This window comes from Pseudomonas sp. s4, from assembly GCF_046764235.1.
GTDB classification, from domain to species: Bacteria; Pseudomonadota; Gammaproteobacteria; order Pseudomonadales; family Pseudomonadaceae; genus Aquipseudomonas; species Aquipseudomonas asiatica.
Genome location: NZ_CP177209.1, coordinates 4,747,855 through 4,802,674 on the forward strand (window position 1 = coordinate 4,747,855; position 54,820 = coordinate 4,802,674).

Annotated in this window: 55 protein-coding genes (2 of these 55 running past the window's edge); 26 read left to right on the forward strand and 29 right to left on the reverse strand. The window is 63.4% G+C overall.

Translation table 11 applies throughout. The features are described from left to right. Positions 1-548 carry the 5' end (the start) of an amino acid adenylation domain-containing protein gene (locus ACK56M_RS21935; protein ID WP_411959047.1) on the reverse strand. 5,917 nt of this gene lie to the left of the window's left edge, so only the first 548 of its 6,465 coding nucleotides appear in the window; its start codon is at positions 546-548; its stop codon lies beyond the left edge, outside the window. A 321-nt stretch (positions 549-869) separates the two neighbouring features. Here ACK56M_RS21935 and ACK56M_RS21940 point away from each other — a divergent pair, with 321 nt between their 5' ends. The 3 genes from ACK56M_RS21940 to ACK56M_RS21950 all read left to right on the forward strand — a co-directional run bounded on the left by ACK56M_RS21940 (position 870) and on the right by ACK56M_RS21950 (position 3,267). Continuing rightward, positions 870-2,276 (forward strand): PAAR domain-containing protein, encoded by a 1,407-nt coding sequence (locus tag ACK56M_RS21940; RefSeq protein WP_080604897.1) that lies wholly within the window; start codon positions 870-872, stop codon positions 2,274-2,276. Then, positions 2,269-2,655 (forward strand): hypothetical protein, encoded by a 387-nt coding sequence (locus ACK56M_RS21945; protein WP_054573777.1) that lies wholly within the window; start codon positions 2,269-2,271, stop codon positions 2,653-2,655. The genes ACK56M_RS21940 and ACK56M_RS21945 overlap by 8 nt, the downstream gene beginning before the upstream one ends. Before the next feature lie 243 nt (positions 2,656-2,898). After that, positions 2,899-3,267, forward strand: coding sequence for a hypothetical protein (locus ACK56M_RS21950; protein WP_015271331.1), 369 nt, complete (start codon positions 2,899-2,901; stop codon positions 3,265-3,267). A 178-nt stretch (positions 3,268-3,445) separates the two neighbouring features. On the opposite strand, the gene ACK56M_RS21955 is transcribed toward ACK56M_RS21950, so the two are convergent. Together ACK56M_RS21955 and ACK56M_RS21960 are read right to left on the reverse strand one after the other, a co-directional pair. Further along, complete coding sequence (locus ACK56M_RS21955; protein WP_015271332.1) at positions 3,446-3,706, reverse strand: DUF3077 domain-containing protein; 261 nt, start codon at positions 3,704-3,706, stop codon at positions 3,446-3,448. A 644-nt stretch (positions 3,707-4,350) separates the two neighbouring features. After that, positions 4,351-5,334 carry a TauD/TfdA family dioxygenase gene (locus ACK56M_RS21960; RefSeq protein ID WP_015271333.1) on the reverse strand — a complete coding sequence of 328 codons (984 nt, stop codon included), beginning with the start codon at positions 5,332-5,334 and terminating at the stop codon, positions 4,351-4,353. Positions 5,335-5,515: 181 nt separating this feature from the next. Here ACK56M_RS21960 and azu point away from each other — a divergent pair, with 181 nt between their 5' ends. The 3 genes from azu (at position 5,516) to ACK56M_RS21975 (ending at position 8,962) form a co-directional block, all read left to right on the forward strand. Next, positions 5,516-5,965, forward strand: a complete 450-nt coding sequence (azu, locus tag ACK56M_RS21965; protein WP_063912959.1) for an azurin — start codon at positions 5,516-5,518, stop codon at positions 5,963-5,965. Positions 5,966-5,997: 32 nt separating this feature from the next. Then, on the forward strand, positions 5,998-7,650 hold the full coding sequence (locus ACK56M_RS21970; protein WP_015271335.1) for a cyclic peptide export ABC transporter: 1,653 nt from the start codon (positions 5,998-6,000) through the stop codon (positions 7,648-7,650). A gap of 247 nt (positions 7,651-7,897) precedes the next feature. Then, the gene (locus ACK56M_RS21975) at positions 7,898-8,962 is read left to right on the forward strand and encodes an ATP-binding protein (RefSeq protein WP_411959048.1); all 1,065 of its coding nucleotides are present in this window, start codon (positions 7,898-7,900) and stop codon (positions 8,960-8,962) included. Between the two features lie 136 nt (positions 8,963-9,098). Here the strand turns inward: ACK56M_RS21975 and ACK56M_RS21980 are convergent, their stop codons facing one another. The 3 genes from ACK56M_RS21980 to cysK form a co-directional block, all read right to left on the reverse strand. Beyond that, positions 9,099-10,034: an aspartyl/asparaginyl beta-hydroxylase domain-containing protein gene (locus tag ACK56M_RS21980; protein WP_015271337.1), complete on the reverse strand. Its 936-nt coding sequence runs from the start codon at positions 10,032-10,034 to the stop codon at positions 9,099-9,101. 259 nt (positions 10,035-10,293) lie between these two features. Then, positions 10,294-11,265: an IS110 family transposase gene (locus tag ACK56M_RS21985; RefSeq protein ID WP_411959049.1), complete on the reverse strand. Its 972-nt coding sequence runs from the start codon at positions 11,263-11,265 to the stop codon at positions 10,294-10,296. Between the two features lie 281 nt (positions 11,266-11,546). After that, on the reverse strand, positions 11,547-12,521 hold the full coding sequence (gene cysK / locus ACK56M_RS21990) for a cysteine synthase A (protein WP_013973746.1): 975 nt from the start codon (positions 12,519-12,521) through the stop codon (positions 11,547-11,549). A gap of 134 nt (positions 12,522-12,655) precedes the next feature. Here cysK and ACK56M_RS21995 point away from each other — a divergent pair, with 134 nt between their 5' ends. The 3 genes from ACK56M_RS21995 (at position 12,656) to ACK56M_RS22005 (ending at position 15,995) form a co-directional block, all read left to right on the forward strand. After that, complete coding sequence (locus ACK56M_RS21995; RefSeq protein WP_411959050.1) at positions 12,656-13,729, forward strand: DUF748 domain-containing protein; 1,074 nt, start codon at positions 12,656-12,658, stop codon at positions 13,727-13,729. Positions 13,730-13,957: 228 nt separating this feature from the next. Continuing rightward, positions 13,958-14,803 (forward strand): AAA family ATPase, encoded by an 846-nt coding sequence (locus ACK56M_RS22000; protein ID WP_015271339.1) that lies wholly within the window; start codon positions 13,958-13,960, stop codon positions 14,801-14,803. 13 nt (positions 14,804-14,816) lie between these two features. Further along, on the forward strand, positions 14,817-15,995 hold the full coding sequence (locus tag ACK56M_RS22005) for a vWA domain-containing protein (protein WP_013973749.1): 1,179 nt from the start codon (positions 14,817-14,819) through the stop codon (positions 15,993-15,995). 114 nt (positions 15,996-16,109) lie between these two features. Here the strand turns inward: ACK56M_RS22005 and ACK56M_RS22010 are convergent, their stop codons facing one another. From ACK56M_RS22010 to ACK56M_RS22025, 4 genes are read right to left on the reverse strand one after another with little or no spacing between them, the layout of a single operon-like run. Continuing rightward, positions 16,110-17,027 carry a biotin-dependent carboxyltransferase family protein gene (locus ACK56M_RS22010; RefSeq protein WP_015271340.1) on the reverse strand — a complete coding sequence of 306 codons (918 nt, stop codon included), beginning with the start codon at positions 17,025-17,027 and terminating at the stop codon, positions 16,110-16,112. Continuing rightward, the gene (gene pxpB, locus ACK56M_RS22015; protein WP_309669316.1) at positions 17,024-17,710 is read right to left on the reverse strand and encodes a 5-oxoprolinase subunit PxpB; all 687 of its coding nucleotides are present in this window, start codon (positions 17,708-17,710) and stop codon (positions 17,024-17,026) included. The genes ACK56M_RS22010 and pxpB overlap by 4 nt, the downstream gene beginning before the upstream one ends. Further along, positions 17,707-18,486 carry a 5-oxoprolinase subunit PxpA gene (locus ACK56M_RS22020; protein WP_411959051.1) on the reverse strand — a complete coding sequence of 260 codons (780 nt, stop codon included), beginning with the start codon at positions 18,484-18,486 and terminating at the stop codon, positions 17,707-17,709. The genes pxpB and ACK56M_RS22020 overlap by 4 nt, the downstream gene beginning before the upstream one ends. A gap of 9 nt (positions 18,487-18,495) precedes the next feature. Continuing rightward, complete coding sequence (locus tag ACK56M_RS22025; RefSeq protein ID WP_013973753.1) at positions 18,496-19,782, reverse strand: MFS transporter; 1,287 nt, start codon at positions 19,780-19,782, stop codon at positions 18,496-18,498. Between the two features lie 128 nt (positions 19,783-19,910). Here ACK56M_RS22025 and ACK56M_RS22030 point away from each other — a divergent pair, with 128 nt between their 5' ends. Next, the gene (locus ACK56M_RS22030; RefSeq protein ID WP_217191238.1) at positions 19,911-20,822 is read left to right on the forward strand and encodes a LysR family transcriptional regulator; all 912 of its coding nucleotides are present in this window, start codon (positions 19,911-19,913) and stop codon (positions 20,820-20,822) included. A 134-nt stretch (positions 20,823-20,956) separates the two neighbouring features. Here the strand turns inward: ACK56M_RS22030 and ACK56M_RS22035 are convergent, their stop codons facing one another. The 3 genes from ACK56M_RS22035 to ACK56M_RS22045 are packed head-to-tail and all read right to left on the reverse strand — an operon-like array spanning position 20,957 to position 22,782. Next, positions 20,957-21,478 carry a DUF2937 family protein gene (locus ACK56M_RS22035; RefSeq protein WP_023661383.1) on the reverse strand — a complete coding sequence of 174 codons (522 nt, stop codon included), beginning with the start codon at positions 21,476-21,478 and terminating at the stop codon, positions 20,957-20,959. A gap of 9 nt (positions 21,479-21,487) precedes the next feature. Beyond that, positions 21,488-22,261, reverse strand: coding sequence for a class II glutamine amidotransferase (locus tag ACK56M_RS22040; protein ID WP_013973756.1), 774 nt, complete (start codon positions 22,259-22,261; stop codon positions 21,488-21,490). Positions 22,262-22,275: 14 nt separating this feature from the next. Next, the gene (locus tag ACK56M_RS22045; protein WP_015271345.1) at positions 22,276-22,782 is read right to left on the reverse strand and encodes a hypothetical protein; all 507 of its coding nucleotides are present in this window, start codon (positions 22,780-22,782) and stop codon (positions 22,276-22,278) included. A 137-nt stretch (positions 22,783-22,919) separates the two neighbouring features. Here ACK56M_RS22045 and ACK56M_RS22050 point away from each other — a divergent pair, with 137 nt between their 5' ends. Beyond that, complete coding sequence (locus tag ACK56M_RS22050) at positions 22,920-24,962, forward strand: S9 family peptidase (RefSeq protein ID WP_191472235.1); 2,043 nt, start codon at positions 22,920-22,922, stop codon at positions 24,960-24,962. 194 nt (positions 24,963-25,156) lie between these two features. Here the strand turns inward: ACK56M_RS22050 and ACK56M_RS22055 are convergent, their stop codons facing one another. Further along, complete coding sequence (locus ACK56M_RS22055; protein WP_015271347.1) at positions 25,157-25,435, reverse strand: hypothetical protein; 279 nt, start codon at positions 25,433-25,435, stop codon at positions 25,157-25,159. Positions 25,436-25,566: 131 nt separating this feature from the next. Here ACK56M_RS22055 and ACK56M_RS22060 point away from each other — a divergent pair, with 131 nt between their 5' ends. The 3 genes from ACK56M_RS22060 to ACK56M_RS22070 all read left to right on the forward strand — a co-directional run bounded on the left by ACK56M_RS22060 (position 25,567) and on the right by ACK56M_RS22070 (position 26,886). Then, the gene (locus tag ACK56M_RS22060) at positions 25,567-25,938 is read left to right on the forward strand and encodes a YajD family HNH nuclease (RefSeq protein ID WP_003259546.1); all 372 of its coding nucleotides are present in this window, start codon (positions 25,567-25,569) and stop codon (positions 25,936-25,938) included. Between the two features lie 73 nt (positions 25,939-26,011). Continuing rightward, entirely contained in the window at positions 26,012-26,482 is a 471-nt protein-coding gene (locus ACK56M_RS22065) for an RNA methyltransferase (RefSeq protein ID WP_015271348.1), read from the forward strand. A 62-nt stretch (positions 26,483-26,544) separates the two neighbouring features. Beyond that, entirely contained in the window at positions 26,545-26,886 is a 342-nt protein-coding gene (locus ACK56M_RS22070; RefSeq protein WP_015271349.1) for a DUF2892 domain-containing protein, read from the forward strand. Between the two features lie 159 nt (positions 26,887-27,045). On the opposite strand, the gene ACK56M_RS22075 is transcribed toward ACK56M_RS22070, so the two are convergent. Together ACK56M_RS22075 and ACK56M_RS22080 are read right to left on the reverse strand one after the other, a co-directional pair. Beyond that, positions 27,046-28,254, reverse strand: coding sequence for a hypothetical protein (locus ACK56M_RS22075; protein ID WP_015271350.1), 1,209 nt, complete (start codon positions 28,252-28,254; stop codon positions 27,046-27,048). A gap of 41 nt (positions 28,255-28,295) precedes the next feature. Beyond that, positions 28,296-28,745, reverse strand: a complete 450-nt coding sequence (locus tag ACK56M_RS22080) for a YcgN family cysteine cluster protein (RefSeq protein WP_015271351.1) — start codon at positions 28,743-28,745, stop codon at positions 28,296-28,298. Positions 28,746-28,889: 144 nt separating this feature from the next. Between ACK56M_RS22080 and ACK56M_RS22085 the strand changes: the two genes are divergently transcribed. Continuing rightward, positions 28,890-29,483, forward strand: a complete 594-nt coding sequence (locus ACK56M_RS22085) for a nitroreductase family protein (RefSeq protein WP_015271352.1) — start codon at positions 28,890-28,892, stop codon at positions 29,481-29,483. Between the two features lie 131 nt (positions 29,484-29,614). On the opposite strand, the gene ACK56M_RS22090 is transcribed toward ACK56M_RS22085, so the two are convergent. From ACK56M_RS22090 to ACK56M_RS22110, 5 genes are all read right to left on the reverse strand, one after another. Beyond that, positions 29,615-30,547 carry a D-2-hydroxyacid dehydrogenase gene (locus tag ACK56M_RS22090; protein ID WP_100413335.1) on the reverse strand — a complete coding sequence of 311 codons (933 nt, stop codon included), beginning with the start codon at positions 30,545-30,547 and terminating at the stop codon, positions 29,615-29,617. A gap of 2 nt (positions 30,548-30,549) precedes the next feature. Continuing rightward, positions 30,550-30,843, reverse strand: a complete 294-nt coding sequence (locus ACK56M_RS22095) for a YcgL domain-containing protein (RefSeq protein WP_015271354.1) — start codon at positions 30,841-30,843, stop codon at positions 30,550-30,552. Further along, entirely contained in the window at positions 30,840-31,973 is a 1,134-nt protein-coding gene (gene rnd / locus ACK56M_RS22100; RefSeq protein WP_013973768.1) for a ribonuclease D, read from the reverse strand. The genes ACK56M_RS22095 and rnd overlap by 4 nt, the downstream gene beginning before the upstream one ends. Positions 31,974-32,195: 222 nt before the next feature. Continuing rightward, entirely contained in the window at positions 32,196-33,833 is a 1,638-nt protein-coding gene (locus tag ACK56M_RS22105) for a phosphoethanolamine transferase (protein WP_054573760.1), read from the reverse strand. A 165-nt stretch (positions 33,834-33,998) separates the two neighbouring features. After that, positions 33,999-34,364 carry a 5-carboxymethyl-2-hydroxymuconate Delta-isomerase gene (locus ACK56M_RS22110; protein WP_085665276.1) on the reverse strand — a complete coding sequence of 122 codons (366 nt, stop codon included), beginning with the start codon at positions 34,362-34,364 and terminating at the stop codon, positions 33,999-34,001. A gap of 117 nt (positions 34,365-34,481) precedes the next feature. Here ACK56M_RS22110 and ACK56M_RS22115 point away from each other — a divergent pair, with 117 nt between their 5' ends. Continuing rightward, positions 34,482-34,721, forward strand: a complete 240-nt coding sequence (locus tag ACK56M_RS22115) for a YdcH family protein (protein ID WP_054573758.1) — start codon at positions 34,482-34,484, stop codon at positions 34,719-34,721. Positions 34,722-34,867: 146 nt separating this feature from the next. Here the strand turns inward: ACK56M_RS22115 and ACK56M_RS22120 are convergent, their stop codons facing one another. After that, positions 34,868-36,052 carry a trans-sulfuration enzyme family protein gene (locus ACK56M_RS22120; RefSeq protein WP_015271358.1) on the reverse strand — a complete coding sequence of 395 codons (1,185 nt, stop codon included), beginning with the start codon at positions 36,050-36,052 and terminating at the stop codon, positions 34,868-34,870. Positions 36,053-36,144: 92 nt separating this feature from the next. Between ACK56M_RS22120 and ACK56M_RS22125 the strand changes: the two genes are divergently transcribed. Continuing rightward, positions 36,145-36,606: an Lrp/AsnC family transcriptional regulator gene (locus tag ACK56M_RS22125; protein ID WP_015271359.1), complete on the forward strand. Its 462-nt coding sequence runs from the start codon at positions 36,145-36,147 to the stop codon at positions 36,604-36,606. Positions 36,607-36,733: 127 nt separating this feature from the next. Here the strand turns inward: ACK56M_RS22125 and ACK56M_RS22130 are convergent, their stop codons facing one another. Beyond that, positions 36,734-39,064, reverse strand: coding sequence for an FdhF/YdeP family oxidoreductase (locus ACK56M_RS22130; RefSeq protein ID WP_411959052.1), 2,331 nt, complete (start codon positions 39,062-39,064; stop codon positions 36,734-36,736). A 349-nt stretch (positions 39,065-39,413) separates the two neighbouring features. Here ACK56M_RS22130 and moaA point away from each other — a divergent pair, with 349 nt between their 5' ends. Next, positions 39,414-40,418, forward strand: coding sequence for a GTP 3',8-cyclase MoaA (gene moaA / locus ACK56M_RS22135; RefSeq protein WP_411959053.1), 1,005 nt, complete (start codon positions 39,414-39,416; stop codon positions 40,416-40,418). A 20-nt stretch (positions 40,419-40,438) separates the two neighbouring features. Further along, positions 40,439-41,338: a bestrophin family protein gene (locus ACK56M_RS22140; RefSeq protein ID WP_015271362.1), complete on the forward strand. Its 900-nt coding sequence runs from the start codon at positions 40,439-40,441 to the stop codon at positions 41,336-41,338. Between the two features lie 130 nt (positions 41,339-41,468). Here ACK56M_RS22140 and moaB read toward each other — a convergent pair whose 3' ends face one another. Next, complete coding sequence (gene moaB, locus ACK56M_RS22145; protein ID WP_003259533.1) at positions 41,469-42,008, reverse strand: molybdenum cofactor biosynthesis protein B; 540 nt, start codon at positions 42,006-42,008, stop codon at positions 41,469-41,471. Between the two features lie 140 nt (positions 42,009-42,148). On the opposite strand from moaB, the gene ACK56M_RS22150 reads away from it, so the two are divergent. Next, positions 42,149-43,036, forward strand: a complete 888-nt coding sequence (locus ACK56M_RS22150) for a LysR family transcriptional regulator (protein WP_411959054.1) — start codon at positions 42,149-42,151, stop codon at positions 43,034-43,036. On the opposite strand, the gene ACK56M_RS22155 is transcribed toward ACK56M_RS22150, so the two are convergent. After that, on the reverse strand, positions 43,024-43,806 hold the full coding sequence (locus ACK56M_RS22155) for a helix-turn-helix domain-containing protein (RefSeq protein WP_411959055.1): 783 nt from the start codon (positions 43,804-43,806) through the stop codon (positions 43,024-43,026). The genes ACK56M_RS22150 and ACK56M_RS22155 overlap by 13 nt on opposite strands. Before the next feature lie 380 nt (positions 43,807-44,186). On the opposite strand from ACK56M_RS22155, the gene ACK56M_RS22160 reads away from it, so the two are divergent. From ACK56M_RS22160 to ACK56M_RS22180, 5 genes are all read left to right on the forward strand, one after another. Next, a complete protein-coding gene (locus tag ACK56M_RS22160; RefSeq protein WP_015271365.1) occupies positions 44,187-45,803 on the forward strand; it encodes an APC family permease in 1,617 nt (538 codons plus the stop codon). Positions 45,804-45,950: 147 nt separating this feature from the next. Next, positions 45,951-46,877, forward strand: coding sequence for a 4-hydroxyproline epimerase (locus ACK56M_RS22165; RefSeq protein WP_061304926.1), 927 nt, complete (start codon positions 45,951-45,953; stop codon positions 46,875-46,877). Between the two features lie 45 nt (positions 46,878-46,922). Then, positions 46,923-47,870: a dihydrodipicolinate synthase family protein gene (locus ACK56M_RS22170; protein WP_013973780.1), complete on the forward strand. Its 948-nt coding sequence runs from the start codon at positions 46,923-46,925 to the stop codon at positions 47,868-47,870. Between the two features lie 156 nt (positions 47,871-48,026). Continuing rightward, positions 48,027-49,604: an aldehyde dehydrogenase (NADP(+)) gene (locus ACK56M_RS22175; RefSeq protein WP_015271367.1), complete on the forward strand. Its 1,578-nt coding sequence runs from the start codon at positions 48,027-48,029 to the stop codon at positions 49,602-49,604. Between the two features lie 2 nt (positions 49,605-49,606). Continuing rightward, positions 49,607-50,854, forward strand: coding sequence for an NAD(P)/FAD-dependent oxidoreductase (locus ACK56M_RS22180; protein ID WP_411959056.1), 1,248 nt, complete (start codon positions 49,607-49,609; stop codon positions 50,852-50,854). A 117-nt stretch (positions 50,855-50,971) separates the two neighbouring features. Here ACK56M_RS22180 and xenA read toward each other — a convergent pair whose 3' ends face one another. Further along, on the reverse strand, positions 50,972-52,063 hold the full coding sequence (xenA, locus tag ACK56M_RS22185) for a xenobiotic reductase XenA (RefSeq protein ID WP_015271369.1): 1,092 nt from the start codon (positions 52,061-52,063) through the stop codon (positions 50,972-50,974). Between the two features lie 50 nt (positions 52,064-52,113). Here xenA and ACK56M_RS22190 point away from each other — a divergent pair, with 50 nt between their 5' ends. Then, the gene (locus tag ACK56M_RS22190; RefSeq protein ID WP_003259528.1) at positions 52,114-52,449 is read left to right on the forward strand and encodes an ArsR/SmtB family transcription factor; all 336 of its coding nucleotides are present in this window, start codon (positions 52,114-52,116) and stop codon (positions 52,447-52,449) included. 119 nt (positions 52,450-52,568) lie between these two features. Here the strand turns inward: ACK56M_RS22190 and ACK56M_RS22195 are convergent, their stop codons facing one another. The 3 genes from ACK56M_RS22195 to mqo all read right to left on the reverse strand — a co-directional run. Then, the gene (locus ACK56M_RS22195) at positions 52,569-53,186 is read right to left on the reverse strand and encodes a helix-turn-helix transcriptional regulator (RefSeq protein ID WP_054573752.1); all 618 of its coding nucleotides are present in this window, start codon (positions 53,184-53,186) and stop codon (positions 52,569-52,571) included. Further along, complete coding sequence (locus ACK56M_RS22200) at positions 53,186-53,830, reverse strand: hypothetical protein (RefSeq protein WP_411959057.1); 645 nt, start codon at positions 53,828-53,830, stop codon at positions 53,186-53,188. The genes ACK56M_RS22195 and ACK56M_RS22200 overlap by 1 nt, the downstream gene beginning before the upstream one ends. Positions 53,831-54,074: 244 nt before the next feature. Next, positions 54,075-54,820, reverse strand: partial view of a malate dehydrogenase (quinone) gene (gene mqo / locus ACK56M_RS22205; RefSeq protein WP_085721527.1) — the 3' portion only. It continues 892 nt past the right edge of the window; the window shows 746 of its 1,638 coding nt (coding positions 893-1,638); its start codon lies beyond the right edge, outside the window; the stop codon is at positions 54,075-54,077.

Genomic DNA, 54,820 nt, shown 5'->3' on the forward strand with positions numbered 1-54,820 from the left:
TGCAGGGTGAGCAGCAGTATGTGCTCCTCTGCCGCCAGTTGCAGCAGGCGCACACGCAGCAGCGGGCCGCTGGCCAGGTCGAAGGGGGCCAGGGCTTCGGCTTCGGCGATGGTTTCGATGGCGGCCTGACGGGCGCCCTCGTCCAGGCCGGCCAGGGCATCCTGGTGCAGCTGCAACGGGGCGGCGCTGGCCTCGACCTGCTGGCGCACGTCATCGCCGTCGGCGACGAAGCGGGTGCGCAGGGTTTCGTGGCGGGCCACCAGGGCATCGAAGGCGTGCTGCAGGGCGGCCAGATCCAGCGAGCCATTCAGGCGCACGGCCATGGGCAGGTTATACGCCGCGCCTTGCGGGTCGAGCTGCCAGAGGAACCACATGCGCCGCTGGGCGTACGACAGCTGGTCACGCTCGGCCACCTCTACCCCGGGCGCAATCGGCAGCACGGAAAAATCCATGCCCTCGCCCTGCAGCGCCTTGAGGAACAGGCGGCGCTTGTCGGGGCTGAGTTCGATGAAGCGGCGGGCGAGCTTGAGCGTTTGGTCGGCATTCATGTCGAGCGGTGTCCTGGCAGTCGAGCGGTAACTGTCAGACGAAGGTGTGGGGGGTTGATTTAGTGGCGGGACTGCAGGGCTGTGGCGGTGGCCTTGTCGGCCTCTTCGCGGGTAAAACCCACAGGTACACCACAGCTATCGAGGCTTGTGCACTACCTGTGGGAGCGGGCATGCCCGCGAAGAGGCCGGCATTGCCATCAATAAAATCACGTAGTCCAAATCTCTATTCCTTGTAGGACCCTTCCTAAACCCTCCCCACCCCGAAAATACCCGCCCACAGCCTGCTAGGTTCCTGGCTTCCACCTGAAAAAGAGGCGAGCCATGAGCATGCGCATGAACATCTTCGGCCGATACCAAGGCCTGGACGGCGACGAAACCAGCACAGGCGCCATTTGCATTGCCAGCCAAGCCAGGGGCCGTGTGCATGGCCGCAACTGGCTACTTCAAGGCGACCCGACCACACCCTGCCCGCTATGTGGACAAGCGGGCACCATCGTCGAGGGCGAAGTCCGCTGGCGGCAGGATGGTATTCCCACGGCTCTGGACGGAGCACTGGTGCAATGCGGGTGCCCACAGGGCAGCAATCGCCTGGTTGCAAGTGGGTACGCACCTCCGGCTTCGCGCAGGGCACCCGCACCTGAGCCTGTTCGTGAGGCACCAGCACAGGCCCGGACGGGTAACCCGGCAAGAAGTACCTATCAGCCTGAGGTGGTTCAGCCCTCGCCCACCCCTCAAGGCATGGAGCCCGGTTTCTACATCGTTCCGCGCTGCATGACGTATCAGGAAATCCTGGCAGAACTGGGCGCGCCGCAGGCCAACCTGCCTCGGTCGATTCTGGAGCGGCTGAACCCGACCTATCAGCAGGGGTTCAAGGCGGGCGAGATCTTTGTCATTGGCGATGGTTTGAGGCGCCCGGTGTGCACTCGGGAAGAACTGTCTGCGATGAGTGCAGCAAAACAAGCTCGTGAAGCACTGGCGGAACTGACGCCCGAAGAGGCGGAATTCATGATGCGCCATCAAGCCGAGATTGCTGCGTTGCTCAGCGATGTGAGCCTGGCGATGGGGGTGAGCGAGGCGATGGTTGCCAAGTCGCTGGATGAACTCAGCACCATTTTGAAAAAAATCGAAGAGCTCCATAAAGTCCAATTCGTCAAGCACGGACATCTTCGGCACCCTGAGTTCTTTGCAGAACGTCAAAAGCTGTTCACGCAATTGAGTGCAAACTTGAATGCGACCCTTCTAAAAAAACACCTCAATCTCGGAAACTATGAAAGTCTGCGCCGGGACTTGGGAATTTCTTCGAGAAGCTTGGTGCACCACTGGAGCAAAGCGGGAGGACCGACACATATCCCTGGCTACTCGACACACTTAGACAAGCTGGCCAAGCTGGCTAAATATTTAAAAGCCGGAGGGCGTGTTGGCATTACTATTGGCGGTGGCGGATCTGCCCTGAAAATTTCAGAGGTGTGCAAAGAGGGCAACACAAATGCCTGTAAAAAAGTCAGCGTTTCTGAGGCAGGTAATTTCTCCGGTGGCTTAGCTGGTGGCTGGTTGGCAGGAAAAATTGCGGGCAGAATCTCTGCGAAGGTTTGCTGGAGAGTCGGACCCTACGCCGTAGCATGCGGAATAGTGATCACTGGTGGAGGCGCCTTGGCCGGCAGCATCGGTGGTATGGAAGCGGGTGAGGAGTTCGGAGAATTAGTCTTCGAGGTCTTTGGAGATGATTGATTACCTTGACGTAAAACTAAGACTATTTCTGTTAGGCACTCCTATCTGCCTCGCCTTAATCGGGCTTGTATCTGACCTTCACATTGCGTGCTCTCGCCAATATAAAGAAATGACTTCAGCACTCCAACGGAGCGCGTGCCTTCCATTTGCGACCGGCATGTGGGGAGAGAAAAAAATAGGTTCCAGAATTCTAGTTATTTCTGTAATCGCTGGCGCCATTGGGTCCCCCGCCTCAAGCATTCGCAGCGGGCTATTGGATGAGCAAGACCATTTACAATTCCCTGAGAAGTTAAGAAGAAAAATTCTTATTGCATCATCACTAAACACCATCGGCATCGCTTGGATAGCCATCTATTACCTGATGAAACTGCTAGACTGAGAGACAAAACAGATGAACTCAAATCTTTCATATAACACCGAACCTCAAGCAAACCGGCGCATTCAAAAACACCGACTTCACGTAGTCTCTACATCGAAGCTGATCACCATGACCTGCTTAACCTGGGGCCTTTATATACCCTATTGGAGCTATTGCCACTGGAGACTTATCCGAGGACAAAGCGGGTTCGCTCTAATCCCGTTGCTCTGCGGCGTGTTTGGCTCTTTCTTGATTTACCCCCTAATGAAAAGAGCAATCACCTATAGCAAAGAATTGGATCTGACCGTCGAAGGTACAGCGCTTGGAGTGACATTGAGATATTGGGTACCTTACCTGCTCTTCGTGAGCTGGCAATTCTGGGCACCCGACCAGCCGGAGGAAAGCCAATCGCTCTATAACATGTTCATGCTGCCGCTCGCGCTTCTGGTCACGTCTGTGACTTTAACCTTGGTAGCGCTGGTGCAAATTCAGCAAGCAGCCAACGCTTATGAAGGTGACCCAACAGGTCTGCGGAACGCTCAAATTACTTGGGCAAACGGGCTATGGATAATTATCAGCTGGTCGCCCTCCGCCGCTCTACTTGCACTAATTTCTCATTATGCCAACCACTAAATGACGTAAAGGTCGGTTTGCCACTGATTGTATGGCACCGGCTGCGCCGGTGTTCGCGGGCACGCCCGCTCCCACAGGAGTTGTGCATACCCTGCGGCATTCTGCTTAACCTGAGGCATGCACAATCCCTGTAGGAGCGGCTTTAGCCGCGAAAGGGCCAGCCCAGTCAATACAAGGATCAGCGCAGCAAACCCAACTCGGCATCATCCAGCAGCGCCTTGGCCATGGCTGCAAAGTAATGCGAAGCCCAGAGCATCTGCTGATCGCCGTCCATCAAACCGGTCAGTGACAAGTCGCGTGCATAGCCCATCAACTCCGAGGCTTGCTCCCGGGCGCTGCGGCAGGGGATGCCCTCAGCGATACGGAACAGCGGATGGGTTTGGCCTTCGCCTTGGTAGAAGTAGGTGACACCGGGGGTGGTTTTGGTTTCGTCGGTCATGGAATGGTCATCATATGAGTTATGTGCCACCCGTCCGTTTCCACACATTGGGGTGACAGCTGCACACGGGGTGGAAAACCAGGCATATGATGAACCCGGTAGGCCCGAAAGCCTCCCGCGTACAGCTGTCGTGTCAACAATCATCATATGTCTTGCCAGGTTTCCACACCCGATCGCTGAACCGTCAGCGACAGGCAAAGCCTAGAGTGCGGGATTTGCAGGAACAATCAGACGCGTGTCGACAGAGGTTGTAGGGTATTTCGCAGGGGGTGGAGTTGCCAGTCCCGAGGCGTAGGAAGAGTCTGGGATTTTTGTAGGTTGCTGGGGGCATGTCTTGAGAATGCGTCAGGGCTGACAGGTGTTCGCCATGACAGGTTCAGCGCCTATGAGATCGAGCGCCGCCCGCGCGGCGCATCGCGAGCGAAGCTCGCTCCTACATCTGTTTCGGGCCAATTATTCCTGAGGCATTGGCGCGCGGCCCCTTGGCGTTCGACTGGATATCGTGTGGGACAAACAAGGCGGCCGCGCGCGCTGGCACAGGCAATACTGGCCCGAAACAAATGTAGGAGCGAGCTTCGCTCGCGATGCGCCGCGCGGGCGGCGCTCGATCTCATAGGCGCTGAACCTGTCATGGCGAACACCTGTCAGCCCAACACCTCCCTATGCCCCTGCGCCATCGCCACCACTACCTTGCGCTTGCCGGTAAACGGCGACCGCGCATGCGCCGCGAGCATGTTATCCAGCATCAGCACATCGTTCTCCAGCCAAGGGAAGCTAATGGTGCATTCATCCAGCACCCCACGCACTTCATCGAGCAGCGAATCCTCGATGGTCGTACCGTCGCCGTAATACACGTTACGCGGCAGGTCCTCTTCCTCGACGATGTCCATCAACGACTCGCGCACTTCTGGCTGCAGGTTCGACACATGGAACAGGTGCGCCTGGTTGAACCACACGTCCTCCCCGGTCACCGGGTGACGCGCCACCACCTGGCAGCGCTGACGGGTGCGCAATTCGCCGTCATCCTTCCAGATGCACTCGATGGCATGCGCCCGGCAATAGGCCTCGACCTGGCGCGGGTCCTCAGTGTTGAACACCTGCGACCATTCCACATCAAGGCCGTTGCCGTAGTTGCGCACGTACATCAGCCCCTTCTCCACCAGCCGCTCACGAATACGCACCGGCATGCGCCGGTAAACCTCGCGGCTGTCGGCAATCGGCGTCTGGCCACCGGTCTCGGCGGGGATCACGCTGTAGAACCAGATCTTCATCGGCCATTCCAGGGTATAGGCCTGCTCGTTGTGCAGGGGGATGCTCTGGTGCGCCGGGTACTCGGTGGAGGTGTACACCCCCTTGGTCACGTTGCTGCGCGGGGTGGAGCCAAATTCGTAATTGAGCAACGGGTGGCCGAAAGAAGCGGCGAACTGGCGGAAAGCTTCGGCACCACCCACCTCGAACCCGCGAAACAGGATGCCGCCGGCCTGCAGCAGGTGCCGGTCCACCAGCGGCTGCAATTCGGCAAAGGCTTCCAGCAGGTCGATACCCGGCTCCGGCGCGCGTACCAGCAGCGGCAGGTTGCCGCGCGCGGCGTCCAAGGGTTCGATCGCAAAGCTCAGCAGTTCACTCATGTCCGGTCACCTCAAGCCAGGGCCGCATAGGCGGCGAAATCGGGATGCGCGCCATGTCGGCGCCTGACTAGATGAACGAGCGGGGCATGGGGAAATTCACCAGGGCCGCACACACAGGTAAAGCTGGCACGCGCCGGTTCGTCTGAACGATGTGCACCCGTTTATCGCCCAGGAACCGTACATGACTCGCCAGCTTCTGCTCCTCGCCCTGCTCGCCGCGGCCCCTGCCGCCTGGTCGGCAGAGCCATGCGCCGTGGAAATCCATGGCACCGACCAGATGACCTTCGACAAGGCCGCCATCAGCGTGCCCAAGGCCTGCACCGCGTTCACCGTCACCCTCACCCACCCCGGCGCCATGCCGAAGAACGTGATGGGCCACAACTGGGTGCTGAGCACCCAGGCCGACATGCAGGGCGTGCTCGACGACGGCCTGAAAGCCGGCGAAGCGCAGGACTACGTGAAGCCCGGCGACACCCGGGTCATCGCCCACACCCGCCTGATCGGCGGCGGTGAAACAGACAGCGTCACCCTCGACACCCGGTCGCTCAAGGCCGGTACCGCCTACAGCTTCTACTGCTCGTTCCCGTTCCACAGCACCTTGATGAAGGGCACCCTGACCCTCGGCAGCTGACCCCGCCCACCTCACCAGCGAGATCACGCTTCATGAAAACCTCCTCCCCCGGGGCCATCCGCGAATTGCTGGGCCTGCTGAAACCCTACCGCCCGGCGGTAATCGTCTCGGTGCTGCTGGGCATGCTCGGCGGTCTGGCCGTGACCGCCCTGCTGGCCACCGTCAACCAGGGCCTGCATGCCGCTGGCGGCATGAGCCAGGGCGTGATCCTGGCCTTCGCCGGCCTGTGCGTGCTGGCCTTGGTCAGCAGCGTGGCGGCCGACAGCGGTACCAACTACGTTGGGCAGAAAGTCATCGCCAGGCTGCGCAAGGACCTCGGCGCCAAGGTGCTGTCAGCGCCGATCGAGCAGATCGAGCGCTACCGCACCCATCGCCTGATCCCGGTGCTGACCCGCGACGTCGACACCATCAGCGACTTTGCCTTCGCCTTCGCCCCGCTGGCCATCTCGCTCACCACCGTGACTGGCTGCATGGCCTACCTGGCCTGGCTGTCGTGGCCGATCTTCCTCATCACCCTGGCGGCCATCGGCATTGGCAGTGGCATCCAGTACGTGGCCAGGCAGAAAGGCGTGGCCGGCTTCAACGCCGCCCGCGATGCCGAAGACAACCTGCAGAAGCACTACTCGGCCATCGCCGAGGGCGCCAAGGAGCTGCGCATCGACCGCCGCCGCCGCCACGCCATGCTGACCCGTAACATCCAGGGCACCGCCGACTTCATCGCCAACACCCATATCCGCGCCATCAACATCTTCGTCGCGGCCAAGAGCCTGGGGTCGATGCTGTTCTTCGTGGTCATCGGCCTGACCCTGGCCCTGCAATCGCTATGGCCGAGCAACGACCCGGCGGTGATGAGCGGCTTCGTGCTGGTGCTGCTGTACATGAAAGGCCCGCTGGAAACCTTGATCGGCAACCTGCCGATCCTCGGCCGCGCCCAGGTGGCGTTCCGCCGCATTGCCGACCTGTCCGAGCGCTTCTCCTCGCCCGAGCCGCACCTGCTGCTGGAGCCGCCGGTCAAGCGCACCGCCCCGGCCAGCGCGCACCTGGAACTGCACAACGTCGAGTACGCCTACCCGCCGGTGGACGGCAACGAGCCGTTCCGCGTGGGGCCGGTGAACCTGAGCATCGAACCGGGCGAGATCCTGTTCATCGTCGGCGAGAACGGCTGCGGCAAGACTTCGCTGATCAAGCTGCTGCTCGGCCTATACACCCCGCAACGCGGCGAAGTGCGCCTGAACGGCAAGGCCGTCGGCCCGGAGGGGCTGGATGACTATCGCCAGCTGTTCACCACGGTGTTCGCCGACTACTACCTGTTCGACGACCTGCCCGAGCATGAACACAGCCTGCCCAGTGATGCCACGCGCTACCTCGAGCGGCTGGAGATCGCCCACAAGGTGAGCGTACGCGACGGTGCCTTTACCACCACCGACCTGTCGACCGGCCAGCGCAAGCGCCTGGCACTGGTCAATGCCTGGCTGGACGGGCGACCGGTGCTGGTGTTCGACGAATGGGCGGCGGACCAGGACCCGACCTTCCGCCGGGTGTTCTACACCGAGCTGCTGCCGGACCTGAAGCGTTTGGGCAAGACCATCATCGTGATTTCGCATGATGACCGGTATTTCGATACGGCGGACAAGGTGGTGCACCTTAGCCGGGGGAAAGTGGTGGAGGCGTTGGAGCCGGCTTGAGGCAGCAAAGGGGGGCTGCGCGCCCCTCATCCACCACAATCTATAATCGTTCTATAGTCTGTCTATAATTCCCTATAAACACCGCGCCTCTCAGATCTATAATGCCTCTATAATCCATCTATAATCGACTATAAATTGAAACGGAGGGGCCGAGATGCCTGAAACTGTCTATCACCGCCCGGCGCTTGCGTCCCGCCTGTCGAAATTGATCCTGCAAGTCGCCGTGGGCAGCGCAGCAAGCTCTGGTGTGTTTCTCGCTGCGCCACGACGTACCGGGAAATCCACCTTTGCCCGCGAAGACCTGCGCCCGGCCCTCGAAACAGCCGGGGCCATTGTGCTGTATGCCGATCTGTGGAAAGACCTGACCAAGGATCCCGGGCAAGTCATCGTAGAAGCGGTGCGTGAGGCGGTCGGGCGTAACGAAGGCTTCATCACGCGGCTGGCAAAGTCATCTGGCATGGAGAAGGTCACTGTCGGCGGCCTGAATTTCAGCGTGGACAAGATCGGGCTGGGGCAAGATGTCGACCTGACCACCGCCCTGGCGGCGCTCTCCGATGAGTCCCGCAAGATCATCGTGCTGATCATCGACGAAGCACAGCATGCAATCACGACCGAGCAAGGAATAGCGGCGCTGTTCGCCCTCAAGGCAGCCAGAGACGAACTCAACAGTTCGAAGCACCATGGCTTGCGCATCGTCTGCACCGGTTCAAACCGGGACAAGCTGGCCATGCTGCGCAGCAGCAAGGACCAGGCGTTCTTCGGCGCCTCCATGGTGCAGTTCCCGACCCTGGACCAGGACTTCATCGACTGGCTGTGCGCCAATATCGACCTGCCATGCGCACTCGATTCAACGGAGGTGTTTCAGCTCTTCAAGGAAAGCGGCTATCGCCCAGAGCTATTGGGTGCGGCCGCGGATGAAATCCGCTTCGACTTCGGCATTGAACCCGAGGCCATTCCGGCACGGTTCAGAGAGCTTGTCCAGGCACAAGCCAATGACTTGAACGCAAACCTGAAAAAGGTGATCCACAGCCTCACGCCTATCCAGGCTGCGGTTCTACGTGTCATGTGCGCAAAGGGGAACGACTACGCGCCGTTCGAGGCCCCGACCCTGGCACTGTACGCCAAAGCGATGGAACAGGCTGGCGTGGATGCGAGCGAAGTGAAGGCCGAGGTACCGGGGGTGCAGCAAGCGCTTATCGCCTTGCAGGACAAGAACCTGGTGTGGAAAGCATCGCGGGGGGTGTACGCGGTAGATGAACAGGTGATAGTCGATATCGTGCGAGCGGACGGTTTGCTGGAAGGTCTTGCCTGAGTGGTTTTCTGATAGGACGCCGGGGGCGCTTTGCGCCCCTATCGCGACACAAGGCCGCTCCTACAGGAGTACGCAATCACCTGTAGGAGCGGCCTTGTGTCGCGATGGGCTGCAAGGCAGCCCCAACAGGCAGAAATCAGAACAACCAGTGATACAACAGGTACACCACCACCGCCGCCAGCACCGGCCGCAGCACGCGGTAGGCCTTGGGGTTGGCGCGCTTGAACTGCTTGACCTGGCTACTGATCCGGTTGCTGAAGCGCTTGCTCCAGGCGTAGGCCTGGTTGATCCCGCCCACACGCTCGTCGTCGGTGTTCTGCGGCGCGGTGGCACGGCCGAGGAAGGCGCTGACCTGGCGGTTGATGCGGGTCATCAGTGGGCTGCTCAGCGGGCGTTCGATGTCGCAGAACAGGATCACCCGGGTAACGTCGGTCTCGTTCTTGACCCAGTGCACGTAGGTTTCATCGAACATCACGTCCTCACCGTCACGCCAGGCATATTCCTCGCCATCGACGTAGATGCGGCAAGCATCGGAGTTGGGGGTGGACAGGCCCAGGTGGTAGCGCAGGGAACCGGCGAACGGGTCGCGGTGCGGGTTCAGGTGGCTGCCGCCGGGCAACAGGGCGAACATCGCGCCCTTGACGTTGGGGATGCTGCTGACCAACTCGACAGTGCGCGGGCACAGGGTTTCGGCAGAAGGCAACGGTTTGTCGTACCACTTCAGGTAAAAGCGCTTCCAGCCTTTCTTGAAGAACGAACCGAAGCCTGCGTCGTTATCCTTCTCGGCGGCGCGGATGTAACCTTCGTCGAACAGGCGCATGGCCTCTTCGCGGATTTCCTGCCAGTTGTCCTTCAGCACATCCAGCTCGGGGAAGCGCTGGCGGTCCAGGTAGGGCTTGGACGGTACGCCGGAAAACAGGTACATCAGGCTGTTATAAGGGGCGAACAGCGCCGAATGGTTGACGAACTGGCGCAACACCGGCAAGCGAGCCTTGCCGCGCAGGTGCACGAACAGCACGCTGCCAAAAAACACCAGCAAGACACCCGCCTTGGCTGCAAAGGAAAAGGTCATGCTTTCACTCCTTGAGGAAGAAACAGGGCTGCGCGCCCTGCACTCCGATAAATCATCCTGCCATCATAAACTGATGCCGCCAGGGTAAAAACAGCCCGGGCAGCAACTCAATCATGAAGATTTTGCAATAAACCACGCTGGCGAGCATTGCTGCGGGTCAGCAGCAGGGCATGAAACCTGGGGGCGCCTTGCGCCCCGTTCGCGACACAAGGCCGCTCCTACAACAGGTCGCATTCCCTTGTAGATACCGTCTTGACCCTCACCCTGCAAGAGGGATTTTGGGGTCAAACGGTATCCCCGACTTCACCACCCCATAAACCAGGTGCAGCAGCTTGCGCATCGCCGCGCAAACGATCTGTTTATAGGCTTTGTGTCGGCTGTTCAACCGCTCTGCCAGTGCCTTCACGACAGGGTTGTACCTGATCGAGACAGTGCCTGACATCCACAAGCCCGCCCGCAGCCTTGAGGCGCCTGTACGCGAGATAGTGCTCTGACCTATGAACTCTCCCGATTGCTGCACTACCGGGTTCAGGCCTGAGAACGCGACGATCGCAGAAGAGCTTTGGTATTTCAGTGGATCGCCCAGTTCGGCGAGCAGCAACGTAGCAGTGGTGTCACCCAAACCATCTATCGAAGTAATCAGATCACGTCGCTTGCGCAGGTCTGGATCATCATCGATCGTCTGTTCGATGGCCTTCCTGGTCTTTTCCAGTTCTTCGGTGATGTGCCCGATGACGTCTTGAATCGACTGCTGCACCGCATCCTGTGCGACATCCAAACGATTCTGCTCCATCTGGCGCATTTCCTTGAGGTCGTCCAGTCGCCGCACCAGAGCACGCAAACGGCGCTGTGCAGGTGGCTCCGGCTCCCACTGGCGAAGCGAGGCCGCCTTCTGCTGGCCATAAGCAGCAATGACTTTGGCGTCAGCTTTATCGGTTTTGACGCGCCGAAGCTCCACGTCAGCGAATTTCGCGATCACCGCCGGGTTCAGAATACACACCCGATAACCTTGGTTGTGACAGTGCTCGGCTAACGCTTCGTGATAGGTGCCTGTGGCCTCCATAACGATCCAGGCGCCTGGTTCGGCATGGCGCTCAAGCCAATCGCTGAACTGCTTGAACCCTCCAGGATCATTGGACAGCTTGGCTTTGGTGCGCGTCTTGCCGTTGGGAAGTGGGGTGGCAATGTCGAAAGATTTTTTGGCGACATCAACGCCAACAAAGGCGGACATGATCTTCTCCTTCAAACTACGAAAGTCGATCACCCTACACTCAGTTCAACCTTGTTAATGCGTGCTCACGCCGGGGGCGGGCACTAGATACCGTTCGAACTCGTCGAGTGGGGTTGAAAGGCCAGAGCGTTATCTACAGTGCGGGCTCGATGCCCTTGGAGCGGCTCCGCTTCAAGACCTTCCCTCGATGATCAGTCGAGAACTTTCGCCTCTTGGGAGGCGAAAGTCGAGATACAAGGAGCGGCCTTGTGTCGCGATGGGCTGCAAAGCAGCCCCACACCTTACTGCTGGTTTTCCTGCTCGCTGAACATGTCGCTGAACAGCATGCTCGACAGGTAGCGCTCGCCGGAGTCCGGCAGAATCACGACGATGGTCTTGCCCTGCATTTCCGGCTTTTCGGCCAGGCGCACGGCCGCTGCCATCGCCGCACCACAGGAAATGCCACAGAGGATGCCCTCTTCCTGCATCAGGCGGATGGCCATGGCCTTGGACTCTTCGTCGGTCACCGTTTCCACCTGGTCGACGATCGACAGGTCGAGGTTCTTCGGCACGAAGCCGGCGCCGATGCCCTGGATCTTGTGCGGGCTGGGCTTGAGCTCTTCGCCGGCCAGAGTCTGGCTGATAAGCGGCGAGGCCACTGGCTCCACTGCCACCGACAGGATCGCCTTGCCCTGCGTATGCTTGATGTAGCGCGAAACACCGGTGATGGTGCCGCCGGTGCCGACCCCTGCCACCAGCACGTCGACCGCGCCGTCGGTGTCGTTCCAGATTTCCGGGCCGGTGGTTTTTTCGTGGATCGCCGGGTTGGCCGGGTTTTCGAACTGGCCCGGCAGGAAGTACTGGGCCGGGTCTGAGGCGACGATTTCGTTGGCCTTCTCGATGGCGCCCTTCATGCCCTTGGCCGGGTCGGTCAGCACCAGCTCGGCGCCCAGAGCCTTCAGCACCTTGCGGCGCTCCAGGCTCATGGATGCGGGCATGGTCAGCATCAGTTTGTAGCCACGGGCTGCGGCGACGAAGGCCAGGCCGATGCCGGTGTTGCCCGAGGTCGGTTCGACGATGGTCATGCCCGGCTTGAGCTTGCCGCTGCTTTCGGCGTCCCAGACCATGTTCGCGCCGATGCGGCATTTGACCGAATAGCCCGGGTTACGCCCTTCGATCTTGGCCAGGATGGTCACGCCGCGCGGGGCAATGCGGTTGATCTGCACCAGCGGCGTGTTACCGATGGAATGGGCGTTGTCTGCAAAGATACGGCTCATGGCAGGAGTCCTTGGCATGAAAAAAAGCAGGGAAAGACCTCAAGGGTAAGCCCGCACCGGTGGCCCGTAAAGCCTGTTCGAACTCACGCGGACTCGTTGCGGTCAACCGCATATCCTGCGTTGGAGACACTTCGATGAGAGCCCGTTATCGCTGGCCGTTGATCGGCCTGGCCAGCCTGATCGTGCTGTTGCTGGCGCTGCACCTGGCCCTGCCCTATCTGGTGCGCGACTACCTCAATGACAAACTGGCCGACATGGGCGACTACCGTGGCCAGGTGGCCGATGTGGACCTGGCCTGGTGGCGCGGTGCATACCAGATCAACGGGCTGAAGATCGTCAAGACCACCGGCAAGGTGCCGGTACCGTTTCTCGATGCACCGCTGATCGACCTGTCGGTGAGCTGGCACGCCCTTTGGAACGACCGCGCAGTGGTTGCCGAAGTCATATTCGACCGGCCGGAACTCAACTTCGTCGATGGCGGCAACAAACAGAACTCGCAGACCGGTCAGGGCACCGACTGGCGCCAGCAACTGGAAAAACTGCTGCCGATCACCCTGAACGAGGTTCGCATCGACAACGGCGTGCTGACTTTCCGCAACTTCAACTCCAAACCACCAGTCAACCTCAAGGCCACTCAGCTCGATGCCAGTATTCGCAACCTCACCAATATTCGTGACGAAAAGGGCCGACGTGATGCCAGCTTTGATGGCACGGCGCTGATCGTAGGCGACGCCAAGGTGGAAAGTCGCGCTACCTTCGACCCGTTCAGCGATTTCGACGACTTCGAGTTCCGCCTGCGCGCCACGGGTATCGAGCTGCGCAAGCTCAATGACTTCGCCAGCGCCTACGGCAAGTTCGATTTCAATGCCGGGCACGGCGATGTGGTGATAGAGGCCGAGGCGACCAACGGGCGATTGAACGGGTACATCAAGCCACTGTTGCGGGATGTGGATGTGTTCGACTGGCAGCAGGATGTGCAGGAGAAGGACAAAGGCTTCTTCCGCTCGGTCTGGGAAGCGCTGGTAGGTGCGACCGAGACGGTATTGAAGAACCAGCCGAAGAACCAGTTCGCGACCCGGGTAGAGCTCAGCGGCAGCGTGCACAAACAGGATATCAGCGCCTTCGAGGCGTTTCTGCAGATACTGCGCAACGGGTTCATCGAGGCGTTCAATGCGCGGTATGAGCGTGATGCGCCGGATTCCGACTAGGATCGAGTGACGGGGCATTCAGGGACTGAATACCTGGTCTGCGTTTCCAGTCGGCGAACCCCGCGTTATAGTCGGTGACAAATCAAAATATGTGCTGCCTGTTCCGGCCCTATCGCCGGCAAGCCAGCTCCCACATGATCCCCACAGTTCTCAAGACCTGTGCTGTACCTGTGGGAGCTGGCTTGCCGGCGATAGGGCCAGAGCAAGCTACCCTCAGAGGACAGACCCATGAAGTTCGAAGGCACCCGCGACTACGTCGCCACAGACGACCTGAAACTGGCGGTAAACGCGGCCATCACCCTCGAACGCCCCTTGCTGGTCAAGGGCGAACCCGGCACCGGCAAGACCATGCTTGCCGAGCAGTTGGCGGCCTCGTTCGGTGCGCGCCTGATCACCTGGCACATCAAGTCCACCACCAAGGCCCACCAGGGCCTCTACGAGTACGACGCGGTCAGCCGCCTGCGGGACTCGCAGCTGGGCGTGGACAAGGTCCACGATGTGCGCAATTACCTGAAGAAGGGCAAGTTGTGGGAGGCCTTCGAGGCCGAGGAACGGGTCATTCTGCTGATCGACGAAATCGACAAGGCCGACATCGAGTTCCCCAACGACCTGTTGCAAGAGCTCGACAAGATGGAGTTCTACGTCTACGAAATCGACGAGACCATCAAGGCCAGACAGCGCCCGATCATCATCATCACCTCCAACAACGAAAAGGAGCTGCCGGACGCATTCCTGCGCCGCTGCTTCTTCCACTACATCGCCTTCCCCGACCGCGCCACCCTGCAGCAGATCGTCGACGTGCACTACCCGAACATCAGCCAGTCGCTGGTCAGCGAGGCGCTGGACGTGTTCTTCGACGTGCGCAAGGTACCAGGCCTGAAGAAAAAGCCGTCCACCTCCGAACTGGTCGATTGGCTCAAGCTGCTGATGGCCGACAACATCGGTGAAGCGGTGCTGCGCGAACGCGACCCGACCAAGGCCATTCCACCGCTGGCCGGCGCGCTGGTGAAGAACGAGCAGGACGTACAACTGCTCGAGCGCCTGGCCTTCATGAGCCGGCGCGGCAACCGCTGACAGGAGCCGGGCCATGCTGCTCAACCTGTTCAATGAAATGCGCGCGGCCAAGGTGCCGGTGTCGGTACGCGAACTGCTCGACCTGCACCAGGCCCTGCAAAAGCGCGTGGTGTTCGCCGACATGGACGAGTTCTACTACCTCGCCCGCGCCATCCTGGTGAAGGACGAGCGCCACTTCGACAAGTTCGACCGCGCCTTCGCCGCCTACTTCAAGGGCCTGGAGAACCTCGACCGGCACATCGAAGCGTTGATCCCCGAAGACTGGCTGCGCAAGGAATTCGAGCGTTCGCTGACCGACGAGGAACGCGCGCAGATCCAGTCGCTGGGTGGCCTGGACAAGCTGATCGAGGAGTTCAAGAAGCGCCTCGAAGAGCAGAAGGAGCGTCACGCCGGCGGCAACAAGTGGATCGGCACCGGCGGCACCAGCCCCTTCGGCTCCGGTGGCTTCAACCCCGAGGGCATCCGCGTGGGCGAGGCCGGCAAACGCCAGGGCAAGGCGGTGAAGGTTTGGGACCAGCGCGAATACAAGAACCTGGACGACCAGGTGGAGCTGGGCACGCGCAACATCAAGCTGGCTTTGCGCCGGCTGCGCAAGTTCGCCCGTGAAGGCGCCGCCGAAGAGCTGGACATCGACGGCACCATCGACCACACCGCGCGGGATGCCGGGCTGCTGAACATCCAGATGCGCCCCGAGCGGCGCAACACGGTGAAGCTGCTGTTGCTGTTCGACATCGGTGGCTCGATGGACGCCCACGTCAAGGTCTGCGAAGAACTGTTCTCGGCGTGCAAGACCGAGTTCAAGCACCTGGAGTACTACTACTTCCACAACTTCGTGTACGAGTCGGTGTGGAAAAACAACCTGCGCCGCACCTCGGAGCGCTATTCCACTTTCGACCTGCTGCACAAGTACGGCGATGACTACAAGGTTGTGTTCGTTGGCGATGCGGCCATGGCGCCCTACGAGATTACCCAGCCGGGTGGCAGCGTGGAGCACTGGAACGAAGAGGCCGGTTATGTGTGGATGCAGCGTTTCATGGAAAAATTCAGGAAGATCATCTGGATCAACCCATACCCGAAGCAGGCCTGGGACTACACCGCATCGACCCACCTGGTGCGGGACTTGATCGAGGACAAGATGTACCCGCTGACCTTGCAGGGGTTGGAGGAAGGGATGCGTTACTTGTCCAAGTGATTTTGCCAGTGCCGGCTCTTTCGCGGGTAAACCCGCTCCTACAGGTCCCGCACAGGCCTCCCGGCTTGCGCCGTACCTGTAGGAGCGGGTTTACCCGCGAAGAGGCCGGCTGCCTTATCGCCAACGGTCCAGGTAAGCCTGCTGCTCCCGCCACGCCTCATCCTGCACCACCGCCCGGAACCGCACCACCGCGCCCGGCATGCACTGCGCCAGTTGCGCCAGCGCCAGCGGCGTCAATGCCCCCAGCCGCGGATAACCGCCAATGGTCTGCCGGTCATTGAGCAACACGATCGGCTGCCCATCCGGCGGCACCTGCACCGCCCCCAGCGGAATCCCCTCGGAAATCATCGGCGCGCCCTGGTAGACCAGCTGCGGCCCCAGCAGGCGGATGCCCATGCGGTCGGCACGGCTGTCCAGCGTCCACTCGCGGTTGAACGCCTCGAACAGGCTGGTACCGCTGAAGTCACCGATCTGTGCGCCGATCACCAGGTCAAGCACAGGCTTTTGTGGGTACTGTGGCCGCAGCGCTTCGGGTACCTCCCGCAGGGTCGGCGAAGTGCCTGAGAATGCCAGAACGTGGCCTTTGCCAAGCGCAGAACCCTGACCATCGATACCGCCAAGTTCTTCCCGCACAACGGTGGCACAACTGCCCAGCACATCCTCGCCGAGGAACCCGCCAGGCGCCGCCAGATACGCTCGTACGCCCTGCTTCGGCTGCTTCAGGGTCAACCGCTGGCCCTTGACCAACGCAAAGCTGCGCCAGGGCGCCAGCGGCTGATCATCGACACGCGCATCCAGGTCGGCACCGGCCAGGGCCAGCACACAATCCTGCTCGGCGACCACACAGAAACCACCTAGCGCCACCTCGACCACCGGCGCCGCCAACGGGTTGCCCAGCAGCCAGTTGGCCCAGTGCATCGCCACCCAGTCCAGCGCCCCGCCCTGGGTCACGCCCAGGTGGCGTACGCCGAAGCGCCCGGCATCCTGCAACTGGCACAGCGGCGTACTGGCCTCGATCTTCAACTGCTTCATGCTTGTGCCTCCACATCACCGCCCAACGCCACGAACTCGCTGCGCGAAACCGGCACGAAGCGCACCCGGTCACCGGGTTGCAACAGGCTGTAGCCCTCCCGTTCACGGTCGAACAGGCGCACCGGGGTACGCCCGATCAGGTTCCAGCCCCCCGGCGATACCGCCGGATAGGCCGCCGTCTGGCGCTCGGCAATGCCGACGCTGCCGGCCGCCACGCGCTTGCGCGGGGTGCTCAGGCGCGGGCTGGCCAGGCGTTCGTCCACCAGGCCCATGAAGCCGAAACCGGGGGCGAAACCCAGGGCGAACACCGGGTACTCGCGCTCGCTGTGCAAGCGGACCACCTCTGCTTCACTCAAGCCACTGCGGGCCGCCAACACCGGCAGCTCCGGGCCGACGCTGGCGTCGTACCACACCGGGATCTCATGGCGGCGGCCACCGCTGCCCGTGTCTGGCTGCAAGCCCTCCAGCGCACGGATGATCAGTGCCCTCGCCTCACCCGGTGGCAGGTCGAACTGCACCATCAGCGTGGTGTAGGACGGCACCAGGTCCAGCAAGTGCTTGCCGAACGTCGCGTGCAAGCGCTGGCTGGCGGCAAGCATCCACGGCATGTTGCCCTCGTCGATACCATCGAACAGGCGCACCATCAGGCTGTCGATGGCCACGACTTCAATACGGGGTTTCATCGCGACTCCAGGGCATCGAGAGCCTGGCGAATCTGCCGCACAGCCGCCACCGAACTGTCGTTGTCACCGTGTACGCACAGGGTACTGGCTGCAAGCCTCAGTGCACTGCCATCGTCCGCGACGAGCGTATCGCCGCGGGCCAGGCGCACGGCCTGCTCCACCACCAGCGCCGGGTCGTGGTGCACAGCGCCGGGCAGGCGACGCGACACCAGATGGCCGCTGGCGGTGTAGGCGCGATCGGCGAATGCTTCGAACCACAGCGGCACGCCAATCTCATCACCCAGGGCCTGGGCGGCGCGGTTGTCGGCGGTGGCCATCAGCATCAGCGGCAGGTCTGCGCCATAGGCCGCCACAGCCTCCAGTACGGTTCGCAGCTTGAGCGGGTCGGCCATCATGTCGTTGTACAGCGCACCATGGGGTTTCACGTAGGCCACGCGGCCGCCCAACACTTTGCAGATGCCGTCCAGCGCACCGATCTGGTAGTGCAGCAGGTCGCGGATTTCCTCCGGGCTGCAGGCCATGGAGCGGCGGCCGAAGCCGACCAGGTCCGGGTAGGCCGGGTGCGCGCCGATGGTCACCCCGTGCTCCAGCGCCAGGGCCACGGTGCGGCGCATGATGCCGGGGTCGCCGGCGTGGTAGCCGCAGGCGATGTTGGCGCAATCGATGTAGGGCATGACGTCGGCATCCAGGCCCATGCGCCAGCTGCCGAAACTCTCGCCCATGTCGCAATTGAGTAGCAGGCGTTCCACTGCACGGCCTCCGTTGTCGTTGTTCATATGCCTACCTTAACGCGCCTGCAGCTGTTTGCCGCGGGTTTCCGGCAGGCTCAGCGCCGCCACGATCACCACCCCGTAGGACACGGCGGAGAACACGCCGATACCCAGGCCCAGCGGTACTTTCTGGCCGAGCACGCCGATCAGCAGCGGGAACAGTGCCGCGATGACCTTGCCGATGTTGTAGCAGAAGCCCTGCCCCGAACCACGGATACGCGTGGGGAACAGTTCGGTGAGGAACGCGCCCATGCCGCTGAAGATACCCGAGGCGAAGAAGCCCAGCGGGAAGCCCAGCCACAGCATCACGCCGTCGCTGACCTGCATTTGCGTGTACAGCAGTACGATGACGAACGAGCCCACGGCGAACAGGATGAAGTTTTTCTTGCGCCCCAGCAGGTCGGACAGGTACGCACTGACCACATAGCCGACATATGAGCCGACGATCACCATGGCCAGATAGCCACCGGTACCCAGCACGCTCAGGCCGCGCTCGTTCTTGAGGAAGGTCGGCAGCCACGAGGTAATGGCGTAGTAGCCGCCCAGTGCGCCGGTGGTCAGCAGGGAAGCCCGCACGGTGGTCCAGAGCATCCCCGGGGCAAAGATTTCGTAGAACTGCGCAGGTGCCTCGGCGTTTTCCACCGCCTTGGCCTCGCGATATACCTCGGGGTCCTTGACCAGGCGGCGGACGAAGATCACGAAGATCGCCGGTACCAGGCCCAGCAGGAACAGCGCGCGCCAGGCCTGCTCTGCCGGCAGCCAGGAGAACAGCAGCGCGTAGAGGATGGCGGTGAGGCCCCAGCCAAGCGCCCAGCCGGACTGCACCATGCCCACCGCCTTGCCACGGTCCTGGGCGCGGATCACCTCGCCGATCAGCACCGCGCCGGCGGTCCACTCACCGCCAAAGCCGAAGCCCATCAGGGTACGGGCGATCAGCAATTGTTCGTAGTTCTGGGCGAAGCCGCAGAGGAAGGTGAAGAAGGCAAACCACAGCACCGTCAGTTGCAGGGTGCGCACGCGGCCAATGCGGTCGGAGAGAATGCCGGCCACCCAGCCACCCACGGCCGAGGCGATCAAGGTACTGGTGTGGATCAACCCGGCTTCGGTGGTGGTGATGCCCCACAGCATGATCAGCGTGGGGATGACGAAGCTGAGCATCTGCGTGTCCATGCCGTCCAGGCCATAGCCGATCTTGCAGCTCCAGAAGGTGCGGCGCTGCTGTGAGTCGATGTCGCGATACCAGGCGAAAGGCCCGGACGAAGATGGGGAACTGACCTGCTGCTGCACGCCGGTGGGGTTCATGCTTGCCTCGGCTTGTTGGTATTGTTTTATGGGCGACAATGAGTCGCGGCCTGGCTGCCATTGTTCAGAGGCCGCGCCACCTGCGTCCAACGAGAAAAACCGCCGGTCTGGAACAAGAAAAACTGATCATGAACCTTCGCTTCCTCGAAACCTTCGTCTGGGTCGCCCGGCTCAAGAGCTTCCGCCTGACCGCGGAAAAGCTGTTCACTACCCAGGCCTCGGTTTCCAGCCGCATCGCCGCGTTGGAGGCCGACCTTGGCGTGAAGCTGCTGTTGCGCGACTCACGTGGCGTCAGCCTGACCCCGGAAGGCGGCAAGGTGCTGGAATATGCCGAGCGCATGCTGGAAACCGCCAAGGCCATGAAGCAGTCGCTGGACAGCGACCGGGCCAAGGTCGGGCGCATCCGTATCGGGGTGATGGACACGGTGATCCACACCTGGATGAGCGCACTGGTGGCGGAGCTGACCGAGCGTTACCCGCAGGTGGAGATCGAACTGGTGGCGGACACTGCGCTGAACCTTCGCGAGCAATTGCAGAAGGGCTTTCTCGACGTGATCCTGCAGACCGACCTGCTGCGCGAGCAATCGATCCGCAGCCTGGACCTGGCGCGCTACCCCATGGGTTGGGTGGTGGCCGCCGGCTCGCACCAGCACCGCGACTATGCTTCGCTGGCCGAGCTTGGGCGGGAACGCATCATCACCTTCTCGAAGAACTCGCGGCCGCACCAGGAAGTGCTGAGCCTGCTGCAGGGCGCGGGGGCCGAAACGCCACGGCTGAACTGCGTGAACTCGGTGGCGGCGATTACCCGGCTGTTGCGTGACGGTTTTGGCATTGGTGCGTTGCCGCCGGCGCTGGTGGATGCCGAGTTGAGCCGGGGTGAGCTGGTATTGCTGCAGGGGCTGCAACCGCCGCCGAGCCTGGAGCTGGTAGTGGCCTGGCAGACCGGGGTGGCCTTGGTGGATGAAGTGGTCGGGGTTTGCCGGCAGGTGCTGGAGAGGTATGCGCGGGATGTGGGTGAGCAGCGGATTGTGTTGGTCTGACTGATTGGCTTTGTCTGTGCTGGCCTCTTCGCGGGCTTGCCCGCTCCCACAGGTACTGCACGGCTCTCAAGGCCTGTGATGATCATGTGGGAGCGGGCAAGCCCGCGAAAGGGCCGGCACAGGCACTGCAAAAATCAGCGCCAGCTCTCTTTCACCGCCCCACGCCGCCCGCCCAGGATCACCCAGCCAATCGCCAGCAACAGGCTCTCGATCACGAATGCCAGCACAAACCCTGCACCAAGCCCCCAGCCAACCGCCTCGGGCACCAGCAGGATCTGGTAGCTGTAGCCATTGAGGGTTTCTTCACGCAACTGCGGGTCGGCCTGCACCAGCACGTGCCAGGTACGTTGCGCCCATGGCGCTTGCAGCGCCTGCCATTCGTTTTCCAGCAGTTCGTTGCGGATCATCAGGCTTTCGATGCTGTTGGCATCACTGTTGAACACTGGGTCGTCGCTGCTGCGATAATGTCGCAGCAGCGCCTGCAGGTCACCATTGAAGAAGCGTTCGGCGGTCTGCCGGAAGCCGTCGAGCGCCTCGCGTGATTCGAACAGGTGCGCCTCGACCCGCTGGCTGTAGTCCTTCACCAGCCCCGGGACCTGGATACCGGCCAGCAGGCCGAAGGTGAACAGCAGCAACCGCAGGTAACTTCTGAACATGCCGCGTCCTTAGCTCTGGCCGTGCGCCACGCACTCGCCGTGCCGCCACAGGGCCCACTGACCCGGCTCGTAGCGCTGCCAGGTCTCGTTCTCGGTCAAGGCCTCGGTGGCGATCACCGTGACCACGTCGTTAGGGGTGGTTTCGGTGTGAAAATCGACGATCAGGTCGACATCCTTCAACCGTGCCGCACCAAAGGGTGCACGCCGGGTAATGTGCACCAGCTTGGTCGAACAGAAGCAGAACAGCCAGTCGCCGTCGCTGAGCATGCAGTTGAACACGCCTTGGCCGCGGTAGCCGGCACAGGCTTCGACCAGCACCGGCAGCAGCTGTTCCACCGGAACGGGCTCGGGGAAGGCGCTGCGGATGCGGTTGAGCAGGTCGCAGAAGGCCGCCTCGCTGTCGGTATCGCCCACCGGCCGGTAGAAACTGGCCTGGCCCTTGAAGTCGCCCAGCTGGCCATTGTGCGCGAAGCACCAGTTGCGGCCCCACATCTCTCGCACGAACGGGTGGGTGTTGGACAGGCATACCTTGCCGACGTTGGCCTGGCGTATGTGGCCAATGACCACTTCGCTCTTGATCGGGTAACGCTGCACCAGGTTGGCCACTTCCGACTCGCTGCTGGCAGCCGGGTCCTGGAAAAGGCGCAGGCCACGGCCTTCGTAGAAGCCGATGCCCCAGCCGTCACGGTGCGGGCCGGTACGACCGCCGCGCTGCATCAGGCCGGTGAAGCTGAAGACGATATCGGTGGGGACGTTGGCACTCATGCCCAGCAGTTCGCACATAGGCGTGTCTCCGCTTACAGACGGGGCTCGACCCGGCCGCTGCCGCGGGAGACGGCTGGGGCGACAGGGGGTGGCGCATCACGGTAACGGTCGCGGCGCTCTGCGGCCAGCGGGGCCTGGGCGCCGAGCTGGTCATCTTCGGCAGCCTGGCGCTGGGCAGCGGCCTCGGCCTGCGCGCGGCGCTCGCGGGCGCGTTTCTCCAGCGGAAAGCGCAGCAGCACGAAGAGGAAATACAGGGAAAACGCGCCCATGCCGTACATGGCGAAGTCGGAAACCGCGCGCCAGGCGTTGTTGCCGACCTTGAAGGCGACGTCGAGGGCGGTGATGGCAATCGCCGGGGCGAAGCTGTCCTTGACCGGGTCGACGATGGTCGGGGTCAGCAGCAGCACCGCCAGCACCACCCGCAGCGGTTCGCGCAGCCAGCGCCACATCCAGCCGGTGAGCTTGAAGCCCACCATCAGGCAGCCCAGGGCGGCAACGGCGTAAAGGCCCCAGGCGAGGGTGTAGTCGTTCTCGGTCATGGTGTTCGTGCAAGCCAGGCAAAGAGATGCCTATGATAAACACTTTTCCGGGCGCAGACAGTGTTTGCCTGTACCGGCCTCTTCGCGGGCTGCCCGCGAAGAGGCCGGTACAGGCACCCCCAATCAAGAGATCCTCAATGCCAACCAAGCCCCAACCCCCGATTGCCCGCCAGGCCCAGGCCGCCGACCCGTACGCCTGGCTGCAACAGCGTGACACCCCCGAGGTGCTTGCCTACCTGCAGGCCGAAAACGCCTACCAGGAAGCCTGCCTGGCCGACCAGGCGCCGCTGCGCGAACAACTGTTCGAAGAGATCAAGGGCCGCATCCTGGAAACCGACCTGTCGCTGCCGGCGCCCTGGGGCCCCTACCTGTACTACACCCGTACCACCGCGGGCGACGAGTACCCGCGCCACTACCGCTGCCCGCGCCCGGCCGACGACTCCAACACGGTCGATGAAAGCCAGGAGCAACTGCTGCTCGACCCCAACGCCCTGGCCAATGGCGGTTTCCTGTCCCTCGGCGCGTTCAACGTCAGCCCCGACCACCGCCTGCTGGCCTACAGCCTGGACACCAGTGGCGACGAAATCTTCACCCTGTACGTGAAGGACCTGGCCAGTGGCAGCGTCACCACTCTGCCCTTCGACGACTGCGACGGCAGCCTGACCTGGGCCAACGACAGCCAGACGCTGTTCTTCGCCGAACTGGACGAGACCCACCGCCCGTGGCGCCTGCGTCGCCACACCCTGGGCAACGACGGCGCGCAGACCGTGTTCGAGGAGCCCGACGGGCGCTTCTTCCTGCACTGCTACCGCACCAGCTCCGAACGCCAGCTGGTGCTGCTGCTCAACAGCAAGACCACCAGCGAAGCCTGGGTGCTGGATGCAGAGACACCGCAGGCTCCGTTCACCTGCCTGGCGCCACGCGTAGAGGGCCACGAGTACTTCCCCGACCACGGCCAGCTCGACGGCCAGTGGCGCTGGTTCATCCGCACCAACCAGGACGGCATCAACTTCGCCCTGTACCACGCCCCGGTCGCACCAGTGCCCAGCCGTGAGCAATGGCAGGTACTGGTAGCGCACCGCGACGCGATCATGCTCGAAGGCCTCAGCCTGAATGCCGGCGCGCTGACCCTGAGCCTGCGCGAAGGCGGCCTGCCGATCATCGAGGTACGCCCGCAGGGCCTGGCCCCCTACCGCGTCGAACTGCCCGACGCGGCCTACAGCCTGTACGTGCAGGACAGCCTGGAATTCGCCAGCCCACGCTTGCGCCTGCGCTACGAAGCACTCAACCGCCCGGCCCAGGTACGCCAGCTGGAGCTGGCCAGCGGTGCCCAGGCGGTGCTCAAGCAAACCCCGGTGCTGGGGCCGTTCGATGCCGACGACTATGTCAGCGAGCGCCTGTGGGCTACCGCAGCGGACGGCACCCGGGTGCCGATCAGCCTGGTGCGCCGCCGCCAGGACCTGGGCCGGACCGTGCCGCTGTACCTGTATGGCTACGGCGCCTATGGCGAAAGCCTTGACCCGTGGTTCTCGCACGCGCGCCTGAGCCTGCTGGAGCGCGGCGTGGCCTTTGCCATCGCCCATGTGCGTGGTGGTGGCGAACTGGGCGAAGCCTGGTACCGCGCCGGCAAGCAGGAGCACAAGCACAACACCTTCAGCGACTTCATCGCCTGTGCCGAGCACCTGATCGCCGAGGGTGTTACGGCTGCCGACCGCCTGGCCATCAGTGGCGGCAGCGCCGGTGGCCTGCTGATGGGCGCGGTGCTCAACCTGCGCCCCGAGCTGTTCCGCTGTGCGATTGCCGAAGTGCCGTTCGTCGACGTGCTCAACACCATGCTCGACCCCGAGCTGCCGCTGACCGTGACCGAGTACGACGAATGGGGCAACCCTGAGGAGCCGGAGGTGTATGAGCGGATCAAGGCCTATGCACCGTACGAGAACGTGAAGGAACAGGCCTACCCGGCGATGCTGGTGGTGGCGGGCTACAACGACAGCCGCGTGCAGTACTGGGAAGCGGCCAAGTGGGTGGCGCGGCTGCGCACGCGCAAGACCGACGACAACCTGCTGCTGCTCAAGACCGAGATGGGGGCTGGGCATGGCGGGATGAGCGGGCGGTATCAGGGGCTCAAGGATGTGGCCCTTGAGTACGCGTTCGTCTTCGGCGAGCTAGGTATCGTTTGAGAAAGCTGGGGGCGCTTTGCGCCCCTTTCGCGACACAAGGCCGCTCCTACAGGTACCGTGCATGCCCTGAATCCTGCGCGATCCCTGTAGGAGCGGGTTTACCCGCGAACACGGGCGAAGCCCGTGCCATCCACCGCGGCGCCTGCTTCGCGGGTAAACCCGCTCCCACAGAAAACCGGGGCAGCCGGCTGAATTCAATCATCCTGCACCGCCGGCTTCGGCGGGTCTTGGCGCAACCCCGGCAATGGCTGGTCCTTCGGTGGCCCGGGCACCGGCATCGGCGGTAACAGTGGCGCCCCCGGCTGGCTGTCATAGGCCTTGGGCGGCGTACTCGGGGTAATCTGCGGATATGGCGTAGGCGTAGGCGTACCCGGTGCACCGGGCACCGGCGTGCTCAACCGGGGTGGCGTGCTGGCAGCTTCGGCCATGGGCAGGCCGGCCAACAACAGCACAACGAGGATCGCGCGAAACATCAGCAACCTCCTGTCGGGAACCTTCCTACAGGCTACGCCTAAATCAAAGCTTTCGCCTGTCCGCCTGCCCCGCAAGCGCGCTAGACTCAGTGCATAACCGTCATTTGCCTGATCAGAACAAAGGAAACACCATGAGCTCCACCTCTTCCGCCGCCGCCACCGCGCGCCTGGACCGCATCCTGGCCGATGCCAAGCGCGACAAGGAAATGGGCTACCGCGACAAGGCCCTGAAAATGTACCCGCACGTCTGCGGCCGCTGCGCCCGCGAGTTCTCCGGCAAGCGCCTGAGCGAGCTGACCGTGCACCACCGCGACCACAACCACGACAACAACCCGCAGGACGGCTCCAACTGGGAGTTACTGTGCCTGTACTGCCACGACAACGAGCACTCGCGCTATACCGACCAGCAGTACTTCAGCGAAGGCTCCACCAGCACCCCGAGCATCGCCAAGGCCACCCACAACCCGTTCGCCGGGCTGGCGGGCATGCTGAAGAAAGACTGACCATCGATTCACCACCCCGCTGCTACCGGGCAGCCCGTATAATCGCGCTTTTTTTCGCGAAGGGCCCCGGTACGTGGCAAACAAACGATACAGCTGCATTGGCCTGTTCAACCCCAAGTCGGCAGAAAACGTCGGCTCGGTGATGCGCGCCGCGGGTTGCTACGGTGTCAATTCGGTGTTCTACACCGGCAAACGCTACGAGCGTGCGCGTGACTTCGTCACCGACACCAAGCGCGTGCACTACGACATCCCGCTGATCGGCATCGATGACCTGCAGCGCATCATCCCGCTGGGCTGCACGCCGGTGGCCGTGGAGTTGGTGGAGGGCGCGCGGCCATTGCCGGAATACACCCACCCGGACCGGGCCATCTACATCTTCGGGCCGGAAGACGGCAGCCTCAGTGCCGATGTGCGGGCATGGTGCGAAGAGACCATCTACATTCCGACTGAGGGCTGCATGAACCTCGCAGCGACGGTGAATGTGGTCCTGTATGACCGCATGGCCAAGGGGCTGAATACCCGTTCGGGGCCCAGGTTCAAATAGCCGACTGAACGATGGCGGCGGCCAACAGGTCACCTGCATACACTTCAGACGGAGACCTTGCCATGCTTGATATCCATTCGGCAGCGACATCGCAAGACAAGAACGTTCATGGCCTGGAGCGCGCCAGCTCGCTGGCTGGCGGCGCGTTGATGGTCAGCAAGGGGCTACGCCACGGCGGCCTGGTCGGGTTGTTGCAGATCGCAGTTGGCGGCCTGGCACTGGCTCGGGGCTTCAGCGGGCATTGTGCGACCAAGGCCTGGTGGCAGCGGCACCGGCAGGAGTATCACCGCTTGCGTTCGGACATCGAGCGCAGTGCTGCGGAACTGGAGGCGTTGAAGGCCAGTGCCGAGGCGGCGACGCGGGGGGTGACGGTAACCGGGAAGGATCCGTTGGCTGGCAGTTGAGTTTTGCACTGCCTGTGCCGGCCCTTTCGCGGGCACGCCCGCTCCCACAGGGACCTCATGGCTGTCGGAACATCACTGGCCTGTGCCGACCTCTTCGAAACTTGCGCGGCACCTGTGGGGGCGTGCCCGCGAAAGAGTCAGCACTGGCAATAGAGAGGCCTAGCGCAACGCCTTGCTCTGCAACACCTCGGAGCGCCGCCCCAGCACGTTCTCGCTGATCTGCACGAAGTCTTCGGTGCTGACGCTGGGCAGGCGCATCAACCCGCGTGCCACATCGTCCAGCGAGCGTTTGGCCTGAGTGTGGATGCGGATTTCCTTGTCCAGCGCTTGCAACAGCATCACCCCGCGCGCCACCTGCGCCGGGGTGGCATGCTCGCCCTTGAGCCGGGTGACCTTGGCGCCCTGCTTACTCAGGCGCGCCTGCCAAGCCTCGTAACGGTCGTCACTCACCCCGCCCGCGCGGCGCAGCAACTCGCTGGCATAGTAGTCGTTCAGGCTTTCCACCAGCCAGTCACTGCCATCACGCCCATGGATCTGCGCAAACAGTTGCACCACTTCGCGCAGCAACGGGCTGCTGCCATTCTCGCTGACCATCGGCCGGGCACTGTGCAGGTACAACGAGCCCTGCGCGGCGGTCGCCCCACGCCACATGCCGTCGCGAGCGCCGACCAACAGCAGCTTCGGCGGGTTGCGCGGGAAAACCGCCTGCAATTGCGGCCAGACAAAGGTCAGCATGGTCAGGTTGTCCATGCGCCGCATACCCTGCCCCACCGGTGCGGCCACGGTGACCTCGGTTTCGCCCAGGCGGGCGCGGCGGCTGCCCAGGTCGCCAGCGAGCATCCAGCCTGTGGGGCGGTCGAACAGGCGCGAAACGTTGTCGATGCGGAACTTGTCCTTGCCGATGCGCGGCCAGGAGGTCTCAATGCTCTTCCAGCCCTCCGGCAGGTCGAACGCCAGCCGCGCCACCAGTTCGGTGCCATCCTGCTGGTCGAGGCGCGCAGGCGGCACCAGCTGGTCGCCCAGGAACAGCGCCCAGTGCGGGGTGATGCGCGATGAATAGGCGCCGCTGCCGCGTTTCTGGTCCAGCTGCACGCGGTAGCTGAGGCTGGTCTTGCCGGCCGCCGGTTGCCACACGCCGCGCTGGCCCTGCAACTGCCATTGGCCATCAGCCTGGAAGCCGCTGTAGGCCCCGGCCTTGCCCAGGTCGAAATCCAGACTGCGCACGGCACTGCCTTCGGCCAAGGTTAGGCGGACCTCCGCCTGGCCACTGGCTGGCAACAGGCGCACCTGATAGTCGAGGTCGACCTTTTTCGCCCAGGCCGGCGAACTGGCCATCAGGCCCAACAGCAACAACAGCTGGCAACGCATACAGAAACTCCTTGTTTCCCCGTGGCAGCGGGCCGCGCCGGTCAGCTGGCGCGGAAGATCAGGTGGTCTTCCCAGTCGTCTTCGTGCACATCGTGTTCACTGAGCATGCGCCCCGACTGGGAAATGCGCTGTTCATGGACCTGCTGGCGATCACCGCAGACCAGGTGGTGCCAGGCCGGCAGGTCCTTGCCCTCACTGACCAGGCGGTAGCCGCAGGTACTCGGCAGCCACTTGAACTGGTCGGCCTTGCCCGGGGTGAGCTGGATGCAGTCAGGTACCTGGGCGAAGCGGTTGGGGTAATCGCTGCACTGACAGGTGTGAAGATCCAGCAGTTTGCAGGCGATACGCGTGTAATAGACGCTGTTGTCGTCCTCGTCCTCGAGCTTTTGCAGGCAGCACAGGCCGCAACCATCACACAGCGACTCCCACTCTTGCGGGCTGAGTTGCTCGAGGGTCTTGCGCTGCCAGAACGGCGCGTTTTCAGCGATCATGACACGGGTTTCCTGCATTCATCTTGGGGCCACGGCGCGCGGCGGCGCCAGTCTAGAGCCTGGCCTTCGGCAAAGCCAGACCGCTTGTCAGTCGCGACGCGACGCAGTAGCGTGCGCGTTTACCGCCCTTTTGCAGGAGCCGCCATGAGCGCCAACCCCCGCATTGCCGATTACGCCATCAACGAGCAGTTCATCAACCGCTGGTCGCCACGTGCCTTCACCGCCGAGCCGATCAGCGAAGAAACCTTGCTGAGCTTCCTCGAAGCTGCACGCTGGGCGCCGTCGGCGAACAACTCGCAACCTTGGCGCTTCCTCTATGCCCGCCGTGACACGCCGAACTGGGAGCGTTACCTGAACCTGCTGGTGCCGGCCAACCGCAGCTGGGCGCAACAGGCATCGGCGCTGGTGCTGGTGATTTCCAAGACCACCTACGCCGCCCCGGGCGCCACGGAAGAAAGACCGGCGCTGTGGCACACCTTCGACACCGGCTCCGCCTGGGGGCACCTGGCCCTGCAAGCCAGCATCAGCGGCTGGCATACCCATGGCATGGCCGGTTTCGACCAGGAGCTGGCGCGTCAGGAGTTGAAGGTTCCTGAAGGCTACGTGCTGCATGCCATGGTGGCAATCGGCAAGCTGGGCGACAAGGCCAGCCTGAACGAAGCGCTGCAGGCGCGTGAAGTCCCGAGCCCGCGCAAGCCACTGAGCGAGCTGGCTGCCGAGGGTGATTTCAGCCTGTAAGCCTTGCATTGGCTGTACTGGCCTTTTCGCGGGCTCGCCCGCTCCCACAGGTACAACACACCCTTCGAGGGCGGCGCAATACCTGTGGGAGCGGGCAAGCCCGCGAAGAGGCCGGTACAGGCATTACAAAATCAATAGCCCCGGGCGAAGTCCACTTCACCTCGCAACCCCTGCCCCGCCGCATACGCCCGCACATTCTCGACAAACAACCGCACCATCGCCGCCGGCGAGGTGGGTGCCGAGCTGTGCCCGGTCAGCAGCAAGCCCCACGCCGTCCAGAACGGGTGTTGCCTGGGCAACGGCTCCTGCCGGCAGACATCGATCACCGCCCCCGCCAGGTGCCCTTCCTTCAGTGCCTCGACCAGGTCAGCGTCGACCACCGCAGCGCCGCGCCCGGCATTGATGAACAGCGCCGTGGGCTGGAAGCGCTTGAACAGTGCCGCATCATACAGGTCGTGGGTTGCCGGGGTATCCGGCAGCAGGTTGAGTACGTAATCGACCTGACCCACCAGGCGCGGCAGGTCGGCCAGCGCCGCTACCTCGACGAACGGCGCCTGCTCGCGGGCGCTGCTGGCAACGCCATACAGCACCACGCCAAACGCCTGCAGGAACTCGGCCACCCGCTGGCCAATGTCGCCAGTGCCGACGATCAGCACCTTGCGCCCTTCCAGGGTCCGCCCCGGGCGGTCGTCCCAACGACGCTCGACCTGGCTGACCAGCCGCGACAGCACCTCGCGCTCATGGCCGAGCATGTAGGTGAGCATGTACTCGGCCATCACCTGGCCAAAGATGCCCACGGCGCGGGTCAGGCGATAGTCGCGCGGCAGGCCCTCGGCCAGCAGCGGGGTGATACCGGCCCAGGTGGACTGCATCCAGCCCGGCTTGTGGCCTTGGCGCAACAGGCTTGCCAGCAGGTCCGGCTGGCCCAGCCACACCGGGCACTGTGGCGCCTGGCGTGCCAGTTCGGCGGAGTCGCCGCTGGTCAGGACTTCCAGCTCAGGCGCGGCTGCACGCAAAATCTCGGCGTATCGAGCATGATCATGCTCAGCAATCAGTACTCGCATGATCAGGCAGGGTCGTTACGGCGCAGCAACTCTTCGGGCAGGTGCTCGATGTAGTCGTCTTCCGGCGGCGGCATCTGCAGGTGGTAACCCTGGTTGTCGAGGTTTTCCAGCACCTTGGCGATGTCCTCGCGGGCCAGCTTGCGCTCGGGAGTCAGCACCAGGTCGAAGGCGTGCACGGGGGTGCCGAAGAACGGCAGCAGGCCTTCGGGCACGCGCTCCAGGCCGTCGGCCTTGAGCACGTACAGGTACATTTCGTTCTTGCGGGGGCTCTTGTAGATAGAGCAAATGCGTTTCATCGGGTCTCTCCGGCGCCTGCGAGGCTGTCCAGCAGGGCCTGGCCCATGCGCTCACGGCGCCAGCCGCGCAGCGAATCGGGCAATTGATAGGGGCCATTGGGGTAGCCGCTCTTGAGCAGCGCTTCCAGGGCTTTTTTGCGCAGCATCAGCTCGGGGGCAATGCCCAGGCGCTCACCTTCGGCCTGGCCGATGGCACGCAGCTGCTTGAGGATACCTGCGGCCTCGATCGGCAAGGGCTCGGGCAAGGCCTGTGGCCATTGCTCGGCTGGCAGGCTGGCGGCACGCTTGATCAGCTGGATGAGGAACTCACCGTCCTGACGAATGGTGCGCGGATGCATCTCGTCGATCTTGGCCAGCGCCGACAGGTTGCTCGGCTGGCTCTTGGCCATGGGCCACAGCGAGTGCTCCTTGAGGATGCGATTGCGCGGTACGTCGCGGTTGCGCGCTTCACGCTCGCGCCAGGCACACAGCTCACGCAGCACTGCCAGTTGCTGGGGGGCCAGCTTCCAGGCCAGCTTGACGTCGCGGTACAGGCTTTCGGGCTCGACTTCGCGGCGCAATGCGGCCACCAGCTCGGCGCCGTCCTCCAGCACCCAGGCGTACTTGTCGTCACTCAGGCGCGGGCGCAACACGGTGAACAGCTCGGCCAAGTGCACGGCATCCTCGGCGGCATAGCTGACCTGGGTTTCCGAGAGCGGACGCTGCAGCCAGTCGGAGCGGGTTTCGCCCTTGGGCAAGTCAATACCCAGCACATCCTGCACCAGGCGCGAATAACCCATGGAGAACCCCAGGTTCAGATAACCGGCCGCCAGTTGGGTGTCGAACAGCGGCTGTGGCAGCTTGCCGGTCAGGCGCAACAGCACTTCGAGGTCTTCGCTGCAGGCGTGCAGTACCTTGACCACACCGCTGTCATCCAGCAGTTCGGCCAGGGGTTGCCAGTTGCCGATCAGCAACGGGTCGATCAGGAAGGCACGCTGGCCATCGCCGATCTGGATCAGCCCGGCTTTCGGGTAGAAGGTGTCGACCCGCATGAATTCGGTATCGACGGCGACAAAGGGCAGCTGGTGCCAGTCGCGGCAGTGTTCGGCCAGGCTCTGGTCGTCACGGATCCAGTGTATTTCGATGGCCACGAGGCTCTCCCACTAACATTGGCGCGCAGTATATACGGCGCGGGCACTGCTGGTGAAACCTGCGCCATCCCTGGAATAGATAAACGGTGCTGCACCGGCGCCTTTTTGTAGGAGCAGCCTTGTGCTGCGAAAGAGCCGGTGCACTGATCATGGTGCTGTATTGGCTGTACCGGCCCCTTCGCAGCACAAGGCTGCTCCTACAGTGCCCGTGTGCAGTCAGACTCAGCGCTTGGCCGCCAGCCACGGCCGGCAGCTGGCGAACATGTCCAGCGATTGCTGGTAGACCTCGGTACGCACCTGCAACAGGCCGAGCATCGAGTGGAACAGGTTGTCCTGCGACAGCGGCGCATCGCTGAGCTTGGCCAGGCAGTCGGTGTCGACGCCGAAGTCCTCCTTGTAGCTGTCGGAGAACCAGGTCAGCAGCGGCACGTGCTTCTGCTGCTCGGGGGCGATAGCGTAAGGCGTGCCGTGCAGGAACAGGTTGTACTCACCCAGCGACTCGCCATGGTCGGACAGGTAGATCATCGCCGTGTCGACCTTGTCCTGCTTGCTGCGCAGGGTATCGATCAGCGAGGCCAGCACCTTGTCGGTATAGGCCAGGGTGTTGTCGTAACCGTTGACGATTTCCTGTTCGCTGCACTGGTCCAGCGCGTTGCTCTGGCACACCGGGGCAAAGCGCTGGTCGGCGCCGGGGTAGCGCTTGAAGTATTCAGGCCCGTGGCTGCCCATCTGGTGCAGCACCAGCACGGTGTCCTTGTCGAGGTTGTCGATCAGCTCACCCAGGCCCTGCAGCAGGATCTGGTCATGGCATTCACCATCAGCGCACAACTGCGGGTCCTTGAGTTTGCTGACATCGATGAATTGCACGCGGTCGCAGGTACCCTTGCAGCCCGATTGATTGTCACGCCACTGCACCGCCAGGCCGGTCCGCTGGAGGATGTCCAGCAACCCTTCGCGGTTCTTCGCCACGCGGGCATCGTAGTCCTTGCGCTTCATGCCAGAGAACATGCAGGGCACCGAAACGGCGGTTTCCGTGCCGCAGGAGTGAACATCGGAGAACGCCAGCAGGCCCTGCTCCCTGGCAAGGTTCGGTGTGGTATCGCGGTTGTAGCCGAGCACGCCGAAGTGATCTGCCCGCGCACTTTCACCCACCACCAGTACAGTCAGCGACTTGCGTTCATGCTTTTGCCAGGCAGCGTCACGCTTGGCATCTTCGCCGTAATGCTGGAAGGGCCGTGATGCGGTACCGACGCGCTCGCTGACATAACCGATGGAGGCACCCACGATATTGCTGGGGGTGAGCATCAGGCGCAGTTCGTGGTGGTTGCGAAACAGCGACGAAAGGCCCTGGTAGTTGACCAGTGCCACCGAGCCCAGGGCCACCACGCAGGCACTGCCAACCACCAGCTTGCCGAGCAGTTCACGGTGCCAGGCGCGATAGGCGATCGGCGCCTTCCACAACAGCAGCGAAGGCACCACACCGAGGCCCAGGATATACAAGGCAAACTTCAACGAAAGCAGGTCACGCACTTCCGCCACGTTGGTTTCCGCAATATTGCGGAACATGCCCGCGTCAATGAGTACGCCGTACTGGTTCATGAAGTAAGCCACACCCGCGCCACTCATGAACAACACGATAAGTATTGGCTTCAATACATAACGGAAGGCGAACAACGTAAGGATAAGGTTGAACGCGAACAGCATCAGCACGGCAAACGCCAGGCTCAGCCAAAGCCCCGGCAAACCGGGCGGCACGACCTGTTCGAGATGCTGCCAGAGGAAGACATTGAAGCCTATCAGCAGGTAAAGGCTGGCCAGCAGCGTGACCCATTCAGTCCGCAGGGATTTGAAGTTGAGCATCAGTGTTCGCAATCAAGAGTGATTATCAGCCCGAGGGCCTGCGCGGCACCGGGGAAACTTGGCTGAACTCTAGAAAGCGTGCCATCAATATTTTGTGAAAAAGACGCCAACAAATTCGTGAGCAGGCGCCTTTTCTACATTAAAAGAAGTTCATTCAGCGCTTGTTCAGCCTGGCAGGCGTGCCTTGGCATACGGCTCGCGGTCGATGTCCAGCACTTCCACGCACAGCTGGATATCAAGCCCGGGTTGCTCGGGGATGGCGTCACGCAACACGTCGAGCAGGCTGGTGGACAGTTGCGTCTTCACCTCGGGCGAGCGCCCGCTGAGGATGGCCAGGCGCACATGGGCAAAGGCACGCTCGCCGGGCGCGGTGCCCACCCGATAGTGCTTGAAGGCTTCGGCGCGGCTTTTGATATCGGCCTCGTCGGCGAACTGGCCACTGCCGACCAGGGCATGGTTCAGGCGCAGCAGCAGGACGTCGACATTCAGCTCACGCAGGTTGTCGCTGTATTCCAGGTTCAGGTGAGGCATGGCGCAGGTTCCGGGTCACGGGGGAGATGCGACAGCCTACCCCAGTCCCCTACCTGCGCAAAGACGACTATCCTCAAAGGTCAGAACCATCCGCCAACCCCCGACAGAGGTGAAGAAATGCCAGTTCCGCATGATCTGCTCGCTGACCTGCACGTTACCGCTGATGCATTCCAGGCGCTCATGGACAAGGACCAGACGCTGCACTCACTGCACAAGGAATACAACGCAAAAGACAAAGAGGTGGTCGCTGCCGAAGGCAACGGCACCAACGACGAAACCGTCAACCGCCTGCGCAAGGAGCGCTTGCTGATCAAGGACAAGATCGAACGGATCATTCATCCGCCCAAATCCAGATAGATACCACAGGCCTGCACGGCCCCCTGTAGGAGCGGCCTTGTGTCGCGATGGGCTGCGCAGCAGCCCCGAAAATCTCGACAGAGACATAGATTCTGGGGCTGCTGCGCAGCCCATCGCGACACAAGGCCGCTCCTACAACCGCATCATCACGAGCCAGCAGCCGCAGCCTTCAACGCCCCATCCAGGTCCTCGACCAGGTCCCGGTAATCCTCGATCCCCACCGACAACCGCAGCAGGTTCTCGCTGATCCCCATCACGCCCTTCTGCTCCGGGCTCAGCGAGCAGTGCGACATGCTCCAGGAGTGGTTGATCATGCTTTCCACCCCGCCCAGCGAGTCGGCCAGCACAAAGATCTGCAGCGCCTCCACCAGGCGGTTTAGCGCAGCCCGGTCGCCCTTGACCTTCATCGCCACCACCGCCCCGCCACTGCGCATCTGCCGTTTGCACAACTCATGTTGCGGGTGGCTTTCCAGCCCCGGGTAATACACCTGATCGATCTGCGCGTGGCTTTCGAGGAAGCGTGCCACTTGCAGGGCATTGGCACACTGGCGCTCCATGCGCACATCCAGGGTCTTCAGACCGCGCAGGGCCAGGTAGCAGTCGAACGGCCCCTGCACCGCGCCAATCGCCATGCTGATGCGGCGCAGGCGCGCCAACAGCGCATCGTTGGCAGCTACCACCACGCCACCGGTGAGGTCGGAGTGGCCGCCGATGTACTTGCTGGCCGAGTGCATCACCAGGTCCACGCCCAGGGTGATCGGGCGCTGGTTCCACGGCGAGCAGAAGGTGTTGTCGATACAGGTGAGGATGCCCCGCGCCTTGGCCAGGTCGCACACCGCCTTGATGTCGACCAGGTGCAGCAACGGGTTGGTCGGCGATTCGATCCAGATCAGCTGGGTTTCCGGCTTGATGGCGGCGGCCACCGCCTCGAGGTCGTTGAGGTCGACGTAGGTGGTGGTCAGGCCCGAGGTGCGGCTGCGGTAGTCTTCCATGATGCGGAAGGTGCCGCCGTACACGCCGTTCATCACCACCACGTGGGCATCCTTGGGCAGCAGCTCCAGCACGGTGGCGGTGGCGTTCACACCCGAGGCGCAGGCGACCGCGCCAACGCCCTCTTCCAGGGCGGCGACACAGGTTTCATAGGCATGCCGGGTGGGGTTGCCGACGCGGCTGTAGGAGTATTCCGGTTTGTCGTCCAGGCTGCGCTTGGTGAACGAGCTGGCGGTGACGATCGCCGGGAAAATAGCGTTATCGGCGACGCTGAACTGCTCACCGGCGTGAATGGTACGGGTGGCGAAATTGCGCGGCTTGTCGGACATGGTCAGGCCCATTGGCAGAGTGAAAGCTGCAACTATCGCACAACCCAAATCTTCTAGCCTTGGGGTAATCTGTGAAATATTTTTCTCCACGGCCCACGCGCGATATGGACAGCTTCGACCAGCACATTCTCACCCTGCTTCAGCGCGACGCCTCGATCTCGCTCAAGGACCTGGCCGAGGCCGTCAACCTCTCCACCACGCCGTGCTGGAAGCGGGTCAAGCGCCTGGAGGAAGACGGCTACATTGTCGGCCGTGTCGCCCTGCTCGACCCGGAACGGCTGGGGTTGGGGCTGACGGTGTTCGTCCAGCTCAAGACCCAGCGCCACGACAGCGCCTGGCTGGAGCAGTTTGCCGCGACCGTGACCGGGTTCGAGGAAGTGATGGAGTTCTACCGCATGTCGGGGGATTGGGATTACATGCTGCGGGTGGTGGTGGGGGACATTGCGGCGTATGACCGGTTTTACAAAAAGCTGATCACCAGTACTGATGGGCTGTCGAACATCACTTCCAGTTTTGCCATGGAGCAGATGAAATACACCACGGCTTACCCGGTGAACCGTTCCTGATTCCTGTATGGCAGTACCGGCCCTATCGCCGGCAAGCCAGCTCCCACAGGTACGTCACAGGTTCTGAAATCTGTGCGGTCCCTGTGGGAGCTGGCTTGCCGGCGATAGGGCCCTTGCAGGCTACCTGTCAATCCGCGGCCAGCACCGCCGCAATCCGGTTGCCGGCCTTGGCTTTCTCGACCTTGATCGCCACGAACTTCGAGGTCGGGGTATAGGTCCCCTCGCCATAGCTTTCCAGCGGCACCAGCGGGTTGGTCTCAGGGTAGTACGCCGCCGCCTGCCCCTCGGGCACGTCATACGCCACCAGGCGGAAGCCCGACACCCGCCGCTCCACGCCATCCTCCCACAGCGACACCAGGTCCACATGCTCGCCCGGCTCGAAGCCCATACGGCGGATGTCCACCTCGTTGACGAACACCACTTCACGCAGGCCGAACACCCCGCGATAACGGTCGTCCAGGCCATACAGGGTGGTGTTGTACTGATCGTGCGAGCGCAGGGTCTGCAGGATCAGGTCGGGCTTGTCGCCGCGCGCCAGCACCTTGGCATTCACCAGTTGCTCCGGCAGCCGGTGCGGGCTGAAGCACGCCTTACCTGTGGCCGTGCGCCAGGTACGGTCGGCGGCATTGTTGCCCAGGTGGAAGCCGCCCGGGTGCTGCAGGCGCTCGTTGAAAGCGGCAAAGCCGGGGATCACATCGGCAATCATGCTGCGGATGCGGCCGTAGTCGGCAACAGCGTACTCCCAGTCGATCGGCTGCTTGCCCAGGGTCGCCTGGGCCATGCCGGCGATGATCCACGGCTCCGAGCGCAGGTGCGGCGAGCGCGGGCGCAGCTGGCCGTGGGAGATGTGCACCATGCTGAAGGTGTCCTCCACGGTCACGCCTTGCGGCCCGCTGGCCTGCATGTCGATTTCGGTACGGCCCAGGCACGGCAGGATCAACGCATCGCGGCCGGTGACCAGGTGCGAGCGGTTGAGCTTGGTGGAAATCTGCACGGTCAGCGCGCAATTGCGCATGGCCGCATGGGTGCGCGGCGTATCCGGCGTGGCCTGGGCAAAGTTACCACCCAGGCCGATGAACACCTTGGCCCGCCCCTCTTCCATGGCCTTGATCGCCAGCACCGCGTTGTGCCCGTGGGCACGCGGCACGCGGAACTGGAAGCGTTTTTCGATGGCATCGAGCAGCGCCGCCCCGGGCTTCTCGTCGATGCCCATGGTGCGGTCGCCCTGCACGTTGCTGTGGCCACGCACCGGTGACAGGCCGGCGCCGGGCTTGCCGACGTTGCCGCGCAGCAGCTGCAGGTTGACGATTTCCTGAACGGTCGGCACCGAGTGGCGATGCTGGGTGACGCCCATGGCCCAGCACATGATCACCCGTTCGGCCTTGCGGTACATGCGCGCGGCCAGTTCGATCTCGGCCTGGGTCAGGCCCGATTGCTCGACGATGTGCGCCCAAGGCGTGGCATCCACGGTTTCCAGGTATGCGTCGATGCCACTGGTGTGCTCGGCGATGAAGGCATGGTCGAACACCGCCGGTTCGCCATTGGCCTGGGCTTCGCGTTCCCACTGCAGCAGGTACTTGGCAATGCCACGCATCACTGCCATGTCGCCGCCCAGGGCCGGGCGGAAGTAGGCCGTGTTGGTTGGTTCGGAGCCATTGCTGAGCATTTCGAACGGGTGCTGCGGGTGCTGGAAGCGCTCCAGGCCGCGCTCCTTGAGCGGGTTGAAGCAGACCACCTGGGCACCACGCTTCACCGCTTCACGCAGCGGTTCGAGCATGCGCGGGTGGTTGGTGCCGGGGTTCTGGCCGATGACGAAGATGGCATCGGCCAGTTCCAGATCGTGGAACACCACGGTGCCCTTGCCCACGCCGAGGGTTTCAGACATGCCCACGCCGCTGGCTTCATGGCACATGTTCGAGCAGTCGGGGAAGTTGTTGGTGCCGTAGGCGCGGACGAACAGCTGGTAGAGGAACGCCGCCTCGTTGCTGGCCCGGCCCGAGGTGTAGAACTCGGCCTGGTCGGGCGATTCGAGTGCGCGCAAGTGTTGGGCAACCAGCGCAAAGGCTTCTTCCCAGCTGGTTTCGACATAGTGGTCGGTGGCCGCGTCGTAGCGCATCGGGTGGGTCAGGCGGCCCTGGTACTCCAGCCAGTAGTCAGTCTGCTCGGCCAGCGCACTGACGCTGTACCTGGCGAAGAATGCCGGGTCCACCGAGCGGCCGGTGGCTTCCCAATTGACCGCCTTGGCGCCGTTCTCGCAGAACTTGACCATGTCGTTTTCCGGCGACTCGCCCCAGGCGCAGCCGGGGCAGTCGAAGCCGCCGTTCTGGTTGGTCTTGAGCATGGCCCGCAGGTTCTTGAAGGCATTGTCGCTGCCCAGCCAGCTCTTGGTCACGCTCTTGAGCGCCCCCCAGCCGGCGGCGGCGCCTTTGTAGTCCCTGATATGTTGGTCCTGGCTCATGCGGTGAATCCTCACGCTTCGATGCTTTTTTTCAGCCTATGGAGCGTGGGGTAGAGCCGTCCAATCGAAAGATCTTACGGGGTGATAGGCGGTTTCGATCATGGGCCGGAAATGGTGTTAGCCCGTTCGCGGGCGCGCCCGCTCCCACAGGTTCAGTGCAGTTCCCGAGAGCAGCGATAACCCTGTGGGAGCGGGCATGCCCGCGAACGGTGCGACGCGGTCAACATTTTGAAATGCGTGACCTGCAGCCATGATAGAGGCCATCGATCAATCGGTCGGACAAAGCAATTTGACGGCCCTGCGCCCAAGTTATAGCTTGGATCGAGTCCCAATCCATTCGAGCGCGAACGTGGAACAGAACAGCCGGGCCCTGATCGACGGCTTCAACCGGAAAATCGACTACCTGCGGATGTCGGTCACCGACCGCTGCGACTTCCGTTGCGTGTACTGCATGGCCGAAGACATGCAGTTCCTGCCGCGCCAACAAATCCTCAGCCTCGAGGAACTGCTCCAGGTGGCCGAGCGCTTCGTCGCCCTTGGTACCCGCAAGATCCGCCTGACCGGCGGCGAGCCGCTGGTGCGCCAGGGCATCGTCGACCTGTGCGGGCGGATCGCCGCCCTGCCCGGCCTGCGCGAGTTGTGCCTGACCAGCAACGGCTCGCAACTCGGGCGCCTGGCCCAGCCGCTGCTCGACGCAGGTGTCACGCGCCTGAACATCAGCCTCGACAGCCTGGACGCCGAGCGCTTCAAGCAACTGACCCGCACCGGCGACCTGCACCAGGTGATCGCCGGCATCGACGCCGCCCGCCAGGCCGGTTTCAAGCGCACCAAGCTCAACTGCGTAGTCCTCAAAGGCCGCAACGACCACGAACTGGTCGACCTGGTGCGCTTTGCCATCGACCGCGAACTGGACATCACCTTCATCGAAGAAATGCCCTTGGGCGTGATCAGCGAACATGAACGCGGCGAGTCGTTCTGCTCCAGTGACGAAGTACGTGTGCTGCTGGCCGAGCAGTTCACATTGGTCGAATCGACCGAGTCGTCCCAGGGCCCCGCCCGCTACTGGCGCCTGGCCGAAGCCGCCAATACTCGGGTCGGCTTCATTTCGCCACACAGCCACAACTTCTGCGCCACCTGCAACCGCGTGCGACTCACCGTCGAAGGCCGCCTGCTGCTGTGCCTGGGCAATGAACACTCGGTGGACCTGAAGCAGGTGCTGCGCGCCCACCCCGGCAACCCCGAACGCCTGGAAAAGGCCATTCGTGATTCCTTGCACCTCAAGCCCTACCGCCATCATTTCGAAGTCGGTGGCGACGTGCAGATCCTGCGTTTCATGAACATGACCGGCGGCTAGGCAGCCGTCTCTGGATTTCCATGATCGTCCACCCCACCCCCGATGTGCTGCGTGTGCTGTTCACCCTCAAGGGTTCGATCGTCAAGCGCATCGCCCTGCGTTGCCTGACGATCACCCTGCTGGCCGCGCTGATCGTGTTGGTCGAGCGGCATTTCCCGGCGTTTTTCTACCCGGTCAGCGCCACCCCGTTCACCTTGCTGGGCCTGTCACTGTCGATTTTCATGAGTTTTCGCAACAACGCCTGCTATGACCGCTGGTGGGAGGGGCGCAAGGCCTGGGGCAAGCTGATCATCGAAACCCGTTCGTTCGTGCGCGAAAGCCTGGTGATTACCGACGAAACCCTGCGTGCCGAACTGTTGCGCAGCCTGTGCGGCTTTGCCCATGCGCTGAATGCTCGGCTGCGCAGCGAGGACGAACTGGCCGCCGCCCGGCCCTGGCTGGCCCGGCCCGATGCGATCAGCCCGCACAACGTGTGCGACGCCATCCTGCGCGAAATCGGCGGGCACTGCTCGCGGCTGGCAACACAGCAGCAGATCAGTGACTGGCGCTACAGCCTGCTGGAGCAGCGGCTGGTGGGGCTGACCGAAGTGCAGGCTACCTGCGAGCGGATCAAGGGCACGCCGTTGCCGTTCCCCTACACGCTGTTGCTGCACCGCACCATCTACATCTTCTGCCTGCTGCTGCCGTTTGCCCTGGCCGAGCCGCTGGGCTGGCTGGCGCCGCTGTTCACCACCATCGTGGGGTACACGTTCTTCGGGCTGGATGCGATTGGCAACGAACTGGAAGACCCGTTCGGGCGCGATGAGAACGACCTGCCGACCGATGCCATGGTGCGGACCGTGGAGCGCGATGTGCTGGCGGGGTTGGGGGAACAACAGCTACCGCCGGTTTTGTTGCCGGTGGACCATGTATTGAGCTGAGCAATTGTTGTTGCCTGTCCTGGCCTCTTCGCGGGCTTGCCCGCTCCCACAGGGTCACCACTGCCCTCAAGACCTGTGGAGTACCTGTGGGAGCGGGCAAGCCCGCGAAGAGGCCAGGACAGACGAAAGATCAGCCCCGGCTTGCACAGGCCTCGATCGGTTTCAGGTGCTTGACGAAGTTGCACGGCCGGTGCCGCGCATCCAGCTGCTCCGCCAGGATGCCCTCCCACGCCGTACGGCAGGCCCCGGTGGAGCCCGGCAGGCAGCACACCAACGTGCGGTTGGACAGCCCGGCCAGCGCCCGGCTCTGCACGGTCGAGGTGCCGATATCGAGAATCGACAGGGCCCGGAACAGTTCGCCAAAGCCATCGATGCGCTTGTCCAGCAAGCACTCGACCGCTTCCGGCGTGCTGTCACGCCCGGTAAAACCGGTACCGCCGGTGATCAGCACCACCTGCACCTGTTCGTCGGCAATCCAGGTGGCGACCTGGGCGCGGATCTTGTAAAGGTCGTCCTTGAGCAACGCCCGCGCCACCAGGCGGTGGCCGATCTCCACCGAGCGGCTGGCCAGCAGCTCACCGGAAGTGTCGTTGTCGTAGGTACGGGTATCGCTGACTGTCAGCACGGCGATGTTGAGCGGTACGAAGACCGCATCGGGTTGGACGCGCACGGTTCGGCTCCTCGAGTGGCATTGCCGCCACGCTAGAGGCATGGCCCGGGGGCGTCCAATCGATATGGCGTACCGACTCATCAATGACATCTATCGCAGACGTGGGTTAAGGTCTGCATAACCCGATACCAGGCACCTCCATGGACATCAAGCAGCTCAAATTCCTCATCGCCCTCGACCAGACCCGCCACTTCGGCCAGGCGGCGGCGCTGTGCCATATCACCCAGCCGACGCTGTCCATGCGCCTGCGCAACCTGGAGGACGAGCTGGACCTGGTACTGGTCAAGCGCGGCCAGCGCTTCGAAGGTTTCACCGAAGCGGGCGAGCGAATCCTGGCCTGGGCCCGTACCCTGCTCGCCGCGCACGATGGCTTGCAGGCCGAAGCCGCCAGTTGCCGCGGCCAGGTGGTCGGCAGCCTGCGCCTGGGCACGGTGCCGCTGGCCAGCTTCAACCCCATGCTCCTGCTGCTGCCGCTACGTGAAAAATACCCCGAACTGCACTTCCAGATCAGCTCGCTCAGCTCGGAACAGGTTATCGACGGACTCAGCCGCAACCAGCTCGACCTGGGCATCTGCTACCTGGACCAGGTCAACACCAGCTTCTTCGAATTGATCGAACTGGGCACCACCACCATGGGCCTGCTGCACGATACCCGGCACTTCCAGTTCGCCAGCGACACCCTGCGCTGGGACGAGCTGGGCGACATTCCGCTGGGCCTGCTGAGCAAAGGCATGCACTACCGCCAGTCGCTGGACCTGAGTTTTCGCAGCCGTGGCCTGGAGCCGAATGCGGTACTGGAAAGCGACTCGAGCTTCCAGCTGATCCAAGCCATCAACACCGGCATGTGCTGTGCGGTCATGCCGCTGGACTGCGGCCTGGAAGACCTGAGCGAGCACCTGCGCATCCTGCCGGTGGCCGACGCCGCTATCCACAGCCCGGTCGGCCTGCTGCTGCGCCGCAGCGAACCGCGTTCGGCAATTGCCGAGCAGTGCTTCGATGAGGCGCGGGCGCTGTTTCAGGCCAACTGAGCGCTGGTTGCCTGGCGGTACTGGCGCGGGGTGAAGCCGGTCAGTTGCTTGAACTGGCGGCTGAAGGCGCTGTGGTCGGTATAGCCGCAGCACATCGCCACTTCAGTGATCGGCAGTTCCGAATGCAGCAAACGGTGGGCGTGCTCCAGGCGTGCCTTGTGGATCATCTGCCGTGGCGTGAGGTGGAACACCCGCTTGCAGTAGCGCTCCAGCTGGGCCACGGAAATGCCAGCGATACGGGTCAGCTCGCCCATGCTGATCGGCTGGTGGAAATGCCGCCGGATATGCTCGTCCACCGCTGCCAGGCGCTGGTAGGCGGGATGGCTGTCGGCGGCTGACTGCAAGTCGACCGAGATGCCGACCAGGCCGATGATCTCGCCAGCCTGGTTGTACAGCGGGCGCTTGTGGGTCAGGCACCAGCCAGGCTCTCGGCTGCCATACAGGTGCAGCTCCAGCTGGTCTTCCAGCACCAAACCCTCCTTGAGAACGCGACGGTCCTGCTCGGTGTAGCCGGGGCCCAGCTGTGCCGGGAACACTTCGGCGCTGGTCTTGCCCAGCAGCGGTTGCAGGCGCTTGAGGCCACAGCGCTGGACCAGGGTGTTGTTGGCCAGCACATAGCGGGCGGCCGGGTCCTTGATGAAGATCGCGGCGTTGGGGATGGCGTCGAGGATCGGCAGCAGCAGGGACACACCAGCGAGCAGGGCCTCGAGGTTGGCGGGGCGGTGCTGGTCGAGGGACTGGTACAGGGTTGCCAGGGGGGTGTCGATCATCTGTCGGTTCTCTGTTGGCTGTGCCTGCCTCTTCGCAGCGCAAGGCTGCTCCTACAAGGGGCGCGCTGCCTTCGAGACTTGTGCGGACTCTGTAGGAGCAGCCTTGTGCTGCGAAGAGCCAGGCACCAGCACTGCATCTCTCAAACCCTTGCCCAGTATGGCCTAGAGCGTATTCCACCCCCCTGCACCTAGCTACTGCTTTTTTGCAACTGTGCCGATTTCGTCATCCCCCCTGCAGAAAACCATCAAGAACCGCCGCCCCGATCGGTCCACTCTATGCCCCACGCAAGCCGCCCCAAGTCCTACAAGAGCGCGGCCCAAAAAGCCGCATCTCGTGACATCAGACCTGCCTATCCAATAACCAACAAAAAGGCGAACCCATGTCAGGCAAATTCAAAAAACAGTTGTCATTGCTGGACCTCACCTTCATCGGCCTAGGTGCCATCTTCGGCTCCGGCTGGCTGTTCGCCGCCAGCCACGTCTCGGCCATCGCCGGCCCGGCCGGCATCCTGTCCTGGTTCCTTGGCGGCTTCGCCGTGCTGTTGCTGGGCATCGTTTATTGCGAACTGGGTGCTGCCCTGCCGCGTGCCGGGGGCGTGGTGCGCTACCCGGTGTACTCCCACGGCCCGCTGCTGGGCTACTTGATGGGCTTTATCACCCTGATCGCCTTTTCCAGCCTGATCGCCATCGAAGTGGTCGCTTCGCGTCAATACGCCGCCGCCTGGTTCCCCGGGCTGACCAAGGCCGGCTCCAGCGACCCGACCGTGCTTGGCTGGCTGGTGCAGTTCGCCCTGCTGGGGCTGTTCTTCTTCCTCAACTACCGCAGCGTGAAAACCTTCGCCAAGGCCAACAACCTGGTCAGCGTGTTCAAGTTCATCGTGCCGCTGCTGGTCATCGGCGTGCTGTTCACCTTCTTCAAGCCGGAAAACTTCGAGGTCCAGGGCTTTGCCCCGTTCGGTCTGTCCGGCGTTGAAATGGCGGTATCGGCCGGTGGCATCATCTTCGCCTACCTGGGCCTGACGCCGATCATTTCGGTGGCCAGCGAGGTGAAGAACCCGCAACGCACCATCCCCATCGCGCTGATCCTCTCGGTACTGCTGTCCACCGCGATCTACGCCCTGCTGCAACTGGCCTTCCTCGGCAGCGTGCCGACCGAAATGCTGAGCAACGGCTGGGCCGCGGTGACCAAGGAACTGGCCCTGCCCTATCGCGACATCGCCCTGGCCCTGGGTGTGGGCTGGCTGGCCTATCTGGTGGTGGCCGACGCGGTGATCTCGCCCAGCGGCTGCGGCAACATCTACATGAACGCCACCCCGCGCGTGGTCTATGGCTGGGCGCAGACCGGCACCTTCTTCAAGTACTTCACCCGTATCGACGCCGAGTCCGGCATCCCGCGCCCGGCGCTGTGGCTGACCTTTGGCCTGTCGGTGTTCTGGACCCTGCCGTTCCCGTCCTGGGAAGCGCTGATCAACGTGGTTTCCGCCGCCCTGGTACTGAGCTACGCCGTGGCCCCGGTCACCGTCGCCGCCCTGCGCCGCAACGCCCCTGACATGCCGCGCCCGTTCCGGGTCAAGGGCATGGGCGTGCTCGGCCCGCTGTCATTCATCATCGCCGCGCTGATCGTGTACTGGTCGGGCTGGAAGACCGTGTCGTGGCTGCTGGCCCTGCAGATCGTGATGTTCGTGCTTTACCTGCTGTGCGGCCGCTTCGTGCCGACCCAGCACCTGTCGCTAGCCCAGCAAGTGCGCTCGTCGGCATGGCTGATCGGCTTCTACGCGGTGACCATCCTGCTTTCGTGGCTGGGCAGCTTCGGCGGCCTGGGAGTACTCGGCCACCCGTTCGACACCGTGGTCGTGGCCGCTTGTGCGCTGGGCATCTACTACTGGGGCGCGGCCACCGGCGTGCCTGCCCACCTGGTGCGCCTGGAAGGTGAGGACGAAAGCGAAGCCAGCCATGAACCTCTGGTAGGCCAGCGCCCGGCTGCACTGGCTCCGTAACGGCTACTGCCCTATCGCCGGCAAGCCGGCTCCCACAGGGGCCGCGCTGCCCAAGAGGCCGATGCAATACCTGTGGGAGCTGGCTTGCCGGCGATGAGGCCCGCACAAACAGCACAAGACTTGGCTGATCAAAGAATGGACAAGCTCATGAAACAGATTCACGTCATCGACTCGCACACCGGCGGGGAACCAACCCGCCTGGTGATGAAAGGCTTCCCGCAACTGCATGGCCGCAGCATGGCCGAGCAGCGCGATGAACTGCGCGAGCTGCACGACCAGTGGCGCCGCGCCTGCCTACTGGAGCCTCGCGGCAACGATGTGCTGGTCGGTGCACTGTACTGCCCACCGGTATCGGCCGACGCCACGTGCGGGGTGATCTTCTTCAACAACGCTGGCTACCTGAACATGTGCGGCCACGGCACCATCGGCCTGGTCGCCTCGTTGCAGCACCTGGGCCTGATCGCACCGGGCGTGCACAAGATCGACACCCCGGTCGGCCAGGTCAGCGCCACCCTGCATGAAGACGGTGCCGTCACCGTCGGCAACGTGCCGTCCTACCGCTACCGCCAGCAAGTGCTGGTGGACGTGCCCGGCCATGGTCCGGTGCGCGGCGACATCGCCTGGGGTGGCAACTGGTTTTTCCTCGTCTCCGAACACGGCCAGCGCATCGAGCTGGGCAACCGCGAGGCGCTGACCGAATACACCTGGGCGATGCTCAAGGCCCTCGAAGCCCAGGGCATCACAGGTGAAAACGGTGCCCCCATCGACCACGTCGAACTGTTCGCCGACGACGCCAACGCCGACAGCCGCAACTTCGTGATGTGCCCGGGCAAGGCCTACGACCGCTCGCCCTGCGGCACGGGCACCAGCGCCAAGCTGGCCTGCCTGGCCGCCGACGGCAAGCTCGACGAAGGCCAGACCTGGGTACAGGCCAGTATCACCGGCAGCCAGTTCCAGGGCCGCTACGAGCGCGACGGCGAACGCATTCGCCCGTTCATCACCGGCCGCGCCTACATGACCGCCGACAGCACCCTGCTGATCGACGAACAGGACCCGTTCGCCTGGGGCATCTGACCCCGGCTTTTTCCAAAAAAACGAATATCGCGAGGAGTGACAACAATGACCAACAACATCTTCACCGGCACCATGCCCGCCCTGATGACCCCCTGCACCGCCGAGCGCAAGCCGGACTTCGACGCCCTGGTGCGCAAGGGCCGCGAACTGATCGAGGCCGGTATGAGCGCCGTGGTGTACTGCGGCTCGATGGGCGACTGGCCGCTGCTGACCGAAGCAGAGCGCCAGGAAGGCGTGGCGCGCCTGGTGGCCGCCGGCATCCCGACCATCGTCGGCACCGGCGCGGTGAACACCCGTGAAGCAGTATCCCACGCCGCCCACGCGGCCAAGGTTGGTGCCGCCGGCCTCATGGTCATCCCTCGCGTGCTCAGCCGCGGCGCCTCGCTGATTGCCCAGAAGCACCACTTCTCGGCCATCCTGGCAGCCGCACCGAAGCTGCCGGCGGTGATCTACAACAGCCCCTACTATGGCTTCGCCACCCGCGCCGACCTGTTCTTCGAACTGCGCAGCGAGTTCCCCAACCTGATCGGCTTCAAGGAGTTCGGCGGTGGCGCCGACCTGCGCTACGCCGCCGAGCACATCACCTCCAAGGATGACGACGTGACCCTGATGGTCGGCGTCGACACCCAGGTGGTACATGGTTTCGTCAACTGCAACGCCACCGGTGCCATCACCGGCATCGGCAACGCCCTGCCGCGTGAGGTGCTGCACCTGGTGAGCCTGAGCAAACAGGCGGCCAAAGGTGATGCCAAGGCCCGCCGCCTGGCGCGTGAACTGGAGGCGGCGCTGGCGGTGCTGTCGTCGTTCGATGAAGGCTGCGACCTGGTGCTCTACTACAAGCACCTGATGGTGCTGAACGGTGACAGCGAATACAGCCTGCACTTCAACGAGACCGACGTGCTGACCGACGCCCAGCGCAACTATGCCGAGCAGCAGTACGCGCTGTTCCGCAGCTGGTACGCCAGCTGGTCGGCTGAGCAGAACCTGGCCTGATCACCTGATTCCAGGCCGAGCCGCAGCCCTGTGGGAGCGGGTTCACCCGCGAACACCGGCGAAGCCGGTGCCAGGCACCGAGTCGCCTGCTTCGCGGGTAAACCCGCTCCTACAAAGGCCGCGCTCTCTCTTGATATTGATTCCAAAGGAGGCTCCATGACCCTCACAGGCAACCTGCTGATCGGCCAGACGCCGGTAACCGGCAGCCGCGAAGCCATCCGTGGCATCGACCCGGCCACCGGCCAGACACTGGAACCGGCCTACCTCGGCGGCACCGGCGAACACGTGGCCCAGGCCTGCGCCCTGGCCTGGGCGGCGTTCGACGCCTACCGCGAAACCTCGCTCGAGCAACGGGCACAATTCCTCGAAACCATCGCCACGCAGATCGAAGCGCTGGGTGATGCCCTGATCGATCGCGCCGTGGCCGAAAGCGGCCTGCCAAAGGCGCGCATCCAGGGCGAACGTGGCCGCACCTGCACCCAGTTGCGCACCTTCGCCCGTGTGGTGCGGGCTGGCGAATGGCTGGACGTGCGGGTCGACAATGCCCTGCCTGAGCGCCAGCCCCTGCCGCGTGCCGACCTGCGCCAGCGCCAGGTGGCCCTGGGGCCAGTGGCGGTATTCGGCGCCAGCAATTTCCCATTGGCCTTCTCGGTGGCCGGTGGCGACACCGCCTCGGCCCTGGCCGCCGGTTGCCCGGTGGTGGTCAAGGCCCACGGCGCCCACCCGGGCACCAGCGAGCTGGTCGGCCAGGCAGTGGCAAAGGCCGTGAAGCAGTGCGGCTTGCCGGCCGGTGTGTTTTCGCTGTTGTACGGCTCCGGTCGTGAAGTGGGCATTGCGCTGGTCAGCGACCCGCGCATCAAGGCCGTTGGCTTTACCGGCTCGCGCAGCGGTGGCATTGCGCTGTGCCAGGCGGCCCAGGCCCGCCCCGAGCCGATCCCGGTGTACGCCGAAATGAGCTCGATCAACCCGGTGTTCCTGTTCGACACCGCCCTGCAGACCCGCGCCGAGGCACTGGCACAAGGCTTCGTCGCCTCGCTGACCCAGGGTGCCGGCCAGTTCTGCACCAACCCCGGCCTGGTGATTGCCCGCCAGGGGCCGGCGTTGCAGCGCTTCATCGACGCCGCCAGCGAACACGTGCGCAAGGCTGCGGCGCAGACCATGCTCACCCCGGGCATCTTCAGTGCCTACCAGGCCGGTGTCGGCGCCCTGGCCGCAAACGTCAATGCCCAGGCCGCCGCCAGTGGCCAGGCCGGGCAAGGCCCCAACCAGTGCCAGGCGCAGCTGTTCGTGACCCAGGCCGAAGCGTTCCTCGCCGACCCGGCTTTGCAGGCCGAAGTCTTCGGCGCGGCGTCGCTGGTGGTGGCCTGCGCCAACGATGAGCAAGTGCGCCAGGTGGCCGAGCATCTGGAAGGCCAACTGACCGCCACCCTGCAACTGGACGATGCCGACATCGACAGCGCCCGCGCCCTGCTGCCGACCCTTGAGCGCAAGGCCGGCCGCATCCTGGTCAATGGCTGGCCGACCGGTGTAGAGGTATGCGACGCGATGGTCCACGGCGGGCCGTTCCCGGCCACCTCCGATGCCCGCACCACTTCGGTGGGCACGGCGGCGATCCTGCGCTTCCTGCGCCCGGTGTGCTACCAGGACTTCCCCGATGCCCTGCTGCCGCAGGCACTGAAACACGGCAACCCGCTGCAGCTTCGGCGCCTGCTCGACGGTAAACGGGAAGGCTGAGCATGGTCGAATCCGCTGAAACCGATATCGCCGTGGTCGGCGCCGGCATTGTCGGCGTCGCCTGTGCCCTGCAACTGGCCCGCAAAGGCCGCCGGGTAACCCTGGTCGACCGCCAGGCACCCGGTCGAGGCGCGTCCTACGGCAACGCCGGGCACCTGGCCACCGAGCAGGTATTCCCGATTGCCGACCTGTCGATTCTCAAACGCCTGCCGCGCATGTTGCTGGACCCGATGGGCCCGTTGCGCCTGGACTGGAAGTACCTGCCCAAGGCCATGCCGTGGTTCATCCGCCTGTTGCTCAACCTGCGCCCTGGCCCGTTCCAGCGCAGCGTGGCCGGCATCCGCTCGTTGAACGAAGGCAGCCTGGGTGCCTGGCAGCGGCTGCTAGGCTCGATCGGGCGCGGCGAACTGTTTCAGGAAGATGGCTCGCTGCTGGTGTTCGAGCGGCCGGAGTCGCGCCAGGCCCTGGAGGCCTTGCGGACGCGCATGCAACAGCAAGCGGTGGCGGTGGACTTCTGGTCGGCCGACACTGTGCGCGAGGCGGCGCCGCAACTGAGCCCGTCGTTGCTGGGAGGGCTGTTCTTCCCGCGTACCGGACACTTCATCGACCCCTACCGGGTGGTGTGCGAACTGTTCGAAGCGGCCAAGGCCAATGGCGTGCGTTTTGTCCAGGCACAAGTCGATGGCGGGCGGCTGCACAGCGGCGGGGTCAGCCTGGCCAGCGATCAGGGCACGCTCGATGCCCGCCAGGTGCTGATCAGTTGTGGTGCGCATTCCGCGCGGTTGACCGCCGCACTGACCGGCAAGCGGGTGCCACTGGACACCGAGCGCGGCTACCACCTGATGTTGCCTGGCGAGCATCAGCGTTTGCCGTTTGCAGTCACATCGCTGGAGCGCAAGTTCATCATGACGCCCATGGCCGAGGGCCTGCGCCTGGCCGGCACGGTGGAGTTCGCCGGGCTGGACGCGCCGCCGAGCATGCAGCGGGCTTGGCAGTTGCACCGCTTGAGCAAGGGGTTGTTCCGGAGGGACCTGAGTGTTGAGGGAGCGACGCCGTGGATGGGCTTCCGGCCTTCGTTGCCAGATTCGTTACCGGTGATCGACCGGGTGTGTGATGAGCGGGTGCTGTTGGCGTTCGGGCATCAGCACCTGGGTTTGACCCAGGCGGCGGTGACAGCGGAATGGGTGGGGCGGTTGGCCGAGCGGGCCGGTGGACCGGAGATGGGGGCTTACCGGTTGGATCGGTTCTAGATTCGGGGGCCGCTGTGCGGCCCTTTCGCGACACAAGGCCGCTCCTACAGGGGACCGCGTACGCTTGTAGGAGCGGCCTTGTGTCGCGAAAGGGCTGCGCAGCAGCCCCGGTATCACTCAGCGATAACGCTCGAGCCAGTGCGCATACGGTGCAGGCAAGGTCCAGGAGGCTTTCTCCACCCCCAACTCCTTGGCCGCAAAGTAAGCCCAGTGCGGGTCTGCCAGGTGCGCACGCCCTACCGATACCAGGTCCAGCTGATTGGCTTGCAGCGCTGCTTCCGCCAGTTGCGGCGTACCAAAACCCCACGCCGAGGTCACCGGCAGCTTCGCCTCACGGCGCACGCGCTCGGCAATCGGCCCCATGAACGCCGGGCCCCACGGGATATTGGTGTCGGGAATGGTGAAGCCGACACTCACGCTCAGCAGGTCGAGGCCGCCAGCCTTGAAACGGCGCGCCAGTTCGATCGACTCTTCCAGCGTCTGCTCATCCCGGCCGTCGTACTCCAGCACACCAAAACGCGCGGTCAGGGGCAGGTTCTCTGGCCATACCTCACGTACCGCTGCCAGGGTTTCCAGCAGGAAGCGGCTGCGGTTGTCGAAGCTGCCACCGTAGGCGTCGGTACGCTTGTTGGAGTGCTCGGAGAAGAAACTCTGGCCCAGGTAACCATGGGCAAAGTGCAGCTCGATCCACTCGAAACCGGCATCGCGCGCACGGCGGGCGGCATCGACGAAGTCCTGTTTGACCCGGGCAATGTCGTCCAGGGTCATCTCGCGCGGCACTTGTGGCAGGTGCGCGCCGAAGGCGATGGCGGACGGGGCAATGGTTTCCCAGCCGCGGGCGTCGTCGGCGGCAATGTGGTCGTCACCTTCCCACGGGCGGTTGGCGCTGGCCTTGCGCCCGGCGTGGGCAATCTGGATACCTGGCACGGAACCGGCGGCCTTGATTGCCTGCACCACCGGCACGAAAGCCTGGGCGTGGGCATCGCTCCAGATGCCGGCGCAACCGGGGGTGATGCGCCCTTCCGGTGCCACGGCAGTGGCCTCGACCACCAGCAGGCCGGCACCACCACGGGCCAGGCCGGCCAGGTGCACGTGGTGCCAGTCGTTGATCATGCCGTCCTCGGCCATGTATTGGCACATCGGTGGAATGGCAATGCGGTTGCGCAGGGTGACGTCCTTGAGGGTATACGGTTCGAACAAAGCGGACATGGGCAAGCTCCCGGGCTATCTGATTACGATAGTTCGATCATAATCGAACTATGGCAATTAATGATAGCCCCGTTATCATGACGACCATGCGAGCCTATCAACATCCCAATTCTGAAGACCTCACCCTGGAACGCCTGCTCTATGCCCTGAGCGACCCGGTGCGCCTGGGTATCGTGCGCCACCTGGCGGGCGTGGCCGAAGCCAGCTGTGGCGAGCTGGACGGCGGCCGGCCGAAGTCGAGCATGTCCCACCATTTTCGCGTGCTGCGTGATGCAGGGTTGGTGCATACCCGCAATGTGGGGACTACCCACATGAATTCGTTGCGTAGCGAGATGCTGGGGGAGCGGTTTCCCGGGCTGCTGGACTGCATTCTGCGGCAGCAGTGATTTTCCTGTGCCGGCCTCTTCGCGGGTAAACCCGCTCCTACAGGATAATCACTGTCTTCAAGACCTGTGCGGTTTCTGTGGGAGCGGGTTTACCCGCGAAAGGGCCAGAACAGGCAAAATCAATCTTCTTTCTTGCCCAGGGCAAACCGGCATACCTGCCCTCCCCTGAGCATGCACTCCTCATGGCTCACCTCGGCCCCACCCAAGGCCCCGATCAGCGCCAGGTCCAGCTCGCACACCACCGGGTGCGCCTTGGCCAGGTGATGGAACACGCAATTGTGCGCAACGATCTGCGGCTCGCCCCCCGAGCGGAAGAACACCTGTGCCTCGTACCCGGCATTGTTCATGTGCTCGACGATGCGTGCCTCATCCACCACTTGGTGCTCCAGGTCCGCCGCCAGCTTGCGCCCCAGCTGGCGCATCAGCGCCAGCAACGCCTCCTGCCCCAGCAAGCCGGCCACTTCCGCAATCAGCAGGTTGGCCAGCAACGGGTACTGCCGCGGGAACAGTTCGCGGGCCTGTTCGGTCAGCTCGTGCAGCTGCTCCGGGCGTCGCCCGGTGGGCCGGGTAGCGCCACGCTTGACCAGGCCGTCGCGCTCCAGCGCTGCCAGGTGCTGGCGCACCGCCGTGCGGGTGATTGTCAGGGCCTGCGCCAGGTCGTCGATGCTCATGCCGGCCGGCTGGAGCAGCAACGCATGGAGCAGGTCCTGTTGGGTACGGCCCAGGCCTTCGAGCATCAGAATTTTTCCGGGAACTGCTTGACCAACGCCGCAGCCAGAGCGTCGGAAAGGGTCAGGATATGCTCGCGCATCATCGCCCAGGTGCGCGCCTCGCCTACGTAGTCAGCGGCCGCCAACTGGTCGATCTGGGCCACGTGGTGCCCACCGTGGGCGCTGAGCAGCGTCAGCAGGGTCGGCTCGGGCAGGTTCGGGTTGGCCTTGGCCAGAAACGCGGCGATGGCCTTGGCATTGCTGTTCAGCTCGTTGACCGCGGCTTGCTGGCCTTTTTTGTCCTTGGCCACGGTGGCGTCGCTGTAGTGCTTTATGGCGCCCCAGTGGCCGGCCAGCAGCTTCAGCAACTGATCGGCGGCAGGCTGGCCGTACAGCGGGGCAATACTGTTGGCGATCCTGGTGGCGTCGGTGACCACTTCCTTGGCAGCGACTTCGGCCTCCTTGGCATTGCCGGCTTGATTGGCCACGGCATAGTTGCGCACCCAGAAGATGTGCTCGACCCACAGGTCGCGCAGGGCCATGCGTGTGGTCATTGCAGCAGATTCGGCAGGTTTGGCGGCAGGGGTTTCGCTGGAGTAGGAGTAGCTTTGGCTCCATGCCGGCTGGGCGCACAGGGCTAGCAGCAGTAAGGCGGCAATCTTGATGTTCATGACGGCACCCTCCTGGAGGGGATCGACTGACAAGATTAATTTAAGCATCAAAATATGTTTTTATTGGGGCTGAGCTGGGTTTCCGATCAGTGGTTTCCTGAGCTGGCCCCTTCGCAGCACAAGGCTGCTCCTACAGATACGGCGCCGTGCCTGTAGGAGCAGCCTTGTGCTGCGAAGGGGCCGGACACAGGAAACAAAAAAGCCACGAGGTCTCCCCCGTGGCTTCTGTCACAACAATGGCCGATTACAGTGCCATGTCATTCTCAGGCTTGCTTTCAACCGGCTGGCTAGGTGCAACCGTAGTGCCGACGCTCTCGTCGATCACCGGTGGTTTCTCCAGCTGCAGCACTTCAGCGGTGTAGTTCCACTCTTTCTGGGTGGCCGCCGCCGAGTCGTTCAGCTTGGTGCCGTAGCTTGGCACGATCTGCTTGATCTTGGCCTGCCACTCTGGGGTAGCGACCTTCTCCTTGAACACGGTTTCCAGCACGTTCAGCATGATCGGTGCAGCAGTCGAAGCACCTGGCGATGCACCCAGCAGGCCGGCAATGGTGCGGTCTTGCGAAGCGACCACCTCGGTGCCCAGCTTCAGCACGCCACCCTTCTCGGCATCACGCTTGATGATCTGCACGCGCTGGCCGGCCTGCCACAAGCGCCAGTCTTCCTTCTTGGCGTTCGGGAAGTAGGTACGCAGGGCTTCGAAGCGGTCGTCGTCAGACAGCATCAACTGGCCAGCGAGGTATTCCACCAGCGGGTACTGATCGATGCCGACCTTGGTCATCGGCCACACGTTGTGGGTGGTGGTGCTGCTCAGCAGGTCCAGGTACGAGCCGTTCTTCAGGAACTTGGTCGAGAAGGTGGCAAATGGGCCAAACAGGATCACGCGCTTGCCATCCAGCACGCGGGTGTCCAGGTGCGGAACCGACATGGGTGGCGCACCGGTCGAGGCGATGCCGTAGGCCTTGGCCATGTGCTGCATGGCCACGGTCGGGT

What these genes read in the sequence shown, in the direction of transcription:
- ACK56M_RS21940 (WP_080604897.1), top strand. Translation starts at nt 870, where the DNA reads ATGAGCATGCGCATGAACATCTTCGGCCGATACCAAGGCCTGGACGGC.
- ACK56M_RS21945 (WP_054573777.1), top strand. Translation starts at nt 2,269, where the DNA reads ATGATTGATTACCTTGACGTAAAACTAAGACTATTTCTGTTAGGCACT.
- ACK56M_RS21950 (WP_015271331.1), top strand. Translation starts at nt 2,899, where the DNA reads ATGAAAAGAGCAATCACCTATAGCAAAGAATTGGATCTGACCGTCGAA.
- ACK56M_RS21955 (WP_015271332.1), bottom strand. Translation starts at nt 3,706, where the DNA reads ATGACCGACGAAACCAAAACCACCCCCGGTGTCACCTACTTCTACCAA.
- ACK56M_RS21960 (WP_015271333.1), bottom strand. Translation starts at nt 5,334, where the DNA reads ATGAGTGAACTGCTGAGCTTTGCGATCGAACCCTTGGACGCCGCGCGC.
- azu (WP_063912959.1), top strand. Translation starts at nt 5,516, where the DNA reads ATGACTCGCCAGCTTCTGCTCCTCGCCCTGCTCGCCGCGGCCCCTGCC.
- ACK56M_RS21970 (WP_015271335.1), top strand. Translation starts at nt 5,998, where the DNA reads ATGAAAACCTCCTCCCCCGGGGCCATCCGCGAATTGCTGGGCCTGCTG.
- ACK56M_RS21980 (WP_015271337.1), bottom strand. Translation starts at nt 10,034, where the DNA reads ATGACCTTTTCCTTTGCAGCCAAGGCGGGTGTCTTGCTGGTGTTTTTT.
- ACK56M_RS21985 (WP_411959049.1), bottom strand. Translation starts at nt 11,265, where the DNA reads ATGTCCGCCTTTGTTGGCGTTGATGTCGCCAAAAAATCTTTCGACATT.
- cysK (WP_013973746.1), bottom strand. Translation starts at nt 12,521, where the DNA reads ATGAGCCGTATCTTTGCAGACAACGCCCATTCCATCGGTAACACGCCG.
- ACK56M_RS21995 (WP_411959050.1), top strand. Translation starts at nt 12,656, where the DNA reads ATGAGAGCCCGTTATCGCTGGCCGTTGATCGGCCTGGCCAGCCTGATC.
- ACK56M_RS22000 (WP_015271339.1), top strand. Translation starts at nt 13,958, where the DNA reads ATGAAGTTCGAAGGCACCCGCGACTACGTCGCCACAGACGACCTGAAA.
- ACK56M_RS22005 (WP_013973749.1), top strand. Translation starts at nt 14,817, where the DNA reads ATGCTGCTCAACCTGTTCAATGAAATGCGCGCGGCCAAGGTGCCGGTG.
- ACK56M_RS22010 (WP_015271340.1), bottom strand. Translation starts at nt 17,027, where the DNA reads ATGAAGCAGTTGAAGATCGAGGCCAGTACGCCGCTGTGCCAGTTGCAG.
- pxpB (WP_309669316.1), bottom strand. Translation starts at nt 17,710, where the DNA reads ATGAAACCCCGTATTGAAGTCGTGGCCATCGACAGCCTGATGGTGCGC.
- ACK56M_RS22020 (WP_411959051.1), bottom strand. Translation starts at nt 18,486, where the DNA reads ATGAACAACGACAACGGAGGCCGTGCAGTGGAACGCCTGCTACTCAAT.
- ACK56M_RS22025 (WP_013973753.1), bottom strand. Translation starts at nt 19,782, where the DNA reads ATGAACCCCACCGGCGTGCAGCAGCAGGTCAGTTCCCCATCTTCGTCC.
- ACK56M_RS22030 (WP_217191238.1), top strand. Translation starts at nt 19,911, where the DNA reads ATGAACCTTCGCTTCCTCGAAACCTTCGTCTGGGTCGCCCGGCTCAAG.
- ACK56M_RS22035 (WP_023661383.1), bottom strand. Translation starts at nt 21,478, where the DNA reads ATGTTCAGAAGTTACCTGCGGTTGCTGCTGTTCACCTTCGGCCTGCTG.
- ACK56M_RS22040 (WP_013973756.1), bottom strand. Translation starts at nt 22,261, where the DNA reads ATGTGCGAACTGCTGGGCATGAGTGCCAACGTCCCCACCGATATCGTC.
- ACK56M_RS22045 (WP_015271345.1), bottom strand. Translation starts at nt 22,782, where the DNA reads ATGACCGAGAACGACTACACCCTCGCCTGGGGCCTTTACGCCGTTGCC.
- ACK56M_RS22050 (WP_191472235.1), top strand. Translation starts at nt 22,920, where the DNA reads ATGCCAACCAAGCCCCAACCCCCGATTGCCCGCCAGGCCCAGGCCGCC.
- ACK56M_RS22055 (WP_015271347.1), bottom strand. Translation starts at nt 25,435, where the DNA reads ATGTTTCGCGCGATCCTCGTTGTGCTGTTGTTGGCCGGCCTGCCCATG.
- ACK56M_RS22060 (WP_003259546.1), top strand. Translation starts at nt 25,567, where the DNA reads ATGAGCTCCACCTCTTCCGCCGCCGCCACCGCGCGCCTGGACCGCATC.
- ACK56M_RS22070 (WP_015271349.1), top strand. Translation starts at nt 26,545, where the DNA reads ATGCTTGATATCCATTCGGCAGCGACATCGCAAGACAAGAACGTTCAT.
- ACK56M_RS22075 (WP_015271350.1), bottom strand. Translation starts at nt 28,254, where the DNA reads ATGCGTTGCCAGCTGTTGTTGCTGTTGGGCCTGATGGCCAGTTCGCCG.
- ACK56M_RS22080 (WP_015271351.1), bottom strand. Translation starts at nt 28,745, where the DNA reads ATGATCGCTGAAAACGCGCCGTTCTGGCAGCGCAAGACCCTCGAGCAA.
- ACK56M_RS22085 (WP_015271352.1), top strand. Translation starts at nt 28,890, where the DNA reads ATGAGCGCCAACCCCCGCATTGCCGATTACGCCATCAACGAGCAGTTC.
- ACK56M_RS22090 (WP_100413335.1), bottom strand. Translation starts at nt 30,547, where the DNA reads ATGCGAGTACTGATTGCTGAGCATGATCATGCTCGATACGCCGAGATT.
- ACK56M_RS22095 (WP_015271354.1), bottom strand. Translation starts at nt 30,843, where the DNA reads ATGAAACGCATTTGCTCTATCTACAAGAGCCCCCGCAAGAACGAAATG.
- ACK56M_RS22105 (WP_054573760.1), bottom strand. Translation starts at nt 33,833, where the DNA reads ATGCTCAACTTCAAATCCCTGCGGACTGAATGGGTCACGCTGCTGGCC.
- ACK56M_RS22110 (WP_085665276.1), bottom strand. Translation starts at nt 34,364, where the DNA reads ATGCCTCACCTGAACCTGGAATACAGCGACAACCTGCGTGAGCTGAAT.
- ACK56M_RS22115 (WP_054573758.1), top strand. Translation starts at nt 34,482, where the DNA reads ATGCCAGTTCCGCATGATCTGCTCGCTGACCTGCACGTTACCGCTGAT.
- ACK56M_RS22120 (WP_015271358.1), bottom strand. Translation starts at nt 36,052, where the DNA reads ATGGGCCTGACCATGTCCGACAAGCCGCGCAATTTCGCCACCCGTACC.
- ACK56M_RS22125 (WP_015271359.1), top strand. Translation starts at nt 36,145, where the DNA reads ATGGACAGCTTCGACCAGCACATTCTCACCCTGCTTCAGCGCGACGCC.
- ACK56M_RS22130 (WP_411959052.1), bottom strand. Translation starts at nt 39,064, where the DNA reads ATGAGCCAGGACCAACATATCAGGGACTACAAAGGCGCCGCCGCCGGC.
- ACK56M_RS22140 (WP_015271362.1), top strand. Translation starts at nt 40,439, where the DNA reads ATGATCGTCCACCCCACCCCCGATGTGCTGCGTGTGCTGTTCACCCTC.
- ACK56M_RS22150 (WP_411959054.1), top strand. Translation starts at nt 42,149, where the DNA reads ATGGACATCAAGCAGCTCAAATTCCTCATCGCCCTCGACCAGACCCGC.
- ACK56M_RS22155 (WP_411959055.1), bottom strand. Translation starts at nt 43,806, where the DNA reads ATGATCGACACCCCCCTGGCAACCCTGTACCAGTCCCTCGACCAGCAC.
- ACK56M_RS22160 (WP_015271365.1), top strand. Translation starts at nt 44,187, where the DNA reads ATGTCAGGCAAATTCAAAAAACAGTTGTCATTGCTGGACCTCACCTTC.
- ACK56M_RS22165 (WP_061304926.1), top strand. Translation starts at nt 45,951, where the DNA reads ATGAAACAGATTCACGTCATCGACTCGCACACCGGCGGGGAACCAACC.
- ACK56M_RS22170 (WP_013973780.1), top strand. Translation starts at nt 46,923, where the DNA reads ATGACCAACAACATCTTCACCGGCACCATGCCCGCCCTGATGACCCCC.
- ACK56M_RS22175 (WP_015271367.1), top strand. Translation starts at nt 48,027, where the DNA reads ATGACCCTCACAGGCAACCTGCTGATCGGCCAGACGCCGGTAACCGGC.
- ACK56M_RS22180 (WP_411959056.1), top strand. Translation starts at nt 49,607, where the DNA reads ATGGTCGAATCCGCTGAAACCGATATCGCCGTGGTCGGCGCCGGCATT.
- xenA (WP_015271369.1), bottom strand. Translation starts at nt 52,063, where the DNA reads ATGTCCGCTTTGTTCGAACCGTATACCCTCAAGGACGTCACCCTGCGC.
- ACK56M_RS22190 (WP_003259528.1), top strand. Translation starts at nt 52,114, where the DNA reads ATGGCAATTAATGATAGCCCCGTTATCATGACGACCATGCGAGCCTAT.
- ACK56M_RS22195 (WP_054573752.1), bottom strand. Translation starts at nt 53,186, where the DNA reads ATGCTCGAAGGCCTGGGCCGTACCCAACAGGACCTGCTCCATGCGTTG.
- ACK56M_RS22200 (WP_411959057.1), bottom strand. Translation starts at nt 53,830, where the DNA reads ATGAACATCAAGATTGCCGCCTTACTGCTGCTAGCCCTGTGCGCCCAG.